This window comes from Limosilactobacillus albertensis (genome assembly GCF_014145555.1).
Taxonomy (GTDB): domain Bacteria; phylum Bacillota; class Bacilli; order Lactobacillales; family Lactobacillaceae; genus Limosilactobacillus; species Limosilactobacillus albertensis.
In genome coordinates this window covers 1-45,794 of record NZ_JACIVD010000043.1, presented here as the reverse complement: position 1 = coordinate 45,794, position 45,794 = coordinate 1, and the positions used below count along the sequence as shown (strand labels likewise).

Sequence of the window (45,794 nt, the reverse complement as noted above, 5' to 3'; positions counted from 1 at the left end):
CTGGTCGGTGTCTTTTTCTTTTACTAATACATATTTTAAAGGAAAACGGAGTTAAATGAAATCCGAAGATTTCATCTAACTCCGCTTATTATTAGGGACTTATGTCACAGTCCCTTTTTTATTTATAAAATTTGATGTTTAGCGTTTGCACTATCACCAAATTTTGTTATAATCGAGGTTGTGAAATATATTACATAAGTATTGAGGAGAGTGACTTTAATGTCTGATCAAAAAGCACAAATTGGTGTTGTTGGTTTAGCTGTTATGGGTAAGAACCTTGCACTTAACATCGAAAGCCGTGGCTTTACTGTAGGTGTATACAACCGTCACCGTAACCGGACTGACGATATGATGCGTGACCACAGTGACAAGAAGTTAGTACCTAGCTACACTATTAAGGAATTCGTTGACTCACTAGAAAAGCCTCGTCGGATTCTTATGATGGTTAAGGCTGGTAAGCCAACTGATGCACTTATCGACGAATTATTACCATTGCTTGACAAGGGTGATGTTCTAATCGATGGTGGTAACACCAACTTCCACGATACCATGGCTCGTAACGCTAAATTAGACAAGTCTGGTATTAACTTTATCGGAATGGGTGTTTCCGGTGGTGAATTAGGTGCCCTTCATGGTCCATCACTTATGCCTGGTGGTCAAAAGGAAGCTTACGACTTAGTTGCTCCAATCCTTACTAAGATTGCTGCTAAGGCTGAAGAAGACGGCAAGCCATGTGTTGCCTACATCGGACCAAATGGTGCTGGTCACTACGTTAAGATGGTTCACAACGGTATCGAATACGGTGATGAAGAATTAATCGACGAAAGCTACAACATCATGCGTAACGTATTAAAGATGCCTGTTGACGACATTGCTAAGACCTTTGCTGAATGGAACAAGGGTGAATTAAGCAGTTACCTTGTTGACATTACTGCTGACATCCTTACTCGTAAGGACGACCTTGGTGACGACAAGAGCAAGCCTATCGTTGATATGATCCTTGACCGTGGTGCTAACAAGGGTACTGGTAAGTGGAGTTCAATGACTGCTCTTGATGGTGGTGCTCCTCAATCAGTTATTACTGAAGCTGTTTATGCACGTTACATCTCAATGATGAAGGACGAACGTGTTCAAGCAAGCAAGGAATTACCAGTTGACACTGAAGCTGTTTCAATCGACAACAAGGAAGAATTAATCGAAAAGGTACGTCAAGCACTTTACTTCGGTAAGCTTATGAGTTACGCACAAGGATTTGAACAAATGCGTATTGACTCAGAACGTTACGACTGGAACCTTAAGTATGGTGAATTAGCACAAATCTGGCGTGCAGGATGCATTATTCGTGCACAATTCTTACAAAACATCACTGATGCCTTCACTAAGAACCCAGACTTGAAGAACTTACTCCTTGATGACTACTTCAAGGACATTGCTAAGAAGTACCAAAAGGCTATTCGTGACGTTGTTGCCCTTGCTGTTAAGGCTGGTATTCCTGTTCCTTCACTTAGTGCTGCTATTAGTTACTACGACTCATACCGTTCAGAAGTGCTTCCTGCTAACTTGCTTCAAGCTCAACGTGATTACTTCGGTGCTCACACTTACGAACGTACAGACCGTCCTGGTAACTTCCACTACAGCTGGTACGAAGAACAATAATCAAATAGTTTTTGATTTAACGACTGAGAGAAATCTCGGTCGTTTTTTAGTTTTAAATTTCTTAACAAGCCGCTTAAATAGTGTTTTGATTAAATGGGAGATGATTTTATGAATAAAGTATTTATGAACGGTTATTATCAAGGTGTGGTTGAAACAGCCCCTGCTACCCTTTCTGCCGCTAAAGTAGAGCAATTAGCAGTCACAATGACAATCCTCCATCTACGCCTTGCTGGTGAAAGTGTCACTACTATTCATGACTTCCTAGCAAACGATATTCATGCTGATCCGCGAATCATAAATAAATATATTAATTTAAGCGCTAACAAGTTGAAATTTTCGCAGGCACAGGTAATGCAATTGGCCTTTAAAGAATAATTTTTTTCATATTAACCCTCTTTTTCGTAAAACTTTACTAAAATCACATTGACTTTTCCCGTGAAAACGCTTACTATTATGGCTGTAAGATATTTTATGTTGTTGTAGAAAAGGGGAGTTAACATGGATACGAAAATTGATACTGCAAAAAAAGATCCACACGTTGTCCGCTCTCGTCTTGCCTATTCTTTAGGTGCATTCGGACATGATGCTTTCTTTGCACTACTTTCTACCTACTTTATGATGTATGTTACCGGTCACTTATTTACCACTAATGATAAAGCCTTTGATAATCGAATGGTTGGTTATGTCGGTGCAATCATCATGATTTTACGGATTGTTGAATTATTAATTGATCCGTTAATTGGTAACGCAATTGATCGAACTAACACTAAATGGGGTAAGTTTAAGCCATGGGTTGTTGGTGGTGGTATTATTTCAGCCATTTTACTTGCAGCCTTATTCACGCCACTAGGAGGATTGAACACAAGCAATCCTATTCTCTACTTAGTTGTATTTGCTATTATTTATATCATTATGGACGTGTTCTACTCCTTTAATGATGTTGGTTTCTGGTCAATGGTCCCAGCGATGTCCTTTGATTCACATGAACGTGATAAAATAGCAACATTTGCCCGGGTTGGTTCAACAATTGGTGGTCAGATCATCGGATTTGTTATCATGCCAATGGTTCTATTCTTCTCGATAAACCAAAATGGCGGTACTGGTGATGACCGTGGTTGGTTCATCTTTGCCGCAATTGTTGCTGCAATTTCAGCAATTACTGCCATTGGTGTTGGGCTATTTACTCACGAACAGAAATCATTACTTCGTGAAAATAAAGAAGAAACCAAGCTTAAAGATATTCTTCATATTCTAATTAAGAATGACCAGCTTTTAGCTATAGCAATGTCCTACCTATTCTTCACAACTGGACAAACTTTGCTAAACAGTTTTGAACTTTATTACTTCACTTATATTTTAGGTGATGCCAAGGCCTTCTCAATCCTTGGTGGTCTAAACACAATCGTTGGTGTAATTTCTGTTTTTGCCTTCCCGCTCTTCTCTGGAAAGATTGGTCGTCACAAGTTATTCTATGGCGCTGCCTCCATTGAAGTCCTTGGTGCCTTAATTTTTGCCTTTGCTGGTAAGTCATTAGCATTAGTTCTGCTTGGGGCTGAATTATTCTTTATCCCACAACCAATTATTTTCTTAGTTGTGCTTATGACTATCACCGACTCAGTTGAATATGGTCAACTTAAATTAGGTCACCGTGATGAATCACTTACCCTATCAATTCGTCCATTACTTGATAAATTCGGTGGGGCTGTTGCTAACGGGGTTGTTGTTATGGCTACTGTTGCCGCTGGTATGACCGGTGGTGCTACCGCTGCTACTGTTACAGCACATGGTGTAAATGTATTTAAGATTTACATGTTCTTAATTCCAATTGCTTTAATTATTGTTGGTATCATTATCTTTGTTCTTAAAGTTAAATTGGATGAAAAATCACATGCTAAGATTGTTGCCGAACTAGAACAAACTTGGGGTAAGCAATTTAATAACACTGACAATACTGCTAGTGAATCCACCCCTACTCCACAACCAGGTGTTACTAACATCACTTCACCTGTAGCTGGTAGTCTCGTTGACTTAAAGGATGTCAATGATGAAACCTTTGCTTCTGGTAACATGGGTAAAGGCTTTGCTATCACACCATCTGATGGTAAGGTTATCGCACCATTTAGCGGAACCGTACGAGCAACCTTCTCTACTCGTCACGCAATCGGTATTGAATCTGATAATGGTATTATGCTACTTATCCACGTTGGTATCGATACTGTTAAGCTTCGTGGTACAGGATTTATTAGTTACTTTGATAAGGATCAACACTTTGACAAAGGCCAAGAACTAATGGAATTCTGGGACCCAGCAATTAAGAAAGCTGGCCTTGATGATACTGTTATGGTTACTGTCACTAATAGTAAAGACTTTGATATTAAGCTCTTGAAGGATGCTGGTGATAAAGTAACGACTACTGATGTTGTTATGGAAGTCACTAAAAAATAATTAAATATCTTTCTCTGTCAAAACGGGAGGAGCTACTCTAATTAGAGTAGCTCCTCCCGTTTACTATTTATCCTAAGACACATTGGCGCTATTACAAAGCACAATCGTAAACTACTAAGTGAAAACAAATTATTAGGTGCCCAGTGGTGCTCACTAATGTTGTTAGCCGCAACAAGGTATAAGAAAAGAGCTAATAGTAATTAGTACCATTAGCCCTAATCTTTCTATATAAACAATTACTTAACTTGATCTACATCAGTCCGTACAACCAGAACATCAACGGGTGCGTTACGCTTTACGTATGATGTAACTGATCCCATCACTGCCCGTTGCATCCGTGATAATCCACTAGCACCGATAATAATCATGTCGTTGTGGTGATCACGAGGGAAGTCAAACGAAATAATAGTCTTTGGATTACCAAGACGAATATGGATGTCAAGGTTATCAAAATCATCCTTATTCTTAGCATCCTTTAATAATTCATCAAGGTATTGCTTTGATTTGTCAACCAATTGGTACGCAATACTTCCATCTGACATACCAGCAAAATTATAAGCCATTGCTCGTGTATCAATAACATTTAAGATATCTATATGAGCGCCGTTTCGCTTGGCAATAGCGATAGCTCGGTGTAATGCATATTCTGATTCCTTAGAACCATCAACTGGAACTAGGATGTTTTGATATTCTTGATCCATAAGTTTGAACCTCCATTCAAACAACAAGTATATATTTACTTAAATTATACCATTTTTTTGAGGAAGGAAGTAACTGAAACTGAAATAATCATGCTTCAAACAAATTTTAATTAATTTATTATTTTATAAAATTTATACTATACATTAATCTTTAATTAGAGTACCCTTAGTATATCAAATATATCTTTAATTTTTGAAAGTGAGGCCGTACTAAATGGACAAGATCGACCGAAAGATTATTAATCTTCTTCAAAAAAATGCCCGCGCTTCTTTAAAAGAGCTCTCCAAAGAATGTTTTATTTCATCACCAGCAATTGCAGCGCGAATTAATAAATTAGAAAAAAGCGGAATTATCACTGGTTATCATACAAGTGTAAACATGGAAAAAATCGATTTTCATGTTAAAGCCTTCATTCAAGTTCAGCTTGAGCCACGACAAAAGCAAGAATTCTATCCATACATTCAACAAATTCCGAATGTAATTGAATGTAATTGTGTAACCGGTGATTATTCTGAAATAATGGAGGTTGTCTTTCCCTCAACTACTGACTTAGACAATTTTATCAATACTATTCAACAACGATTCGGTAAAACTAGTACACAAATCGTCTTTAGCACTAGTGTCGAACATCGTGGTGTTAGGTTAGCATCGTCGCAAAATAATCTACCAGAAGAACAAAATGAACAAAAGTAGCATAAAAAAGCGAGGTCCAAGAATTTTTCTTCACCTCGTTTTTGTATTTTATTCAGTTTCAGTCTTTGTTGAGGTCTCTTTTCCGTAATTATCTAAGTATGCATTATACTTTTCACGGTCAAGCGCACCTTCTGATTCACCAATAACAAGTGTAGCAATTGAATTACCAACCACGTTAACGGCAGTCCGTCCCATATCAACAAAACGGTCAATTCCGGCGATAAAAGTTAATCCAGCCATTGGAACGCCAATCGTCGATACACTAGCAAGAAGGACAACAAACGAGGCTCCCGGCACACCAGCCATCCCCTTACTTGTAATCATCAATACAATTAATAAGGTAATCTGATGAGCAAGACTAAGATGGAGACCATAAGCCTGTGCTAAGAAGATTGCAGCTAGTGATTGATAAATAGCAGATCCATCAAGGTTAAAGGTATAACCGGTTGGAATAACAAAGGCGGTAATTCCCTTGCTTACACCCATCTCATGAGTCTTTCTCATCAATCGTGGCAACGTAACCTCAGAACTAGCAGTTGTAAATGCTAATACAATCTCATCAAGAATAGCTCGCATCGTCTTCCAATAACGTAAATGGAATATATGGGCGGTAATTCCTAGAACAACAACAATAAAAATAAGCATCGTCACGTATGCAATCAGAATAAATAATCCCAATGGCAGTAATGCACTGATTCCCATTTCAGCAATTGTCATTCCAATCAATCCAAAGACCCCAATTGGTGCAAACTTCATTACCCAATTAGTAACCTTGAACATAACTTCTGAAACACCATTTAATACGTCAATCAGAATTTTAGCCTTTTCACCAACAGCCGCAATACCAAGTCCAAAAAGAACAGAGAATAAGATAACAGGCATCATATCCCCATCTGACATTGCTTTAAAAATATTTGTTGGAATAATCGACAAAATCAATGGCCAAAATCCACTATTGTGTTCAGCTGACTTTGCAGTTGACATGTATTGTGAAATATCAGTCGCATGAAGTTTATGAATATCAATGAATGATCCAGGATGCGTAACATTAGCCATTACTATCCCTAAAATTAACGCAATGGTCGTCAAAACCTCAAAATAAATCAAAGTCTTTCCACCAATACGTCCTAACTTTCTAATATCACCAATATTAGCAATTCCAACAGTCAAGCAAGAAACAACGATTGGCATTACGATCATCTGAATCAGCCGGATAAAGATTGTTCCTAAGCTCTGCATAACAGTGATGGCACCCTTATTTTGATAGAAAATCAATCCACAAATAATACCAAGGACTAGCCCAATCATAATCTGCCAGCCCATACTAAGGCGCCCGAAACGATATCGCTTCACTTTACATCAATCTCCCTTATGTAGTCTTATTATACTTTAGCACATTTTTAGCAAGATTTTAGCAAATTTTAAGATTTTATCCAATTAAAACCGAACACTTTAGAACTATCCCTAATGTTTCATTCACTTCAAAGCTATAAAGGCCAATTAATAATTCGTAATTTTAACTAAAGAAAAGATTAATCTTCCCTGAAAGTTTTGCTAATATGATATCGTTATTAAAGACTATTAATTGAACAGGAGTAATTTATGAATGCTTGGATAACGGACTTTATTAATCAATTTGGGTACATAGCAATTGCCTTATTAATTGCCCTCGAAAATGTTTTTCCTCCGCTACCATCCGAAATTATTCTCACAATGAGCGGATTTATGACTACTACGACGGCCTTGTCGATTATTGGCGTGATTAGCGCTGCAACCATTGGCTCATTGATTGGTGCGCTAATTCTATATGCAGTCGGCCGCCAATTAACAGTTGCACGACTTACCCGGCTTCTTGATCATCGGTTATTCAAGGCGCTCGGCTTTCATCATGATGATGCGCAAAAAGCAGTTAATTGGTTTAATAATCACGGTACCAGTGGTATTTTTTACGGGCGATGCATCCCCGTTATTCGAAGCTTAATTTCGATTCCTGCGGGGATTGCCCAAACCCCATTAGGAAAATTTTGCGTCTTAACCGTTCTTGGAAGTGCTCTCTGGAATACTATCCTTGTTGTCCTCGGGGCATGGGTCGGCCAATCTTGGAATAAAATCGTGATTATTTTCAACGAATATACTACGATTGCTATTGGTATAATGGCAGTTATTTGTCTTTACTTTGCGTATCGGTGGTATCAAAAAAGAATCAAGAAATGAAAAAAGCAAGGCGACTGAGAAGAGATTCCCGGTTACCTTGCTTTTTAGCAGGTTTAGCGAGTTGTCTGGCGCAGAATTAAGTGCGTTCCAACAACTGTTTTACATGGATCATTACTAGGGTTTTGCAATCGTTTAATCATCATGTCAACTGCTGTGTGAGCCATTTCATCCGTAGCTACGTGGACCGCAGACATACTTGGATAAACATATTTAACAATTGCAGTGTCATTAAAACTAATTAGCGCAATCCGATTAGGAACATTAATCTTGGCTTCCTGAATCGCTTTTAATGCACCTACCGCCATCGGATCATTTGCTATAAAAATCCCATGCGGCATTTGATCACCAAGCGTTGCAATCGCCTTTTTCATTGCATTATATCCTGACATCGAGGTGTAGTTGCCAGCAAATATAAATTCTGGGTGATAAAGGTTTTGTTGACGTAAGGTGCTCTCAAAATAAAAGCGTCGCAAATCAGGAACTATTTGTTGGTCAGTTGTCCGTTCAGTCCCCGCCAACATTCCAATATCGTCTATTCCTTCATTGACAAATTCTGCAATAACAGAACGAACTGCATTTTCAAAATCAGGTACCAAGCAATCATATCCAGCTGCTAGACTATCATAATCAACAAATACAATATTAGAAGTTACTAGCCGCAATGCTTGTACTTGCGAATCACTAAACTTCCCAATCGCGATGATGCCCGTAACATCGCGCGGAATTTCTTCCATATTGTTTTGATAAACCGGAACTGTTTGCAAGCCCTGCTGTTGAGCTGCCCGTTCAATCCCCATTCGAATCGCCATGTAATACAAGTCGTCTAATTCTTGAGTGAGAGAATACCACTGAACAACTGCCACGCGTTGCACCTGGTTGTTTCGTGCCCGCTTATGTTTAGTATAGTTAAACTCTTCAGCAGTGGCTAGCACCCGTTGACGCGTCTTTTCGTTTACAGAAAGAGTCACATCATTGTTTAAAATTCGCGATACTGTCGCAATCGATACCCCTGCTTTGTCTGCGATATCGTGTAATGTTACTGCCATTCTGCCTCAGTGCCCCTTTCTCTTTTAGGTTAAAACTATTTTAAGACATCAACGAACCGTTGCCAACCTTCTTTTCCGCTTGCATCATCTTTAAATACACCGGCATTCTCTAAAACATTAGCAAATATATTGGCAATTTCCTGTTCCATTACCTCATCAACATTGTCTTCGGTAATCTTTACCTTTGATTGAACTTCCTTAGCCCACGGAAGGTGACTATCAGCAATCTTATTTTCAGCGCCGAGCCAGAACTTCTTAACTTCATTTAATTCATTCTTAAGCCGTGCCGGAAGAATTGCTCGACCCATCACTTCAATCAAACCAATATTTTCCTTCTTAATGTGCCATAGCTTTTCATGTGGGTGGAAGATGCCTAGCGGATACTTATCACTAGTATTGTTGTCACGCAGCACTAGGTCAAGAATAAACTTATCATCTTCGCGGTGCATGATTGGCGTAACCGTGTGGTGTCGTGTTTGACCATCAAATGCTTTAATATCAAGGCTTTCATCACTATAATGATCCCAAACATTGATAATATGCGTTCCAAGATCAATTAATTGCTCCGTATCTGCACTTGTTAGCCGAATGTCACTCATTGGCCAATTTACGATCCCCGCTTCAACGGCTGGATAATCCTTAAATTCTAGTTTCTCTTTGATTGAAGCCTTCATCATTGGAAAGACATGCTTACCACCTTGATAGTGTTCATGAGCAAGCATTGACCCACCGACAATTGGTAAGTCGGCATTACTACCAACAAAGTAAGCAGGAAGTTGTTTCTCAATTTCAACCAAGTTAATTAAAGTTTGCCGATTAATTTTCATCGGTTCATGCTTACTATCAAGAAAAATACAGTGTTCATGGAAATAAGCATATGGTGAATATTGGAATCCCCATTGCTGACCGCCAATTGTCATCCGAATAATCCGATGATTGCTCCGTGCAGCTTGACCAAGGCGACCCTTATAACCTTCATTTTCCATGCAAAGAGCGCATTGCGGATACTTTTTAGCCGTATCATGAGCAGCAGCAGCAATTGCTTTAGGATCTTTTTCTGGTTTTGAGAGGTTAATCGTAATTTCAAGATTGCCATATTTTGTTGGCTTGTCAAAAACAACATTTTTCTTGATTGCTGCCACCTTAACATAGTCGTTACTGGTACAAAGATTATAGAACCAGTTTGTCGCTGTTGACGGTGACTGTTGATACTTTTCCCAGAATTTATGGTTAACTGCTGATGGCGTTGGTGTCATCAAATCGTATAATTGATCATTTAAAATCTCTCTAGCAGTCTGCCCATCATCAATCTTGCCACGCTTAACGGCTAAATCAACTAATTGGCTAACAACCGGTTCATCGTCTTTTGCTTCAACATCTTCATCACCCACGAATCCGCGAATCTTATTTAAAATATAAATTCGATCAAGCGGTTCATACGTTCCACTGGCGATTACCTGATCAGCAAACTTTTCCATTAACTTCATTTTCTCATTCCCCCACTAAAATACTATTAAAGCTTATGTGGTCCATCAACAACTTCAGCATCATAGAAACTAGCGTCATAACCAATCTTGTCACGGTAAATTTTACCAACATTTTCCTTAAATTCATCGGCTGCTGACTTTTTAACAATGGCGATCGCACTACCAGCAAATCCGCCACCGACCATTCGAGCACCAAGGCAGCCTGGCTGACCCCATGCATTTTCAGCTAGTGTATCTAATTCTTTTCCGGTAACTTCATAATCATATTTAAGCGAGACATGAGAAGCATTGATTAACCGGCCTAATTCTTCAAGGTCACCCTTTTCCATTGCGTCAATGGCCTTCTTTGTCCGCTCGTTTTCACTAACAGCATGACGGGCACGGCGAATTAACGTGTCATCATTAATTAAGTAAGTGTATTGATCGAACGTATCGGAATCTAATTCACCAAGTTTAGTAATATTAAGTTTCTTATTAAGCCGGTTAACAGCTTCTTCACATTCTTGAACCCGTTCATTATACTTTGAACCTGCTAATGAGTGGTTCTTATTGGTACTCATAATCACGATTTCGTAGTCACCTAGTTCAAGTGGCAAGTACTTATATTCAAGGGTATTACAGTCAAGGTAAATTGCATTATTTTCTTTACCCATTCCAACCGCGAATTGGTCCATAATTCCAGAGTTTAAGCCGACAAAATCATTTTCCGTTTTTTGACCAAGCTTAACAAGTTCAATCTCATCAATGTCAAGGTTAAATTCATCTTTTAAGATATTACCCATCAGCATTTCAATTGATGCAGATGACGATAAGCCTGAGCCATATGGAAGAAATCCATGAATGTATAAATTAAAACCATGGTCAATCTTAAAACCGCGTTGCTTTAAGTAAACCAGCATCCCTTTGAAGTAATTAACCCACTTCTCGTCTTTTGCGCTTTGCGGTTCTTCATCATTAATATCAAAAGTAATAATCTTACTATCTTCTTCCTTGGCTGAGTTTGCCGAGTAAATAGCAACCGTTGTATCTTCACGCGGACCGTATACTCCATACGTACCAATACTAATAGCACAAGGGAAAACGTGTCCGCCATTATAATCAGTGTGTTCCCCAATTACATTGATCCGACCTGGTGAGAAAAATACATCTTGTCCTGGTTCCTTAAAGACATCTTGGTATTCAGCTAAAAATTGTTGCTTATCCATCAGAATAACCTCCATACATCAAACAAACATTAGTAAACTTTTACTAAATATAATTTACTCCTTTTTCACTCGCCCGTCAACAAGCGCTTTCAAATTAATCCTATCAATAAAGAAAACGCTTTCTAAAAAGTAAAAATAAATAGCCCCGTTGCCTATCAAAATGCTACACTATTTAACATAGACGGAGGCTTTTTATGAAAAAATATATCCCAAAAGATTTAATTAAGCTTGCTTCGCGGACAGGTCGTTGGACAGTTAAAAAAATTAACGATACTACCGCCTTGTATACAACCAATTTGGGTAGTTATCTACGTTTTAAAGTCCAAGAAGCTACCAAGTGTTATGTGGAAGTTATCGCAAATCAAAACTTCCTTTCACCAAGCCAGATTTTTGCTATTCGGATTGATAACGGGGACTGGCACCGCTATCAAGCTGCTTTAGGAAAAATCGCAATTTCTGTAAGTCCCGAATCACATATTATTGAGATTATGGCGGCCGGTAATACCGATATTGATGAAGTGTGGACTGGTAATGAGGGCTTTGCGATTAAGGAAATTATCCTGAATCAGGGAAACCTTCTTCCAGCTTCCAAACGTTCCATAATCAATTTTATTGGCGACTCTATTACTGCTGGATGCTGGGTTGCTGGTAACCATCCTTCATTTGATTATCGTCCCGAGAAAAATTATGCAGCCATTAGCGCTGATATTCTCAATGCTGATAGCGTCCGAATTGCCTATTCTGCTGGCGGAGTATTGCGCTCTGCTACTGGCGGCGTTCCCACTGCTGATAAGTTTTTAGCAAGAATCGATGCACAAGATTTATGGACCCCTAATAATCCTGATTTAACAGTACTTAACTTAGGTGTCAACGATCGCCGTTTCCCTTCAAAACAATTCGTTGCTGCTTTTGACTTATTTGTCCAACAAGTCAAATTAACTTTTCCAAATGCCCCGTTGGCAATAATGGTTCCATTTAGTCAAACTTTTGCCCAAGAGATTCGGACAATTGCAGCTAATCATCAGTGTCCCATCATCGAAACCAATAGCTGGAAGCATAGTTTTACAGATGGATTACACCCCGATCAGCTAGGTGCCATTGCAGAAGGAAAAATGCTGGCAAAAGCTTTAAGTCCGCTTTTACATAAATCCAGTGTACAATAAAACTAAGAAATAATATGAGGAGGATTCCCATGGCTAACCAACGATTATTACCAATAAAAAATGGCTATAATTTCCGCGACCTAGGCGGCTATCCTACTGTCGACGGGCACACAACAAAATGGCAACGGCTGCTTCGAACTGGATCGCTCGCTCGACTGGGACAAGATGATTTAAAAGTACTAGACGCAATCCCGGTTACAATTGATGTTGACCTGCGTGCCCCTGATGAAGTAAAAAAGGCTCCTGATCGTGTTCCTGCTACTGCTACTTACTATCATTTGCCGGTTTTTCAATCAGATGAAACCGATGCATCGCATAGTGATGAGGAAATCGCTGCGCAAATGCAGAAACCGGGCAATGGATATCATCATATGATTGATGTCTACCAGCGAATGACAACTGTTAATTCTGCAAAGCAAGCATATCAAAATTTATTTAAGCTCCTATTAAGCAATAAACACGGTGCTTTGCTTTTTCACTGCACTGCTGGAAAAGATAGGACTGGAATGGCGTCATTTCTTATCCTTAGCGCTCTGGGGGTAGAACAAAAAGTTATTATAGAAGATTACTTATTGACCAATACTGTTACTCAAGAGTTCCGCAACAACTGGCTACAAGAAATGCGCGATAACGGAGCTAGTGAAGAATTGGTAACGAATCGTGCCGCTCTCGCTTCCGTTGCACCTGATTACATCAATACCGCAATAAAAAATATTAATCAAAATTATGGGAATGTTGATCATTACCTCAACGAATATCTCGGGATAACTCCTGCTGAAATAAAAGAACTGCGGGAATTGTATTTAGACTGACCTAGATTATAATTGTTTATGAGGAGGGATTTTTATGCAAATCTCAGTACCATTAGTTAACGGAATGTTAGCCGATGAATATGGTAAATACGCGCCTGCAGCGGATATATTAGCTGATCATCCAATCAAATCATTCCCAATAAAGATTACAGACGCTCCTGCCGATACCAAAACATTTGCGATTGTATTTATTGATTATGATTCAACACCTGTTTGTGGTTTCACGTGGATTCATTGGCTAGCAGCTAACATCCCCGGAACTTTAACAGATATTCCTGCTAATGCTAGTCGAGACTTAGCCGCTCAATTCGTTCAAGGAAATAATAGTAATGCCGGTTCACTAGTAAATGGCGATCCACTTATTACCAGCGGCTACGTAGGTCCACAACCACCTGATAAAACTCATAACTATACCTTAATGGTGTTTGCCTTGGATGACACATTACCTTTAAAAAACAAGTACTGGCTTAATGATTTCATTCACGCCGCCAAAGGACATATTCTAGCAAAAGCACAAGTTGATTTACCAAGTCGTGCGTAAGGAGGAAATGATAATGGAAACAAGAATCTTCTTTAATCCTGGCGATTCAGTTGCTAACATTAATGATTACAATGAAGCAGTTCGGAAGGGTCAAATTTTCAAGCGCGAGCGTCGCAATGACGATCTTGTTATCGCAAAGGACCCTAACGATAAAGAATATGCTATTTTTTATGCTAAAGATGCTTTGCCAGCTGAACATAAAAAATCTAAGCCATATGAAATTAAAAATCGTCTTTAAAAAGAGAAATGGCCAATGGAAATATTCCACCGGTCATTTTTTCTTTTATTAGGCTTTAACGACCACCAACAATTCTAGCCGTTTCATCCTCGAGTCGTTCAATTAACGAATCAGCATCCGTCTTAAAATCATTAACAAATGAATCTGACTGCGGGTGAACACGACCAGCCTCATTACCCATAACATCAGTAACAACTAAGTCATTTTCATCCCAGTTAACATCATCATAATGACCTTCAAGAGCTTCGTCAAAAAATGCTTGGAGTATATCCCGAACCGCATTTTGAATAACAGTTGTTTCATCAACCTGCTCACCGCGAACCTTGTGTTGAGCTAGTTGCATTGCTACATCTTCCATATTTTCTGGAATTTCAACGCTCATTACGGATTCCTCCTTTAAGAATTACCGACGACGTAGCTTGCGCCGGGCCTTTTTACTAAACTTAATACCTTGAAGCGATTTTTTCTTCCGCTTTAACTGCGGATCGGTATGGTCACTTACAGCCATTTGTTGCTGTTGCTTTTGTTGCATTTCACGTTGACGCTTAATTAAACGTTTCCGCTCATATTCACCCCATGGATTTAACAGACCACGCATAAAGTCAGCAACTTCTTGCTTATGATCATCCATCCATGCTTCGGCCACATCTGCATCATCTGTATCGATCCCATTACTATTAATGAATGATAGAACTAATTGGGTTTCACGTTCATCACGATTTAATGAAGCAAGCATGTCTTCTGACGGTTGCATATTGGCAATTGCCTTTAAACCGAGCTTATACTGATCCATATCAATATAATCATTTTGCTTCATATATTCAAATAATGCCTGTGCACTTGGTACAATATTATGAATCTGCTTTATTGAGATATGCGGATCCAGTGGCATCATCATGCCCAATACCCGCTGTAAATTACTGAAAGTCCACTGATCTGGATATTCAGCACATTCTTGAACCATTAATTCTAAGAACTCTTGTACAACATAATTTAGTTCGACATTATCTAATTCAAGATTGCTAAAGTGCGGATCAGTTTTAATAGCTTGTTGAATATTTGCTAACAAGTCCTTAAATTTTTCAGGTGTCCACGTAACTTTTTCTTTAGCTGAAGCGTCCTGAACTGGCGTTGATTCTTCTTCGTGCTCTTCAGCTCCGTGTAATTGGGCCCATGTCTTATGTGCTTTACGACATTCATTCATTTTTGTCCGTTGTTCTTCCATCGCCTTAACGACTTCAGCGAGATTATCAACTTTCAAAAATTCTTGGTAAGCACGTAAAACCGGAACAACCGCAATCCCAAATTGATTAGTTAATGATGGATCAGCGATAAATTCCCCGACCATGACCGCTTTTACTGCTTCTGGTGTCCAAGTAGTATCGGTCAAATGCTGATCATTTGCCATCTGGTTATTAAAACGAGTCAAAATATCCTGTGCATGTTTTTGCTGATTAGCAGATAACTGATGATAGTTGGACGAAGTAAGGAACTGGTCAATATGCTGTTCTTGTTCGTTCATTATCTATTGTCCTCCGTCTCCAAATTGAATTTTCCTTTCTATCATATCATAATTATATCTAGTAAATATAACTAGATTGTTAATACATAAGGAGATATTACACCAATGCAACGAAAAAAGATCCAAGAAGCAATGAAAAATGTCTATTTTCAAAAAATGACTGCTAATGGTTATCATGAAATTGAGGAACAAATTGCTGGATTACAAAAGCAGCGTCCAGCGAAAATAGAACAGCTAAAAGCTGCCCGCGCCCTTGGCGACTTATCAGAGAACACGGAATACAGTACTGCTAAGCGAGAACTTCGCCACCTCGAAAGCCGACTGCGTTATCTTAACAAGCAGCTTCAATACGCTGAAATTGTGACTCCTAGCGATGATCATACTGTTGACCTTGGTACGACCGTCACAATTGAATTTGAAGATGATGATGAGCAAGAAATCTACCATATTGTTGGTAAGCAAGAAGCTGATATTGCTAAACAAAAGATCTCCTTCGACTCCCCGCTCGGTCAAGCCCTCCTTCATCAAACCGCCGGAACCATTGTAACCGTTGAAGCTCCACAATCATCATATCGGGTTAAGATTATTAAAGTTGAGTTATAACATTGATAAGCTATTTTAGTTTCTTTAATATTACAGCAGAAATTTTTAAATTTATTATTTTCGGTAATAGGGTTAATTCCTCGCTGTTCAATTGCTCTAAGCAACTGATTAAACAAAATTTTCGGTATTGCATCTCTGATTTTGACCCGCTATACTATTAAACGTCGCTTTTTCACAGCCACAACATATTGTGTTCTCAGTTGATATAAAGCACAACTTATACAACATATAGTAGAGGGAGTTATATTGATGCTTAGCAATTATTTAAAATTTCTTGCCCACCAGTTAAAGGGCTGGCCACAACAAAACTATTACCTATTCTTTTTCAGTTTAGGCTGTCAGGTTATGACCTTAGTCAGTGCCCCGATAACATGGGTTACTGTCATTACTTTTATCGGTACCACGCTTGGTGTCCTTTGTGTTCTAGCAATTAATGCAGCAAAGTCAGTAAATGGTTTCTTAGGCATTCTATCAGCACTGTGTTTCATCATTGCTGGTTTTAGTGCTAAAAATTATTTAAGTATTGTTGAGCAAATCGCCTATGTTATTACCCTCGATTTACCAGTATTACTTTCTGCAAACTGGAACGTTAACATGGCTTCTAAGATTCGTAAGTTCAATGCCCGTTCATGGTCAATCGCTATTGTGGCAACCATTGCGGTATATCTCGTTTCAGGTTACTTGATTGGTAATTTAACTGATGATCCACGACCATGGATTGATGCAATTAGTTTCTCCATCAGTCTTTCTGCTGGTGTCATCTGTTTCTTACGTTTTAACAATCAATACTTCTGGTGGCTTGCATCCGGTCTTGCCCAATTAGTACTTTGGTTTGTTTCTTACAAGCAAGGTTCAGCTACTTTAGCAATGGCCGTTAATAGTTCAATCTATCTAATTAATGATGTTCTCGCCTTCACCATTTCGCCATGGTATAACGAACGTGAACGTCAACGACTTAGTGAAGAAGAATCTGCCTATGCTAAAGAACTGGGCCTAGAGTAGTACAAAACAGCAAAGTGAGTGGATAATTTTCCAATCGCTTTGCTGCTTTTTTAATATTGCTTATTATATTCATACACCAATTCTGGTTCACGGCCGGTCCGATGGTAGGCGTTTAATGAGTCGATCTGCGCCATTTCTTGTGCACTAAGTTCAAAATCGTAAATATCAGCATTTTGTGCGATTCGTTCTTCGTGAACTGACTTAGGGATAAATGACACGCCGTTTTGCAAATGCCAGCGTAAGATCACTTGCGCGGTTGATTTATTATGAGCAACGGCAATATCTTTTAATATTGACTCATTAAGAACGGCTCCCCTGCCAAGCGGACTCCATGCTTGCGTTACAATTTGATGCTGACGATTAAATTGTAATAACGGTTTTTGCGTTAATAGGGGATGCAGTTCAATTTGATCAACAACAGGCATTTCACTTGCTTGCGTTGCTAAATACTGAAGATGAATCATTTGGTAGTTGCTTACACCAATCGATCGTGTAAGTCCCGCCTTCTTCATTTCTTCAAACGCCCGCCATGTATCAAAAAATGAACGTTCAATCGGCCAGTGAACAAGTAATAAGTCAACATAATCCATTTGTAGTTTATGTAATGATTCTTTGACCGATTCGATTGCCTTCTCATAGCCCTGGTTTTTCTCAGCGACTTTTGTTGTAACAAAAATATTATCACGTGGAATTGCTAATTGTTTAAAGGCATTACCAACTTCTTGTTCATTGCCATATAGTTGTGCAGTATCAAATAAGCGATAACCTATCTCATACGCTTTGCTTACCGCCTGATTCATCGTTTCCTGTCCATCTACCTTGTACAGGCCAAAACCCTCTTGTGGCATTTTGTTACCATCAGCTAGGGTTAATAAATTATCCTTAATGTCCATCCATTCCCACTTCCTTTTGCCTTATTCTCAAACAGTCATTCAAAATTGTCAAACATGTATTTTCCTTTCTGAACTAACTAATGTATTATGATGTTAAATCTACTTACGAGGAAAAATTATGGCTAAAATATTTATTGTTGAGGATAATTCCGACATTATCCATGCAATTGTGCAAAATTTAAGCAAATGGCAACATGATACCATCACAGTTAAGGACTGGGCAAACGTTGCAAACGAGATTATTACCGCAAAGCCAGATCTTGTTTTGTTTGATATTACTCTTCCTACTTTTGATGGTTTTTATTGGATTCAGGAAGTCCGTAAATACAGTCAAGTACCGATCATCGTAATTTCTGCAGCAGAAATTGATACCAATGTCATGCACGCAGTTACGGCTGGGGCTGATGATTACATCATGAAGCCATTCACAATGACCGTCCTCTTAGCAAAGATCCAAGCTTTGTTACGCCGAAATAAGCAGGTAACCGATACGGAAAAACTAGACTGGGGGCATAATTCATTTAACCCGCTTACTAATGTTCTTACAAATGCATACGGCACTGCGCAACTTACTCCAACTGAGGGGGCAATGCTACAAGTTTTACTTAGTCATCGCAATAAAACTGTTTCTAAAGATCAACTACTGCAATGGTTATGGCAAGGTGGAAAATATCTCAATGAAAATACCCTCAACGTCAATATTAGCCGTCTAAGAACTAAACTAAGCACAATTGGTTTACGTCAATGTATTCACACAGAACGTGGCCTTGGTTATCGCCTGGTGGTTGATCATGAATAAGTATTATTTCAAATTATTTTGCCGTTCAATATTCCCTGCTACTATCGGTTATATAATTTTAATTGGTCTAATCGGTCTGCTAGCAATTTTATATAATCTTCCTGCCGTTTTTTGGGGTGACATTATTCGTTTTTCCCTTCCAGTTTTTATCATTTGGCTTATTGGGACAGGTGCAATTCAATTCTATCGTCTTCGCCATTTAACGATTTCACAGCTTGATAACTTTAGCCCCGCCAATATAACTGAAGGAAAACTTATTGAAATTCTGCAGAAAGAACGCTCAAAAAACATCCAGACTATCCGTCAATTACAAGCAGTACAACATGAACAACTTGACCACCTTGAATTATTTGCCCACGAAATCAAAAATTATTTAACAAGTTTAACTGCTGCTGCAGAAAATTCACTAACAGTCACCAGTGAAGAAGTTAAGAAAAATACATACCAGGCAAATTATTATTTAAATTTACTATTAAACGATGAACGCCTAGCGATTAATAACCACGATTACGATTTTCAATGGGTTAATATTGCCCAGCTAGTGAATGCAATCTTACAGCAAAACTCAGCTATTTTTATTAATAAACAGCTTATTCCTGAGTTACAAAATTTAACTGGAGTTACTATTCTTACTGACCGTAAATGGTTGCGTTTTTGTATTGAACAATTACTTTCAAATGCAATCAAATACTCATCCCCCAACAGTACTATTAATATTTCCTGGGAAATTAATTCATTACGGATCACTGACCATGGTTGTGGAATTCCAACGACTGATCTTCCACGAATTTTTGAAAATGGCTTCACTGGGGAAAATGGTCACCAAACAACTGCTGCTACTGGCATGGGGTTGTACCTTGTTAAAAAGGTTACTCAACAATTAAACTTCCAGGTTAGCGTTTCATCAATCCAAGGCCAGGGAACAACAGCTATTTTGTCTTTTCAGCCAGCCAACGTTAAACATGCTTAATTTAAAGCTTACAAAATTGTAAGGTTCTGTACGTTTCCGTAAGTAGGAAGTAGTACAGAACCTTTTTATAATTAAGACATAATCAAACCTAGCGTTTTACCAGAAAGGAAAATTATTATGACAGTATTAAATCTTCAACACGTTCAACGCGTATACAACTCTAACTCCGCGAACCCTGTTATGGCCTTAAAAGATATTACCTTTAAAGTTGAAGAAGGGGAGTATGTGGCAATCATGGGTGAATCTGGTGCTGGTAAAAGTACCTTGTTAAATATAATCGCAACCCTAGAACAGGCAACTAATGGTCAGGTAGTTCTTAATGGGCAAGATCTTCGTCAACTATCAAAAGACGACGCAGCACATTACCGTCGCGAACATCTTGGCTTTGTTTTTCAACACTTTAACTTACTTGACAGCCTCTCCAATCGTGACAATATCTATTTACCGCTTGTTCTAGCAAAAACACCTGTTACAACAATGGAAGAACGAATCAAGCCCTTAATTGACCGTCTACGAATTAATAAAATCATTAACCGTTTTCCAAGTGAGATTTCAGGAGGACAACAGCAGCGTATTGCAATTGCTCGTGCCCTAATCACTCACCCTGACCTTCTCCTTGCCGATGAACCAACTGGGGCCTTAGATTCAAATACCAGCAACGAAATTCTCGAACTTTTTGATGAGGTTAATGCTAACGGTCAAACTATCATCATGGTTACACACAGTGCCGCTGCTGCTAGTCATGCTAAACGCACCCTCTTTATCAAGGATGGACGAATCTATCATGAGCTTTATCGTGGGGATCTTTCACTTAAAGATTATCAACAGCAAATTAGCCAAACAATGATGACATTAACGAATGGTGGTGAATAAACAATGCTCTTCTTTAAACTAATCAATTCTAGTTTTAAGCGTAATCTTAAGGTCTACATTCCTTACCTTGCTTCTATGATAATGCTAGTCGCTATTAACTATATTTTTAAGGCAGTTGAAATTAACCGTAGTCTTAAAAATTTACCAAGCGCAGCTGTAACTAAAGCATTAATGCAGACAGGATCAACCTTTATCATTCTTGTAACCCTTGCATTTATGATTTATGTTAATCGTTTCTTATGGCAACAACGTCAGCGGGAAATGGGTCTGTATAGCATGTTGGGAATGACTAGTCGTGATTTACAGGTATTAACAATTATTGAAAAATTATACCTGCTAGTAATTAGTCTTTTTATCGGAATTTTATTCGGAGTTATTTTTGACCGCCTTGCATTTCTCGGCTTTGCTCATTTATTGCAAATTGAGCATCTATCACTGCCATGGGTAGCGTGGCCTGCTGTAACCAACACAATTTTAATTATCGGCGGCTTTTTCTTAATCTTGATGGTTATTGACTTAATAAAACTATTTCGTTTAAATCCCAATGAATTATGGCAGCCAAAGCAAGCTAAAATTGCTCGTCACGGAAAGCTATTTACTTTTGCTGGACTTCTTGGGGTCGCTGCCCTTGCTTATGCTTATTACCTTACAATTACTGTTAAGCCCCGAATATCCGCCTTATCGACATTCATGTTGGCGGTTTTCTTAGTGGTAATTGGAACCTACCTTGTTTTCATTACTGGAAGTATCATTGTTCTTAAAATTCTTCAAAAGAACAAACGATATTATTATCGGCCTCGTCACTTCATTGCTATTTCAGGAATGCTACAACGAATGGAACAAAACGGTGCTAGTCTTGCAACGATTTGTTTACTTTGCAGTTCTGTCCTCGTGATCCTCTTTACCTCATTAACCATGTATGCGGGAATCAATGATACTGTTAATTCTTTTGCCCCTCGTGACCTTACTATTATTACTCCGCAAAAACTTTCTTCTCAGCAAGAAGCTACTATCAAGTCAGTTGCAAGTAAACATCAGGCCCACCTTGATAAGCCGCTAACATTTACCACCAGCGCGCCACAATACGGATACTGGAAAAACAATCATTTTATTATTCAAGGTGGTTTAGAAAATATGACTAATCAAACCACTAATTCGATCATTACAATGTCAACCGCTACTTATAATCGCATTTCAGGTCAAAAAGTCAAACTAGGAAAAGACAAGGCGTTAATTTATTCTCCTGCCAAGGAACATCAGGGGTCCTTACAAGTAGGCTCACAAAAGTATCAGGCAAAGGTCCTCCATAATTTCAATTATTACTTCAACCCTAGCCATTCGATTTATTCCCCCATTTTTGTAATTACCAATAACCTTCCTGCAAATACTGCCACAATTAACTTTACTGGGATCGACTATCACCTAAAAGGAAGCAAAAAAGAGCATCTTCAATTTGAGAATGATTTACAGGCTAAGCTACATTTACCAAACCAAGTATATTCTTCTCGAACAAATCTTAAGAGCCAGTTAACAAGTCTCTATGGCGGAATCGTCTTTTTAGGAATTCTCATCAGTTTTGCGCTTGGTATCACGACAACTGTTGTCATCTACTTCAAACAAATCACTGAAGGTTATGAAGATCAAGCTCGTTTCAGAACGATGCAACAAGTTGGCTTAAGTGAAAAGGAAACAACCAAGAGCATTCATAGTCAAGTATTGATGGTCTTTATGCTGCCAGTAGTCGGTGCGATTATTAACCTTTGTTTCGCTATTCCGGCGATCCGTCAAATTTTAATCCAATTTAATTTTTACAATGTTCAGCTAATGACGATAATCGCAGTATCAATCACATTAATTCTGCTATGTCTTTACTTTGCAATTTATGGTCTCACCACAAGAATTTACCGCAAAATCGTTGAACAAAGCTAGGTGCTATAAATTGACATTTCCTATTCCAACGGGTACACTTTAATTACTAATAATAAGTGCGATCGATAAAATGAGGAGATGTCGTTCATGACTTTTATAACCACCACTATTCAACAAAAACTAACAAGCTGTTGCTAAACTAATCAAGCTAGATAAGCCCTTCTTTTTAAATGTGGCTAATTGATGCTTTAAGGCTTTAGTAACAGTTTTTTTAGTTTATTTTAAATCGAGGTGATTCCATAATGGCAGCTCCATTAAAAATAGGGATTCTTAACCTAATGCATGACAAAGAAGATACTCAACAACGGTTTACAAAGGTTCTTTCCGCTGGGTCATACCGTGTTAACATTCAATACTTTTATCCCCAAAATCATTATACTTCACGACCTGTTCCCAAGCTTGTTCAACAAATTTCTCAGCCCTTAGACTTAGGACAAGCTGCAGCGATGGATGCTTTTATTATTACCGGTGCGCCAATTGAACAGCTTCCATTTGAAAAAATTACTTATCTTGATGAAGTTCACCAACTGATTGACTGCTTAGTCGCTAATAATATTCCACAACTCTATATTTGCTGGGGAGCAATGGCAGCCGCTAATTATCTTTATGGAATTTCCAAAATGCCTCTTCCCGAAAAAATCTTTGGCGTTTTTCATAACTATATTCAACATGAAGATCCGTTATTAACGGGTTTAGATGATGGTTTTCTTGCTCCCCATGCTCGGTACGCTGAGATGGATATTAACAAGATTGCTCATGATCCACGTTTAATTATTAATGCTACCACTAAAGATAATCGCTTATTTTCATTTCGTGCGCGCGACAAGCATCAATATTTCTTGTTCTCACACCTCGAATATGGTCAAGATGCCTTATTGAAAGAATACTTACGAGAGCGAAATACCCATCCTGGTATCGAATATATTAAGCCGCAAAACTATTTCCGTGATCCGCTTCATATGAAAGATCCCCAATTTAGCTGGCAACGAACCCAACGAGTATTCTTCGATAATTGGCTTCAGACCGTTGCTAACGACGCAAAAACAAAACAATTGGTAAAGGAGTAAACATTATGACTGAAATCACTAATTCTATTACAAACTTAATCGGCAACACGCCAATCGTTAAGTTAAATCGGGTTGTTCCTGACGATGCTGCTGACGTTTATGTTAAGCTGGAATTCTTCAATCCAGCTGGCTCAATTAAGGACCGAATTGCCCTTGCAATGATCGAAGAAGCAGAAAAGGCCGGTAAATTGCAAGCTGGCGGTACCATTATCGAACCTACTTCAGGCAACACTGGTGTTGGTCTTGCGATGGTTGCTGCTGCTAAGGGTTACCACTTGATCATCACAATGCCTGAAACAATGAGTGTTGAACGTCGAAAGCTCATGCAAGGCTACGGTGCCGAATTAATCCTTACTCCTGGTGCCGATGGAATGAAGGGAGCAATCGCAAAGGCAGAAGAGCTAGTAAACGAAAAGGGCTACTTCATGCCGATGCAATTTAATAATCCTGCTAACCCTGATATTCATGAAAAGACGACAGGGAAAGAAATTCTTGAAGCATTTGGCAACGATATTCCCGATGCTTTCGTTGCTGGTGTTGGAACCGGTGGTACATTGACGGGAGTTGGTCACGCTTTGAAGAACGCTAACCCATCTGTCCAAGTTTATGCACTTGAACCAGCTGAATCACCAGTTTTGAAGGAGGGCAAAGGCGGTAAACATAAGATTCAGGGAATCAGTGCTGGATTTGTACCTAAAGTCCTCGATACTGACGTTTATGATGGAATCCTCGAAGTCAAGAGCGATGATGCAATCGCCACAGCTCGTGATGTTGCCCACCAAGAAGGAATCCTTGTTGGTATTTCTGCTGGTGCTAATATCAAGGGCGCAATTGAGGTTGCTAAGAAGCTTGACAAAGGCGAAAAAGTAATTACAGTTGCTCCTGATGGCGGTGACCGTTACCTTTCAACTGAATTATTTGATTATTAAATCTAATTTAGAGTATAAAAAATCTGCAACATTAAATTTTAACGTTGCAGATTTTTTTATTTCTATAAAATTGGTGATAGCAATCTTGAGAAGTATTGTTTGAATTTCCGCCATTTTGATTGCTTGTCAAAATATTCTGGCGTAAGTAAAGTACTTTTCTTCATGTCGTCCTCGAAATCTTTCTTCAAGCGAGCCGTTAGTTCTTCATTATATGCAAACGTATTAACTTCAAAATTAAGACGAAAACTCCGGTAATCCATATTAGCTGAGCCAACAGATGCGATGTTACTCCCACTAACCATCGTCTTGGAATGAATAAAGCCGTTATTATACTTATAAACCTTCACGCCATTATTAACCAGATATTTAGCATAATATTCAGTTGCACGATAGACAAATGGATGATCGGGCATACAAGGAATCATGATCCGCACGTCAATCCCGCTTCTTGCAGCAATTACTAATGCCTCAAGCACCGAATCTTCTGGAATAAGGTAAGGCGATTGAATATAAACATACTTCCGCGCGGAGCTAATAATTGATTCATAGCCTCGTCTGATCGAGTAATTTTCATTATCAGGACCAGAGGAAACAATCTGCATCGGAACCTCATCAGGATCACCTGTTGGAGCAGCTAATTCAAAGTCTTGAAATTCATTTTCAAGATTAATTTTCTTTTTATGCGTTTTCCGGCAAGTCGTATTCCAATCCATCGCAAAGCGGACTGTCATCATCATCGTAGCCTGCCCGACAACACGAAGGTGCGTATCCCGCCAATAACCAAATTTAGGATCTTCGCTAACATATTGATCGCCGATATTAAAGCCACCGATATAGCCAATTTTTCCGTCAATAATAGCTAACTTACGGTGAAGGTGGTAATTTAACCGCGGTGTTTGGAAATAAGCTTTAGCGGCAGCAATAAATGCTTGAGCTTCTCCACCTAACTCTTCTAAATGCTTGAAAAACTTAAAAGTAGTTCCATGAGACCCGCTTAAATCATAAAGGACCCGCACTTTTACTCCCCTAGCTGCCGCATCCTCCAATGCCTTTAATACACGCCGTCCTAAATTATCAGCATAAAAAGAGTAGTACTCAATATACACATGATCAGTTGCGTGATTTATATCATCAATTAATTTGTCAAATTTCTTCTTTCCATCAACGAAAACGTGAACTTTATTATTAAAAGTTACTACTGAATCATTCAAACTCAGAAAAAGGTTTACTAGCTGCCGATCTCGCGACAGCCTGCTTCCTTTGGGCATTAATTCATGTTCTTCACTTAGCTTTCGTTGTTTTTCAAGGTATTTAATTCGTAACTGCTTTTGCTCATCTTGAATACTAAATATCTCATCATGTGACAACTGACGGCCAACAAAAAGATACATAATAAAACCGATTACCGGCAAAACACTTAATACTAACAACCATGCCCACGTTGATGCAATATCACGCCGGCTGCGAAAAACCGTCCAAACTGCAAAAGCAACGTTAATTAACCACAGGACTTCAATAATCCGCCGAACGACATCCCATGTCCAAACAATATTCATACTTATAATAATCTCCCTACTAGTATTACTGATTTATTATAGCTATTATTTGCTTACTTTTCAGCAGATTCATTGATTATTTTCGGTAAAAACGACGAAGGACAAACGAAAAACCGATGGCTAAAATACCATAAACCGCCCCGACATATCCTAATGTAGTTAGACTCGCAAAGCTAACCGTGGTTGAAGCCGTAAATGAGCCAAGCGATATTCCGACATTAGCAAAAATTGAGATTAAAGACGTCGCCAAAGCTAGTGACTGGGGGTATTCTTTTTCTGCCACACTAATAAATACCAACTGAATTGTTGTTCCATATATAATTACAACCACACAGAGCGCAGCTAGCGTAAGCATTCCAGTAACCTTATTTTCTAATGCAACTCCCAAAATAAGGCTCAAAATTGTCATTATAGTGAAAACAACCGGTAACTTTTGAACCCCTTTATTACTGGCAACCAAACCGGCAATTTCGTTCCCAATAATGCTCATCACTCCTAAAAGAAGCAACAACCAGTTTAAACTAGTTAAGCTAAAGCCCATAACATTAGTAATTAGCGGACGAACATATGTATAGAAAGTATACTGCAGGCTTAAAACAGCAACTGTAATACCAATTCCTAATAAAACACGACGATCCTTCAATAACGCCAGCTGTTCTAAGATACTTCCCTTCACTTGTGGTGTATCACGAGGCGTTAACCATGCAAGCAGCGCAAACACTATCAATGTTAATCCAGAAATTATCCAAAAACTATCATGCCAGGAAAGCAGGGTTGCGATTGTTGTCCCAAGCGGAACTCCGATAACAGATGCAATACTAAAGCCAGCACCGACCCATGCTAGAACCATTGGCCGCTTATCCATCGGTGTAATGATACTTACTAACAAATTAATTAGTGAGATAATAGTTCCCGCTACAGCAGCCGTGATAATTCTTGCAAACAGAAGCCAGCCAAGCGAGGGTGCAATTGCCGTTAATGTATTGCCAATAAAGAAAACGGTCATTAATAACATCAAAAGTTTATACCGGTTCCAGTTACTGGTTAGGGTCGTAATGATAGGTGTGCTAATTGCATAGACACCTGCAAACGCGGTAACAAGAAAACCAACCGTTGAAAGCGGGACATGATAACTGCGAGCAATATCTGATAAAACACCTACGACCATAAACTCATTGCACCCAAGCATAAATGCAACAAGAATAAAAGTAAATGACCTTAATTTAGTGTGTGTCATAATAAACCTCCTTTTAAAACAAAAAAATTTTCTGAAAAAGTCAATCCAGAAAATTATAAACGTTTAGCAATGAATTTGCCAATAGTTTGAACAGTTTATTAATAAAGTTGTGATTGATATGCAGCAAATGTTTTATCATCAAAGCAGACCATGGTCACTTGGTCAACATAATTAGCAACAGGCAAAAAATTCTTAATCGTTGTAATAGCAATCTTAGCTGCCCTTTGAAGCGGAAAAGCATAAACACCAGTACTAATAGATGGAAAAGCAACTGTCCGACACAAATGCTGATCTGCTAACTGTAAACTATTTCGATAGGAGTTAGCTAATAGTTGATCTTCACCGTTATCTCCACCGTGCCAGACCGGACCTGGCGTATGGATAATGAACTTTGCCGGTAAATTAAAGCCACCGGTTATCCGCGCCTCTCCCGTTGGACATCCATGAAATTTTTCACAAGCATTATATAGAGCCGGCCCAGCTGCACGATGAATTGCACCATCAACACAGCCACCACCCATCAAGGTTGTGTTAGCTGCATTAACGACTGCATCAACTTTTACTTTTGTAATGTCGCCTTTAATAACATTAATGTTATGCATTATTTCTCTGACCTTTCCTTAAACTGTGGGAACAAACTGAATGAACAAGTTAACGATAACGAAACTATCATAGAGCCTACAATACGGCCAGTAATTATGCCACTAGTATAGTCCGCACTCCCTCCTGGAATATGGCTCAATGGATTAATTAAATTAATTGTTAATATTAAACTTAAAATGATAATAAAAGCCAGTGTAAAACTAATCTTTTCGTTAGTCCGCATCCTATTCCAATTAGTTTCGCTTAATAAAAGGTATAAGTTCACAATCGTAAAACCAATTATTGCTCCAATTAATACTCCAAATATACCGCCATATCCTGGTAAAACGTGAATAAACTTTAACACCATAAATATACTTCCAACAGCATTATAAAGATAACTCTTTCTAAAGTCCCTATCGCTCTTTTTGTTAGAGATATGTTCTTCCTTATAATTATCCATCATTTCATGATCCTCTCGTAATAAATTATCCAGGCTAACGTGGTAAAGATCACTTATTTGAACCAGCATGAATATATCAGGGTAACTCCGACTATTCTCCCAACTAGAAATTGTCTTTCGTGAAATTGCAAGCCGTTCTGCTACCTCTTGCTGAGTCCAATTATGCTGGTGACGATATAATTTCATTTTATCGGCAAATTTCAATAAGTTCTCCTACCTTCATCTAAAATTTATTTCCCGGGAAATTGATCTTATTAACACCTTACAAGGTGGGCTTCAAAATGTCACGCTAAGTTCTGTAGCCATAAAAAAAGAGCGTGGCAGAAGGCATCAATAGCGCTTCATCTCCACACTCCTACAGATCAAAATTAAGTTTTACCAGATATGAACCCGTTCTTCTGGCGCACGATACATCTTGTCACCCGGTTTAATGTCAAATGCTGTATAGAAGTCATCTAAGTTTTCTGCTTGGATATTTGCCCGTAATTTTTGTGGCGCGTGGACATCAATCGAAAGCAGCAATTGCATGTATTGTTCAGTAGCTTTCATTCGCCAAATAGTTGCCCAATTAATAAAGAATTCTTGGGCGTTAAAGTCAGCCTCCGTTTTAGCTGCTTCAAGGGCACAACTTAATCCCCCTGCATCTGCAATATTTTCAGACACCGTTAACTTCCCATTTACCTTTTGACCAGCAAATGGAATGCCATCAAATTCATTAATCATTTTTTGAGCTAATTGCTTAAAGTGTGCAGAGTCTTCATCTGTCCACCAATTATTGAGGTTCCCAAATTCATCAAATAATGATCCGTTATTATCAAAAGCATGTGAAATTTCATGAGCAATAACGGCTCCAATACCACCATAATTCTGGCTGCTGCTTTGTTTCAATGAATAGAATGGTGCTTGTAAGATTGCAGCGGGGAAAACAATAATATTCTTAAACGGATGATAGTAAGCATTGACTGTTGCGGCACTCATTTCCCACCGCATCCGGTCTACCGGTTTGTTCCAACGACTAAATAATTCCTTATTAGCCACTACCGTTAGTTGGTTTAAGTTAGCAATTAGGGATTCCTCTTCATCAACCTTAAATTGATCGTAAAGAGCAGGAATCTTATCCGGATACCCTACTTGAATTCCTAATTTATCAAGTTTAAGAATTGCCTTATCACGGGTATCTTTACTAAGCCATTTATTATTAGTTAACCGTCCCTTATAAACCTTGATCATCTGTTCAACCATGTGGTGTACATCTGCCTTTGCTTGGGGGCCAAAGTATTTTTTACCGTAGTAATCCCCAGCAACCTGGCTAAACATATCACGTGCAAGATAGTAAGCAAACTTACGCTGACTAACCGGTTTCTTGCTCCCTGATAACGCTCGACTATAGCGGCCGTTGATTTCACGCATCTCATCATCAAGGTAACTGGCATTTTCTCGAATAACACGAACCAATGCCCAACTCTTAAATAATTCAAAGTTACCCTGTAAGATTTTATCAAGCGCCTTAAAGTAATCTGGTTCCATCACAATTATTTTTTCAGGTTCTTCATTAACTAATTGCTTAATTACGGACGCAATATCAAGTTGATCTGTCGCTGCTGCTAATTCTGCAACGCTTTGTGGATTATACATTTTGCTATAATCAGCTGCTTCTTCTGCGCTCTTGACGTTAGGAGCAAGGAGAGCATCAAACTTAATCGCGTCATTAATGATCTTAGACGCTTCTTCTTTACTATAACCAAGCTTATCCATTAATGCTTCGACCATCGAAGACCAGAGTTGGAGCAATTGGTCATGCTGCTCTTTCTTTTCTTCCTCATAATAGCTTTTATCAGGCAAAATAAGGGAAGGTGAAGAGGCAAATAAGGCATAAACAGTAGCATTTTTCATGTCAGCATCAATGTCAAAACTGATTGGCGAAGGCATTCCCGCTAATATCCAATTTTTCCATTGAGACTGGTAGTCAGCATATGATTTAAGGCTGTCAACACTAGCTAACATTCGTTTTAGTGGCTGTGGTCCGACTTTTTTTCGCCAATCAAACTTTTTAGCAAGACGATATAGTTTGATCATCTCGTTAAATCGTGAATCATCAGACTGTTCCTTTCCCTCAGCATAAGCATCAAAGTCATCCATAAGCTGCTTGTCTATTTCATCAACCAGGTCATTGAATCCCCCAGTTGCCGGCTTATCATCAGGAATTTTAGCCGTTTTTAACCATTCACCATTTACTGCTTCATACAGGTCATTTTTTATTAATTCGTTATCCACTGCCATGTGCAGGACCTCCTTAAAAGGTTACATTACTTACTATTATACTATGCTCTCTAACAATTCTTATAAATTTGCTTCAATCTATAAAAGGATTTAACAAAGTCTTGCGGGCACTCTCTGAAAACCACGAATCGTGTTGCATTAATAATTGATTCACTGCCTGGTAATTTCCCAAGTTAACTTTGCCTTTAACCAGTCCCGCAATCTGTAATTGACGTGCAAACTGGACATCAGCTGACTGCAAAACATTACGAAAGATTGGCTGTTCATCGGGATCCCACCGTTTATTAAGCAATCCGATTGCCCGTTGGTATTCTTTACTATGAGTAAGTACTTTTTGCATTGCCTGTGGATTTAATATTGTTGCCATTAATGATTACCTCATTTCTAAGACCTTACCAATCGGATCTTTTACTGATAATTGATCTGCCTTTGTCATCATTAGCCAATAAATGTTTCGATAATGATAAGTATTAATCCTTTCTTCTCCCCAGCCATCGGTAATAATTATGATTATTCGTCCACGCTTTGTTAGGTGATGTTGATGGAGATAATCAAAAACACACTGAAAACTAGTCCCTCCGCCACCGCTACGAGTATGGATAAATTTCTTTCCCACACGAAGCTGCTCCTTTGAGGTAACCTTAGCATCAAAGGAGTAAACAGTCGCTGTCAATTTGGTATGACTGATCATCTTTTCAATCGTTGCCAGTGCTTGATCCAACTCTTCATCACTCACTGAACCAGAATTATCAACAAAGATATCTATAGCGGGTGTCAATCTCGTAACTCTACCTGCTAAATCCATCCGCAATGGCTGACGACGATTAAATCGGGCATGTGACTCTATCTGTCCCCGTGCGAGCAAGCCAAATTGATGTTTAAGAACTTGCTGCCAGTCAACTAGCTTCATTTGTTTTACATTTTTCAGCTGACTTTTTATATTTCCAGGTAATAAGCCCCGGTCACGGTGAGGAGTTTGTTCCCATGCTTTTACCAAAAGCTGCTTGATACTTGCTAATTGAATTAGTTGATTATTTAGTTGGTGCCCGTCCTTTTCAGTGATCTGCCAACCATGATGTGAATCCGATTTCTGAAGATTATCATCTGCCGCATTTCCCTTGCTTCCGCTTTTATTCAAATCGATTCCCGCATGTCGTAATTTTTCCTGTTGCTCAATTGGTAGTTTTTCCAATAAATCAAGGTAATCCTGGGAGTCCAATCGTGGTGCAATTTTTTGCCGAAGGAGCTGCTGTAATTGGCTAAGGGTAGCTGTATTACGAGGCGGCTCTGAAATGTATTGATTAACTGCTACATCTGTTGCGATTTGGACAAGGTGATGGTGCGGATTAGCAGCATACCTTAAAGGGTGTAGCCAAATGATATGCAATGCTTCATGTTCAAGGAGGTTCTCAATTTCACCTGAACTAAGATTATCTAACTTATCAGGATTAATGACTAATAGTAATTTATTATTTTCCCACTCTAACCCCATTACTGCAGTAAATTGCAAATCAAACTTTCTTGGCAGCTGCAAAAGGACTTCACCTAATAATCGCTGTTTCTGTAAAAGACTAATGACTCCCCTAGTTACACGCTGATCTGTGTTTTGCTGTTTGCCACTAGCGGAACGTGAATGATTAAACCGCGAAAAGAGTTTATTAAAGCTCATCGATTATCACCACGGGTAGCTACCTCCGCAAAATATTGGTAAAGCTGACTAACGGCTCCTTGGGGATATTTAATTGCTTGCTCATACATTGGCTGAAGAAGCTCGGTTAAGTTGTCACCAGCAGTTTGGACAATCGCATATTGCCCATCATTACTGACAAGCTGTAAATATTTTAAAAACAGCATAGCAGCCTTTTCTGTTGCTAACTCTGGACTGATCCACGAGCGCAGTACCTTAATTTTCGTTGCTTCATCCGCCTGATTAAACTGTTGTTCACCATTTTTCGCATTTTTTAATGTTTTTACCGTCAGCTCATGACCCTGAGCAAGAATAAACTGCGCAAAGGCCACCCCAATTTCCGTACCGAGGTCACCGCTAAAAATGTCCACAGCAAGCTGCCGTTGTGTTTCATCATCTAATATCTGAAGCTGGTCTAAGTTTCGTGAAACTCTTTCCCATGCACGCGGGGTTGGTGCTAAATCTTCCTCATTAGGATCAATAACCAATAATTGATTTGGGTACTGAGTAAGGTAAGCAATCACTAATTTATTAATTCCAGCAGTCTTAGCCCATTCTAACCATTCAGTTGTTGAACTGGTCATTACAAGACGAACTGTTCGATCTTTTATCGCTGCATCTCCAATTGCAACCCCATATTCTCGATCAGCAAAGCCACTCATTGTTGAATCAGGGTTTTCTGCAATTATAATCCGCACCGTTGAGGGTAATCGTAAGGAGTTAATCTTTCGTTGGAGGACAAGGTTCATTAATTCACTTTGAACAGCCTGTGTTCCCCGATTGAATTCGTCTAAGAACCACAGAATCAACCGATTAGGATGCGTTTCTGCATATTTGATAATGTCAATTAATGTTTCGGAATAGCCAAATTGAACATTAGCTAATCGCCCATAATTCTTCGTTTCAACAAAAGACTCGCTTGTTAATGGCGGGACCGGAATTGCTAAGTCTCCTTTTTCACTTAAGCTTACAACAGTCGTAAATAGTTTAGCATCTAAATTCACGGCTACTTCCTGCACAAGCGCAGATTTCCCAATCCCAGCATCACCGACAATGTTAGGAACATTCCCAGCATCTAATACAATTGGAACTGCTGTTAATAATTGTTGATAAGTTAGTGCCATTATTTACTCCTTCCAGCCATGGTTTGCTGTATCCATGTCCCGCTTTTTCATGTTAGATACATAGGGATTACCCTTCACATAGAAGCGACGTGGACTAAGCCCGTTAGCTCCTTTGACATTAACTCCTACACGGGCTGTGGTAGTAATTTCCCGGGGAATTTTAAAGTCTTGTAAATCAACTGTTAGCGGACTTGTTTCCATCGGCTGACCATCCAAATCACGCGAATGAATGCCAAGTGCCTGTACTAATTTTCCTGGACCATTTGTAATATTTACACCAGTCATATGACGATTTGCTGCCATTTTCTCTACATTTATAACTGGTTCAATTCCTCGTAGCAAAATCCCTTGTGGCTCTTCGGCATCTTGAACGACAATATCAAAACAATAATGACCCCGAATTTGGTATAGGTAGATGTTACCAGGCACCCCATATAATGATTCAGAATAACCGGTTCGTCGCCCATTAAAAGCATGTGATGCTGAATCTTTCTCTCCTAAGTATGCTTCAGTTTCAACAATATAGCCACCAACTATTTCATCTCCGTCCTGATACTTTACCATTTTTCCCAATAGGTCTTTTGCAATTTCAGTTGTTGGGCGACCGGTAAAAAATTGTTGATATTTTGTCAGCATATTTATTTTCCTCCTAAAAAGAACTATCCTAAACTTAACACTAATCAAAGGAGATCGACACTCATGGAACTTAAAGTTGAACGAATCTATACAAAACCCGCTGATTTAGACGGCTACCGAATTCTTGTAGATCGTATTTGGCCACGAGGCATTTCAAAAGTAAATGCACACCTTGATAAATGGCTAAAAGAGGTCGGCCCCAGCACCGAACTACGTAAATGGTTCAATCATGACGTCGCCCGTTATCCTGAATTCCGTGAACGTTATCTAGCTGAATTAGCCGAAAAGCCTGCCTACTACAACTCCTTAAAAGCAATTGTTCAAAATCAGCTATCAACGCAAAATGTTATCCTGCTTTATGGTGCACGTGACGAAGAACATAACCAAGCAGTTATTTTAGCCGAAAAGCTCAAAAAGGACTTACAACTTTCAGCAAAATAAGATAAATTAAGAATTTTTTACTTTTTAATGATAATTTGTTCTATAATAAAAGATGAGAATTTGATTCATAATTCTCTGATACCCGTAAAGTATTACTAAATATTATTCTATAAATTCCCTTTGAAGACATTATCAATCAAATGATATTTATAAATTTTATCAGTAATATTTTTCATTTTAATAGTGCAGTTAAAATGAATGGGTATTAATAACCCCCTAGTTTCATTTTTTGAAACAATTATCTGATAAGGTGGAAGTCTATTATTGAAGTGGTAGGTAGACTTCTGCTTTATATTTTTAAACCAGTTATTTATCAGCCCAGCTACGACCATCAAGTTCTCCGGTTGCGTTAATTAGACGTTGTGCCTGTCTAAGCATTAATTGATCTAATCCGCGGTAGAAAGCTTGATCTTCATAAGATGGGCTATTTTTTATTAAACTTTTCAACTCATTATGAGCCCATTGTTGATTTTCGTTCATATCAATCATCCTCTTTTGCGCGTAACCATCCAATCGAAGCATGTAAATCATCTAGTTCTTCTTGTTGCTCAGTCAATAACATCGATAATTGTTCTAGCTTAGCCTGCTGAAGCGGATCATGTTCTTTGTTAATTTTGTCATTAAGCCGCTCAACAAACCATTGTGTCCGGTTGCTAAAATGCAAGAAATTATTAACAGTTAAATATTGCTGGTAACGAATAAATAACAGTTGCCGCTCAACCTCGTCCTGTTGGGCAAATTGATAAATTGGAAACGGCGGTAAAAACTTCATCCCTAAAGAATATGCTAATGCCTCGTAAGGACGCAAGATCTCCGCAATTGTATATTGCTGGCTTGCACCCGGCTGAAATGCAGAAGCAGAATGCGCCAAAGTTGTCACAATTCCTAACTGACGTCCCTTAAGGATCTGATTGCTCGTTATTCGCGAATCCAGCACTTCATCTAGCCACTGTTTTAAGATTGCTGGTGCACTATACCAATACATCGGAAACTGGAAAACAATCCGTGTCGCTGTTTTTAACAGTTCTTGTTCTTGAGACAGGTCAAACGGTGCTTTCAATTCGTGCCAGATAACGTTATTTTCATTAGTAGCAGCTGCTTTTAAAAATGCTTCAGTTGTCGAATTTGTAAGGTGCGGGTGTGCTACTATCACTAATGTTTTCATTAGCCTTACTCCTTTAGCTCCGCAAGTCCCTGCTTCAGTACGTCATCCGTAACATCTACAGTTAGAAATCTTTGAAGGGGCGTTTCACTATGCCGGTCCTTAAAAGCCATTGGTTCCGCTTTTAAGATCACAACAGTTAGGTTATTTTCTGTTAGCATTAGCTGACCGGGATGCCTAAATTTACCCTTAGTATGCTTTCCGGTCCGCCAAGTATGTAATTTTGTTTCACCATTTTGGTCAGCTTTTAACTGATACTTTCCCCCAGCATCTGTCTCAACTGGAATTCCTGTAAACTTTTGAACATCATACTTATCTTTTTTACTCATAATATATCCTTCTTCTAGTTTTGGTCGATTGCCTTTAATTGATCTGCAAGCGCATTAACTTCATTTTGTTGATTCTCATTTGTTAGGGCCGAGACTGTCGTATGAGTAGTAGTCATCGGAGTTTCTGCTATACTTTGATTTTTATCCGGCTCAATTGTTTTGATTGTGACACTATTGCCATCACGTTTAAACCAAATATAGCTAGTTAGATCGCCATTAGTTGTTACATATTGATAATCCGAGACTTCACCATAACCATAATGCGTGCCATAGTACATCGCACCACTCTGAACATGATCTTTAAACCAATCAGGGTATTTTGAGAGAGCAACCATTGTTCCTAGTTGTTGGGTCGTTAAACCATCTTTATCGGTGATTGTAACTTTGCCCCGCATGTCCATAATCTGAGTATTTTGAGCTACATTTAAGATACGATTTACTTCCCCATGAGTTTTGGCATATGTCACCATTTCATTCAAGGTTACCCCTGTTTTATGAATGCCGCCCCGACTATCTGCATAATAAATTTTCTTGCCAACAATTGTATAATAAATTGAATTTAAACGGTGTCCATTCTCATTAGTACCAGAAGTTAATTTAACGGTATAAAGCTCTTTTGCTCCTTCAGGGTATGATTTATCAGTGGGACCTTCTCCTTGAGGGACCGCTTTTCTATCATATATTTTTACTACTGCGCCCTGGTTACGTTTTTCCATATTAGCAGAATAATCATAATTATCAGCCCCTGGCATGTGCGCATCCCCATAATATAAAACAAGGGCCGCTGTCTGTTCAGGAGTTAACTGCGCGGCGTTCAATGAAACATCATCTTTTGCTTGTTGACTACTGGACAAAGAACTAGTCGTATCACTACTTGTTTTAGTAACAGAATGTGTTCTTCCGCAAGCACCCATTACCAAAATAATGAACGAAGGGACATAATTAGTGCTATTTTTTTCATAAAGAAACTCCCCTATAAATCGTATATTCTAAACACTTATTATACCTTACTCTTCATTCCTTGCTCTTTCTGAAACTATTGAACACAAAAAGCCTCCAAAACTGGAGACTCCCCTTATTCTATTTAGAAAAATAATCTTTAATTTCAGCATCTGAAAGGCTAAAATTATCTTTTATTTTTTCTTTAATGGCCGTTTCATTAACACCATATTCACGTAACCCTTCGATAAACTTTTCAATCAAATTTTGCTGATTTTCTTGTAATCTTTGTTTTTCTTTACTTAACTTATGTTCTTCTTCCTGAACTTTACGGTTTTTCTCCTTTAAATTCTCCTGCTCATCTTGAATTTTTCGTTCTTTTTCTTTAATTTTACGTTCCCCTTCTTGGATTTTACGCTCTTCTTCTTGAATCCTGCGTTCCCCTTCTTTAATTTTACGTTCTCCTTCTTGAAGTCTGCGTTCCCCCTCTTGGATTTTACGTTCTCCCTCTTGAAGTCTGCGCTCTCCTTCTTGAATCCTACGTTCACGAGCCTCTTGATCCATTTCATATAATGAGCGTCGCATATATTCCGACCTCCATTTCCGATTCCGCTTTACAACTGTCATTCGCTCCTTTAATTTTACGACAAGCGGATCGGTCTCTTCAACTTTCCGTTGGGCAATCATATCTAAAAAGGCTTGCATCTTTGGATCAACATCATGTTTCAATGAAGGAACGTTAAATAAAATATCGGTTTGCCCATCTTCAACTATATATTTCGGTAATCCATCAATATGTTTATGCAGTACATAACGTTGTTGGTCGAGTTGAAAAGGATCAAAGTTACAAAAGAAAATTACATAAGAATCATCAGCCTGCTCATAAGGCTGCCCTTTGTCATAAGCCTCCATCGAACTAGCAGTCTGATAATAGCGAATCCGTTTAGCAATATTATGATGGTCCGCAACTTGCATCTCAATGTCGTAATGATTACCTGCTTCGTCCGTGGTATAAATATCAAAACGAACGGTCTTAGCATCGGGAGCCAAGGCGAATTCTTGCTGGTTATTCGGCAACTCAATCTTTTTAATGTGCAAATCAGGTAAAATTCGGCGTAAAACCTCTAAACAAATATCATAATCTAACATAACCTTGTTAAAAATATAGTCATCAGCTAAGCCCGCCATTTCCCACTTTTTGCGAAGAAAGTCATTCATCTTTACAATTCACTCTCCTTTAAGTAGTTCTATAAAGATATATACGTAAAAAAATGGAAAATGCACTTGTCTAAATAAAAAACCTATTTTACTGAAATCTTCTCCATTCCAGTAAAACAGGTAATCAATTGCGACTATCTAGCTTTAACAATAAGACAGTGAACTTTATTTATAATAAGCATCCCTAATCCCGAATATCATTATAAAAGCAAAAATTAGTAATCGCATTATCATCATTCGTAATCAGCACTTTTTCAGTATTAAAACGCTTGTCAACGCTGACAGCCATCTTTAAATTATAGGTATCATTTCGACTATCCCACGGAACACGAATACTCATCTCCTGATCATCCCCATACTCAATAACAATAATCGTAATATCCTTAAAATGCGCCAATCGATCCCCTAAATTCGATCGTCCACTCATAATAAATGCATCCGTTTGAATCGAATTTAGTAATTGATAGTTAAATTCTAATACCGCCGTATCACACCACAATTCATCAGTCATGAACCCTTTACTGTTGACGCTAAGATTGCGTTCTATGTCAAATAAGCTTAACTCTTTAATTGCCTTTTGGGGAACATAAATTTCCTCACAATTTTCCATTATTAATGTAATTCCGGTAACTTCACTCATTAAAATCTTCCTCCAATAATTTATTCACTATGAAGGAACAAAAAAGGACTAAGCCGTTGGAGTATACACTCCACCCCTTCATAGCATGAAAGGTTTTAACTTAGTCCTTTTATTTAATTACCCTTATTATACAAAGCAAGATAACTCTAGTAAAGAGAAAATGATTACTTATTTCTTCCAACAGCATTAATAACAGCTTCAGTTAATTTCGTTGCATTTTCATCATGCGCTGCTTGGCCTTCCGCAATCACTTTATCTAAGTGAGCCTCTGGTTTATCTAAAAACTTATCATCAGAATAAATATATACCAAATCACCCTGGGCATTATAAATATCTATTGTCCAGCCTTTACCATAGTCCTTTATAAAACCCTTGTTATAAGAGATTGCATCACAAATTGGCTCCACTTGATCACCAGTGATTAAGAGGTTGCCTTGCCCATCTTCATCTTTAGCTGGATTACCAAACATCCGATTAAGAACTGACACATTATCATCAATATAAGCGTTAATATTAGACTTTAATTGATCACTCATATGTTCATTCATCTGCAAGCCAATCGTCTTTTGCCGCGTATCAACATTTTCAATTTGATAATTACTAAACGTTCCTTTTAGCTCCATTGAGGAAGAATGCTTAAAAATATGCTCTATTTGTTGTTCAGCTTGTTCATTTTGAACCCTTACATGCATTTTCCAAGCAAAAACAAGCATTACTACACACGCGCATATACCCAGCATGATGATCAATATTCTTTTGTTATTTTTGACGAAGTTTTTCATTAGAACCAATACCCCAAAATTAATACCGTTTCTTTCGTAAAAGACCTAGTCCAAACATTGCACCTAACACTCCCAGTACACTTGCCATCCAAGCACTAGCGTTACCAGTTTGTGGAAGTTGTTGTTGCTTAGTATTGCTCTTGGCAACACTATTTTTAACAATAATACCGTTACTTACTGACACATTACCCCGATCCATTGCTACATTGGCAACGCGCATACCTGGCGTTTCCGCTAGATGTGTACCCGTATTAGTAGTTTCTATCTTGTTCTGTGCTACTGCTTTTCTACCATCGTTGCTTGCTGACTTCTTCCCCGGTAAAACAACAGTATGGTCCCCAGTATTAATGATTGGATTCTCTTTATCCTGTTGTGATATCATCATAGCTAATTCTTGATCAAGTTTAGCCTTAAGGTCATTATAAGCTCGTGTATCAGCTACCTTAAGAGCTGCTAGTTTGTCAGCATTAGCCTTAACAAATTTCTGATGTGCACTTAATAAAGTATTAACCTTCGCCTCAGTTGCTTTTTCATCAACACCTAGTGACTTAAGTTTTGCCTCATATAAATTCTGTGCTTCCATCTTCACCTCAGCAAGTCTATTTTGTCGATCATTTTCAATTTGAGCTAGTTTAGCCTGATCTTCCTTTACTAAGGCTTGATACTTTTGCGATAATTCTTGTTTCAATGCATCAACACGATTATGACTGCCCTTTGCTTCTGCAATTTTATCATCACGAGTCTTCGCCGCGCCTTTCACAGCCGTTTCAAAATCAGCTTCAGCTTGTTTGAGTGCATTATCCTTAATCTCATTCAACTTCTTAACGCTATTTTCATGTGTACTATTCAAATCTTTTAACTTATCTGTTGCCTGATTTAAGTTTGCTTTGGCCCTTGTCAAATTATCAACTAATTGTTGGTAATGATCAGGACTTACAGCATTGGCAGTCTTTGGTACATTAGTAATTGCAGCGGTAAGAACTCCTATATTATTAATATTCAACTTATTATTAGCTTGAATATCATTAAGTTCTAGCGCTTGATCCTTATTAATGCTTTTAACAAGATCACTCGCGTTAATCGTATTAGCCGAGGATAATGTCTTAGTGGCTTCAGTTCCTGCTGGTCTGTATAAAATAGTGTCAGCAATGTCATGGTTAGCGGCGACCGCTTGGAGATTGTCTGCTTGATACCCTGCAATCTTAGGTGCCTGATAACTACTAAAAATTCCTGAAGAATATAGTGTTCCTTGCTTAGTCGATTCGTTATTGGCCAATTGAGTTATCACTTTCTGTGTACCATCAGGATTAACAATTGTAATGTAGCGTTTTAAGGTTACTTTTTCATTATCTAGTGGCTTTTGTTGCGCTAACAATTTTGTCCACTGGTTATTCGCTGATGTTGATAAACCAAAGAATATCTTTTCATTAGCACTCTGTTCACCATCAATATTAAAAATAAATTCAGGTAATTGTGAAGTAAACTTTACAGCAACGGCACCATCATCACTTGAATAATCAGTGCCAGTATGATTATCGGTAACATAACTCGTATTTCCTGCAATTGCAATTAGAGTAGCATTTTTAGCTGTTACGTTTGTCTGTAATGAATTATGCATTGCATCATAACGATTAGTTAGTGCTGATTGGTCAGATAATGCAAAATCATTTCCAGTAATAACTTGATTCGATGGAATAACTGCTAAACTTCCCAAATAATTTAGCTGTTGTGAAGACGTAATTGTGGATTTTTGTTGCTTAATTTGGTTCCAGTATTCATTGATACTCAGCGTTTGATATGCTGCACTATTATTTGATTTATTCTCTGCGTTGCTCTTTGGTGTAATATTCATATTAGTTGAAGCAGTTGTATCTTGGGACGACGCAAAGAAATCAATATCAACATTACCCGAAACAGTCTTGGTTGAGCCATCAGGGAACGTAGCCTTAATAGTAACGTTTTGTGTGCCTGGCTGACTGAAATCTGGAGCTTTAATCCATTCATATTGTGTTCCGGCTGGCAAGCCAGTTGGATCGATGAAATAGCTTGCCGGCTCATTAGAATTTAAACCAGCGTGTTTCATCGGATCGATTGTTAATGTGTAATTGTGTGAATTTGATTGGTTAATCGTAACATCTACAAGTATGTCTTTGCTTGATCCATCGGCAAAGACAACCTTAGCTTTATAGGCTTTTAGTCCGACTTGGGTTGTGTCTGGGGTAGTAACCCATTCAACATGATAGTCATTTGAATCACTAGGCATAAATGAACTGCCCAAATCAAGTGCAGCATTTGGATCCGGCGTTGCTCCATAAGCATAGGTAACAGCTTTGGCAACAGGGAAATATTGTCCAGCCATTTGTTTCAAGTTTAGCGTAACAGTACTGTAACCAATAGTGCCATCAGGATAAGCAATTTTTAGTACAGCTAGTTGATTTTGTGAATTAGAGTCAGCATCAGGTGTTTCTAATTTATCAAAACTAATATTCGTACCTGCAGGCAATGTATCAGCATTTTGAATAAAATCAGTTGGTTTTGGCAAATGGCCATAATTATAAGATACTTGTTGATTTAATTTTAATGTTGGCTGATAAAACTTATTCATTGGCAATACAGTAATTGGCACCGCAACCGTTTCGGAATCGCCATTAAAGAAGTTAAAAATCAAGTCTTTTGATGTTTGGCCTAAAACAGGAATGTTGTTATCAGCCCAATTAACAGTTGTTCCTTGTGGATAGTCATTAAGATTGGTAATAATGTCATGAGGATTCGGTAATGCAGCATTAACTGGAAAGACTAACCGTCCTGCAATTTGAGGGGCAGTAGATAACGTTGTAAATTTTGAAACAAGATGCGAAACGTATAATACTCCATTAGTTGTATCAATTTGATGATAGACACCATCAGCGTCTTTAGTAAAGTAATAAGGAACCATATTGACAGATTTAGCATTAATTAAGCTAAATCCATTTGGCGTATCATATACTCGAATAGCACATTTACTATTATTAGCTGGTACTAAATTGCCAAAATGATACTCAACAGCATTAACAGGAATCGTGTCGCCGTTTACGGTCTTGAATGTACCATTTAAGTTATCGTAACGCATTACTAATAGATTTTGATCACTTAAATTATCATTACCATCAAAAGTAAATTGGTAAGCTTTTGTTGCGTTAGCTTCTTGCTTTTCTGCATCAGTTAATGGTTCTTGATAATCAGATAATGTTAAATGATCACCATGTGTTAATGCAGCTGTTTTACTGTCAGTTTGACGTGCAACAAATTGTGGAGCTTGTTGTTGTCTAATTTCATCAACTGTTGCGTTATGAATTTCGTTACCATAAATTTGATCGTAGTATTGTGGTAAATTTAGTTTGAATTGGTTGGCTTTATTGATTGTTTTTACATCATTAGTACCAGTAAGAAATCCTAGGCCGAGCCAATTAGTTGTTACAGCATAAGCTGGAGAATTTTCTTTTGAAGAAACAGGAGGTGTTACATTATTAACACGTTCAAAAGAAATAGCAACTGCATTATAAATGTTGTCTGCCGCACAAACTGCATGGCCTCCTTGATTTAAAGCTTCAGCCCAGTACATGTTTTGTGTCATATTATATAAATTAACAAGATAATTTAAAAAAGTGGAATTAGGTGAAACCATTGTTTCTAGACATTCACCGTGGCCAAAATTAGCTCCAAAAGTAAAAAACGGTTCATTTGGAAAAATTTGTTTTAGTTTTTTTTGAATTGGATCAGTCGCAAAATCATATTTTTCAAATAAGGCCTGAAAATTTGTATTATCTGCAACAGCAGTATGAGTATTATTTCCCATTTTTTCATTACTGCGTAATCTAGCAATATCATTGCCTAATTGCTGTGTGATTTCAGTATTTATAATAGGTAAAGGAATATTTCCGGCACCTTTTTGATAATTTGCCGATGTTAATTTTGCATATAATTCTGGATAATTATGATACAATTCTTGGCGAAAATCATTTGACCATGAAGTTAAAAAAGCTGTTGCAATTGCTATTTGATTGTCAGTTAATCCTTCAGATCCAACATGATCAGAGTTATCATTGCTAGGGTCATAAGCCAATAATCCAGGCTTAAATGTTAAAGGCATTTCATCGATTGCATGAGGGATTGCACTTTCAGGAATGTTAGGTAACATTTGGATAGATTTAGGCAATCGTGAATCATGTTCAATATCAAATCCGCCTAATTGCAAATACGCTAAATTTTCATGAGCAGGATTTTCGGGGTCCCTTGTTTTCCCGTATTCAAGATAAAGTCCCAATCCCTTATTATAATCAGCATCAGAAGAAGGTATATAACCTTGAGCAACACGATGCTGGACTTCTGGATAACGGTCACTACTCAATTCTGCAACATGGTGTTCGTTAACAATCTTTTGGGCTTCATTTACCGCTTTTTGCGCAGCCGTTACACCATCTTGTAATTGCTTTTTGTTAGAATCATATGTCCTGTTCTCATCGCTCAAATCATGTTGATAACTATCGTTTGCATTCTTAATTGTAGAATTATGAAGATTTTTAGCATTATTAACATCTTTTTGATAATTAGCATTAGCTTCCTTAATTGCCGCAGTAGCGTGAGCAGCTGCATCAGAGGCTTGCTTTTCAGCTTGAGCAATTGCAGTACTGTTTGCAGATTGCAATCGTGCTTCACTTGCTGTGTTTGCCGATTGTTGTTTCTGAGTAGCCGCAGCTGCTTCTTGGTTAATAATTGTAGTTTGATTATTGATTTGGGCATCCTTAGCACTGGAAGCCGCTGCAATCTGACCAGCAGCTTGTTGTTTATGTTGCGCAAATTGATTTCTTACTGCAGCAATCTGTTGGTCAGTATTAACAGCATTTGCTGAATTAGCAGCTGCGTATGAATCAGCAGCCTTCTGTTCTTTGCTAGCATTAGTAGAAGCCAAATCAGATAGTTGTTGCTCGTTTTGCTTTACCTTCTGTTGATAAGCATTTTGTCCAGCCTGTGTTGGCTTTGTAACACTATCAGCATGTGCCGTTACAGTTGTTCCTGTGGCTCCTAAAGATGCGATTACCGCCGCTCCAGTAATTATTTCTTTTTTTGTTTTATTCATGTTATCCCCCTGTAAAATATATTTATATAGTTTTACCCTAATAAATTAACAAACTATACAATTTACCATTTAAAATAACACTATATTAATAGTTTTCAATCTTCTAAATCTGTAATCTATCAAGCTATAATCAGTCAAGAATGCGTCTCTGCCTTAAAAATATAAGTGATAAATATTATATAAAAAGTTTTAAAGCTTTAAATCCGTTAGTTTTATTATTCTAGCGATAACTATTACTATATAAACATATACATATATAAATATTTTTATTATGTTAAAACTATGTATTAATTCCGTTAAATTAAGCTGTCTTTTCAGTTATCTTTAACTAAAAAAGAAGGTGACTGATATCACAGACATCGGAGATAACATTCGGGCAATCCGTAAGCGTTATGGGGTAACGCAGGAACGTTTAGCAGAGTTGAGCGGGCTATCGGTTAATTTTATATCCCGGCTTGAACGTACTAGCGATCAAAACGTCAGCTTAAAATCATTAAACAAAATTGCCACGGCATTACAAGTTTCTCTTACCCAATTAATAAATTACCAGCACAATGAACCTTCTAAAAGGACAAGCAACACACCAGAAATTGATCAGCTTTGTTTTGAACTCAAATTAAAAGATCAGCAAACTGCTACTGACCTAGCTAATTCTTTTTTGCAAATTCTCAAATACATAAAATAATCACATTTTCAAAAGGGACTGTGACATAAGTCCCTAATAATAAGCGGAGTTAGATGAAATCTTCGGATTTCATTTAACTCCGTTTTCCTTTAAAATATGTATTAGTAAAAGAAAAAGACACCGACCAG

At 38.2% G+C, this 45,794-nt stretch carries 43 protein-coding genes and 1 pseudogene; 19 read left to right on the top strand and 25 right to left on the bottom strand.

The window, feature by feature from the left end; all coding sequences use genetic code 11:
• The first annotated feature begins 219 nt into the window (after nucleotides 1-219).
• The 3 genes from gnd (at nucleotide 220) to H5S41_RS00755 (ending at nucleotide 4,101) form a co-directional block, all read left to right on the top strand.
• Nucleotides 220-1,656, top strand: a complete 1,437-nt coding sequence (gene gnd, locus H5S41_RS00765; RefSeq protein ID WP_153709213.1) for an NADP-dependent phosphogluconate dehydrogenase — start codon at nucleotides 220-222, stop codon at nucleotides 1,654-1,656.
• Nucleotides 1,657-1,764: 108 nt separating this feature from the next.
• Nucleotides 1,765-2,031: a hypothetical protein gene (locus H5S41_RS00760; protein ID WP_163704797.1), complete on the top strand. Its 267-nt coding sequence runs from the start codon at nucleotides 1,765-1,767 to the stop codon at nucleotides 2,029-2,031.
• Between the two features lie 123 nt (nucleotides 2,032-2,154).
• Nucleotides 2,155-4,101: a sugar MFS transporter gene (locus tag H5S41_RS00755; protein ID WP_182601624.1), complete on the top strand. Its 1,947-nt coding sequence runs from the start codon at nucleotides 2,155-2,157 to the stop codon at nucleotides 4,099-4,101.
• A 236-nt stretch (nucleotides 4,102-4,337) separates the two neighbouring features.
• On the opposite strand, the gene H5S41_RS00750 is transcribed toward H5S41_RS00755, so the two are convergent.
• Nucleotides 4,338-4,802, bottom strand: coding sequence for a universal stress protein (locus H5S41_RS00750; RefSeq protein WP_153709216.1), 465 nt, complete (start codon nucleotides 4,800-4,802; stop codon nucleotides 4,338-4,340).
• A gap of 214 nt (nucleotides 4,803-5,016) precedes the next feature.
• Here H5S41_RS00750 and H5S41_RS00745 point away from each other — a divergent pair, with 214 nt between their 5' ends.
• On the top strand, nucleotides 5,017-5,496 hold the full coding sequence (locus tag H5S41_RS00745; RefSeq protein WP_182601622.1) for an Lrp/AsnC family transcriptional regulator: 480 nt from the start codon (nucleotides 5,017-5,019) through the stop codon (nucleotides 5,494-5,496).
• Between the two features lie 48 nt (nucleotides 5,497-5,544).
• On the opposite strand, the gene H5S41_RS00740 is transcribed toward H5S41_RS00745, so the two are convergent.
• Nucleotides 5,545-6,849, bottom strand: coding sequence for a dicarboxylate/amino acid:cation symporter (locus tag H5S41_RS00740; protein WP_182601619.1), 1,305 nt, complete (start codon nucleotides 6,847-6,849; stop codon nucleotides 5,545-5,547).
• Between the two features lie 249 nt (nucleotides 6,850-7,098).
• On the opposite strand from H5S41_RS00740, the gene H5S41_RS00735 reads away from it, so the two are divergent.
• Nucleotides 7,099-7,710, top strand: a complete 612-nt coding sequence (locus tag H5S41_RS00735; protein WP_182601617.1) for a DedA family protein — start codon at nucleotides 7,099-7,101, stop codon at nucleotides 7,708-7,710.
• 53 nt (nucleotides 7,711-7,763) lie between these two features.
• Here the strand turns inward: H5S41_RS00735 and H5S41_RS00730 are convergent, their stop codons facing one another.
• Genes H5S41_RS00730 through H5S41_RS00720 form a run of 3 tightly spaced genes read right to left on the bottom strand, consistent with a single transcriptional unit; the run spans nucleotide 7,764 to nucleotide 11,448 of the window.
• Nucleotides 7,764-8,756: a LacI family DNA-binding transcriptional regulator gene (locus tag H5S41_RS00730; protein WP_182598142.1), complete on the bottom strand. Its 993-nt coding sequence runs from the start codon at nucleotides 8,754-8,756 to the stop codon at nucleotides 7,764-7,766.
• 35 nt (nucleotides 8,757-8,791) lie between these two features.
• On the bottom strand, nucleotides 8,792-10,243 hold the full coding sequence (locus tag H5S41_RS00725) for a UDP-glucose--hexose-1-phosphate uridylyltransferase (protein ID WP_182601615.1): 1,452 nt from the start codon (nucleotides 10,241-10,243) through the stop codon (nucleotides 8,792-8,794).
• A gap of 26 nt (nucleotides 10,244-10,269) precedes the next feature.
• The gene (locus H5S41_RS00720; RefSeq protein WP_182601613.1) at nucleotides 10,270-11,448 is read right to left on the bottom strand and encodes a galactokinase; all 1,179 of its coding nucleotides are present in this window, start codon (nucleotides 11,446-11,448) and stop codon (nucleotides 10,270-10,272) included.
• A 194-nt stretch (nucleotides 11,449-11,642) separates the two neighbouring features.
• Between H5S41_RS00720 and H5S41_RS00715 the strand changes: the two genes are divergently transcribed.
• From H5S41_RS00715 to H5S41_RS00700, 4 genes are read left to right on the top strand one after another with little or no spacing between them, the layout of a single operon-like run.
• Nucleotides 11,643-12,611 (top strand): SGNH/GDSL hydrolase family protein, encoded by a 969-nt coding sequence (locus H5S41_RS00715; RefSeq protein WP_182601611.1) that lies wholly within the window; start codon nucleotides 11,643-11,645, stop codon nucleotides 12,609-12,611.
• A 29-nt stretch (nucleotides 12,612-12,640) separates the two neighbouring features.
• On the top strand, nucleotides 12,641-13,423 hold the full coding sequence (locus H5S41_RS00710; protein WP_182601608.1) for a tyrosine-protein phosphatase: 783 nt from the start codon (nucleotides 12,641-12,643) through the stop codon (nucleotides 13,421-13,423).
• A 34-nt stretch (nucleotides 13,424-13,457) separates the two neighbouring features.
• A complete protein-coding gene (locus H5S41_RS00705; protein WP_182601606.1) occupies nucleotides 13,458-13,964 on the top strand; it encodes a YbhB/YbcL family Raf kinase inhibitor-like protein in 507 nt (168 codons plus the stop codon).
• A gap of 13 nt (nucleotides 13,965-13,977) precedes the next feature.
• A complete protein-coding gene (locus tag H5S41_RS00700) occupies nucleotides 13,978-14,202 on the top strand; it encodes a hypothetical protein (RefSeq protein ID WP_153709225.1) in 225 nt (74 codons plus the stop codon).
• Nucleotides 14,203-14,257: 55 nt separating this feature from the next.
• On the opposite strand, the gene H5S41_RS00695 is transcribed toward H5S41_RS00700, so the two are convergent.
• The gene (locus H5S41_RS00695) at nucleotides 14,258-14,584 is read right to left on the bottom strand and encodes a hypothetical protein (protein ID WP_182598148.1); all 327 of its coding nucleotides are present in this window, start codon (nucleotides 14,582-14,584) and stop codon (nucleotides 14,258-14,260) included.
• A 21-nt stretch (nucleotides 14,585-14,605) separates the two neighbouring features.
• Nucleotides 14,606-15,724, bottom strand: a complete 1,119-nt coding sequence (locus H5S41_RS00690; protein ID WP_182601604.1) for a hypothetical protein — start codon at nucleotides 15,722-15,724, stop codon at nucleotides 14,606-14,608.
• Between the two features lie 105 nt (nucleotides 15,725-15,829).
• On the opposite strand from H5S41_RS00690, the gene greA reads away from it, so the two are divergent.
• Both greA and pnuC read left to right on the top strand, forming a co-directional pair.
• On the top strand, nucleotides 15,830-16,327 hold the full coding sequence (gene greA, locus H5S41_RS00685; protein WP_182601602.1) for a transcription elongation factor GreA: 498 nt from the start codon (nucleotides 15,830-15,832) through the stop codon (nucleotides 16,325-16,327).
• Between the two features lie 249 nt (nucleotides 16,328-16,576).
• Entirely contained in the window at nucleotides 16,577-17,329 is a 753-nt protein-coding gene (pnuC, locus tag H5S41_RS00680; protein WP_153709229.1) for a nicotinamide riboside transporter PnuC, read from the top strand.
• 50 nt (nucleotides 17,330-17,379) lie between these two features.
• Here pnuC and H5S41_RS00675 read toward each other — a convergent pair whose 3' ends face one another.
• Nucleotides 17,380-18,222 carry an aldo/keto reductase gene (locus H5S41_RS00675; RefSeq protein WP_182601600.1) on the bottom strand — a complete coding sequence of 281 codons (843 nt, stop codon included), beginning with the start codon at nucleotides 18,220-18,222 and terminating at the stop codon, nucleotides 17,380-17,382.
• 118 nt (nucleotides 18,223-18,340) lie between these two features.
• On the opposite strand from H5S41_RS00675, the gene H5S41_RS00670 reads away from it, so the two are divergent.
• The 6 genes from H5S41_RS00670 to cysK all read left to right on the top strand — a co-directional run bounded on the left by H5S41_RS00670 (nucleotide 18,341) and on the right by cysK (nucleotide 24,789).
• Entirely contained in the window at nucleotides 18,341-19,021 is a 681-nt protein-coding gene (locus H5S41_RS00670) for a response regulator transcription factor (protein WP_182601598.1), read from the top strand.
• Nucleotides 19,014-19,991, top strand: a complete 978-nt coding sequence (locus tag H5S41_RS00665) for a sensor histidine kinase (protein WP_182601596.1) — start codon at nucleotides 19,014-19,016, stop codon at nucleotides 19,989-19,991. Before H5S41_RS00670 ends, H5S41_RS00665 begins: the two co-directional genes overlap by 8 nt.
• Nucleotides 19,992-20,108: 117 nt before the next feature.
• Nucleotides 20,109-20,864, top strand: coding sequence for an ABC transporter ATP-binding protein (locus tag H5S41_RS00660; protein ID WP_182598154.1), 756 nt, complete (start codon nucleotides 20,109-20,111; stop codon nucleotides 20,862-20,864).
• A gap of 3 nt (nucleotides 20,865-20,867) precedes the next feature.
• Nucleotides 20,868-22,793, top strand: coding sequence for an ABC transporter permease (locus H5S41_RS00655; protein ID WP_182601594.1), 1,926 nt, complete (start codon nucleotides 20,868-20,870; stop codon nucleotides 22,791-22,793).
• 239 nt (nucleotides 22,794-23,032) lie between these two features.
• Complete coding sequence (locus H5S41_RS00650) at nucleotides 23,033-23,860, top strand: homoserine O-acetyltransferase/O-succinyltransferase family protein (protein ID WP_182601628.1); 828 nt, start codon at nucleotides 23,033-23,035, stop codon at nucleotides 23,858-23,860.
• Nucleotides 23,861-23,865: 5 nt separating this feature from the next.
• Nucleotides 23,866-24,789: a cysteine synthase A gene (gene cysK, locus H5S41_RS00645; RefSeq protein ID WP_182601592.1), complete on the top strand. Its 924-nt coding sequence runs from the start codon at nucleotides 23,866-23,868 to the stop codon at nucleotides 24,787-24,789.
• Between the two features lie 62 nt (nucleotides 24,790-24,851).
• On the opposite strand, the gene cls is transcribed toward cysK, so the two are convergent.
• The 9 genes from cls to H5S41_RS00600 form a co-directional block, all read right to left on the bottom strand.
• Nucleotides 24,852-26,345 carry a cardiolipin synthase gene (gene cls, locus H5S41_RS00640; RefSeq protein ID WP_182601590.1) on the bottom strand — a complete coding sequence of 498 codons (1,494 nt, stop codon included), beginning with the start codon at nucleotides 26,343-26,345 and terminating at the stop codon, nucleotides 24,852-24,854.
• A 76-nt stretch (nucleotides 26,346-26,421) separates the two neighbouring features.
• Nucleotides 26,422-27,582: an MFS transporter gene (locus tag H5S41_RS00635; protein ID WP_182601588.1), complete on the bottom strand. Its 1,161-nt coding sequence runs from the start codon at nucleotides 27,580-27,582 to the stop codon at nucleotides 26,422-26,424.
• A 98-nt stretch (nucleotides 27,583-27,680) separates the two neighbouring features.
• The gene (locus tag H5S41_RS00630; RefSeq protein WP_182601585.1) at nucleotides 27,681-28,184 is read right to left on the bottom strand and encodes an O-acetyl-ADP-ribose deacetylase; all 504 of its coding nucleotides are present in this window, start codon (nucleotides 28,182-28,184) and stop codon (nucleotides 27,681-27,683) included.
• Nucleotides 28,184-28,831, bottom strand: a complete 648-nt coding sequence (locus tag H5S41_RS00625; protein ID WP_182601583.1) for a helix-turn-helix domain-containing protein — start codon at nucleotides 28,829-28,831, stop codon at nucleotides 28,184-28,186. The genes H5S41_RS00630 and H5S41_RS00625 overlap by 1 nt, the downstream gene beginning before the upstream one ends.
• Nucleotides 28,832-29,002: 171 nt before the next feature.
• Nucleotides 29,003-30,907, bottom strand: a complete 1,905-nt coding sequence (locus H5S41_RS00620; protein ID WP_182601581.1) for a M13 family metallopeptidase — start codon at nucleotides 30,905-30,907, stop codon at nucleotides 29,003-29,005.
• A gap of 73 nt (nucleotides 30,908-30,980) precedes the next feature.
• Nucleotides 30,981-31,274 (bottom strand): hypothetical protein, encoded by a 294-nt coding sequence (locus H5S41_RS00615; protein WP_182601579.1) that lies wholly within the window; start codon nucleotides 31,272-31,274, stop codon nucleotides 30,981-30,983.
• Nucleotides 31,275-31,280: 6 nt separating this feature from the next.
• Nucleotides 31,281-32,576, bottom strand: a complete 1,296-nt coding sequence (locus H5S41_RS00610; protein WP_182601577.1) for a vWA domain-containing protein — start codon at nucleotides 32,574-32,576, stop codon at nucleotides 31,281-31,283.
• Nucleotides 32,573-33,718 carry an ATP-binding protein gene (locus tag H5S41_RS00605; RefSeq protein WP_182601575.1) on the bottom strand — a complete coding sequence of 382 codons (1,146 nt, stop codon included), beginning with the start codon at nucleotides 33,716-33,718 and terminating at the stop codon, nucleotides 32,573-32,575. Before H5S41_RS00605 ends, H5S41_RS00610 begins: the two co-directional genes overlap by 4 nt.
• A 3-nt stretch (nucleotides 33,719-33,721) precedes the next feature.
• Nucleotides 33,722-34,354: a DNA-3-methyladenine glycosylase gene (locus H5S41_RS00600; protein WP_182601573.1), complete on the bottom strand. Its 633-nt coding sequence runs from the start codon at nucleotides 34,352-34,354 to the stop codon at nucleotides 33,722-33,724.
• Nucleotides 34,355-34,417: 63 nt separating this feature from the next.
• On the opposite strand from H5S41_RS00600, the gene H5S41_RS00595 reads away from it, so the two are divergent.
• A complete protein-coding gene (locus H5S41_RS00595; RefSeq protein ID WP_182601571.1) occupies nucleotides 34,418-34,795 on the top strand; it encodes a DUF488 domain-containing protein in 378 nt (125 codons plus the stop codon).
• A gap of 306 nt (nucleotides 34,796-35,101) precedes the next feature.
• On the opposite strand, the gene H5S41_RS00590 is transcribed toward H5S41_RS00595, so the two are convergent.
• The 8 genes and pseudogenes from H5S41_RS00590 to H5S41_RS00555 all read right to left on the bottom strand — a co-directional run bounded on the left by H5S41_RS00590 (nucleotide 35,102) and on the right by H5S41_RS00555 (nucleotide 44,981).
• Nucleotides 35,102-35,275, bottom strand: coding sequence for a hypothetical protein (locus H5S41_RS00590; RefSeq protein WP_182601569.1), 174 nt, complete (start codon nucleotides 35,273-35,275; stop codon nucleotides 35,102-35,104).
• Nucleotide 35,276: 1 nt separating this feature from the next.
• Nucleotides 35,277-35,960: an NAD(P)H-dependent oxidoreductase gene (locus tag H5S41_RS00585; protein ID WP_182601567.1), complete on the bottom strand. Its 684-nt coding sequence runs from the start codon at nucleotides 35,958-35,960 to the stop codon at nucleotides 35,277-35,279.
• A gap of 5 nt (nucleotides 35,961-35,965) precedes the next feature.
• Nucleotides 35,966-36,286, bottom strand: a complete 321-nt coding sequence (locus H5S41_RS00580; protein WP_153709251.1) for a DUF7671 family protein — start codon at nucleotides 36,284-36,286, stop codon at nucleotides 35,966-35,968.
• Between the two features lie 14 nt (nucleotides 36,287-36,300).
• Nucleotides 36,301-37,247, bottom strand: a pseudogene (locus H5S41_RS00575) (Lreu_0056 family protein).
• 119 nt (nucleotides 37,248-37,366) lie between these two features.
• Complete coding sequence (locus tag H5S41_RS00570) at nucleotides 37,367-38,443, bottom strand: Rpn family recombination-promoting nuclease/putative transposase (protein ID WP_182601566.1); 1,077 nt, start codon at nucleotides 38,441-38,443, stop codon at nucleotides 37,367-37,369.
• Nucleotides 38,444-38,627: 184 nt separating this feature from the next.
• On the bottom strand, nucleotides 38,628-39,083 hold the full coding sequence (locus H5S41_RS00565; RefSeq protein WP_182601564.1) for a hypothetical protein: 456 nt from the start codon (nucleotides 39,081-39,083) through the stop codon (nucleotides 38,628-38,630).
• Nucleotides 39,084-39,247: 164 nt separating this feature from the next.
• Nucleotides 39,248-39,865 carry a hypothetical protein gene (locus tag H5S41_RS00560; protein WP_182601562.1) on the bottom strand — a complete coding sequence of 206 codons (618 nt, stop codon included), beginning with the start codon at nucleotides 39,863-39,865 and terminating at the stop codon, nucleotides 39,248-39,250.
• Nucleotides 39,866-39,884: 19 nt separating this feature from the next.
• Nucleotides 39,885-44,981 carry a Rib/alpha-like domain-containing protein gene (locus H5S41_RS00555; RefSeq protein WP_182601560.1) on the bottom strand — a complete coding sequence of 1,699 codons (5,097 nt, stop codon included), beginning with the start codon at nucleotides 44,979-44,981 and terminating at the stop codon, nucleotides 39,885-39,887.
• A gap of 340 nt (nucleotides 44,982-45,321) precedes the next feature.
• Here H5S41_RS00555 and H5S41_RS00550 point away from each other — a divergent pair, with 340 nt between their 5' ends.
• Nucleotides 45,322-45,666: a helix-turn-helix domain-containing protein gene (locus tag H5S41_RS00550; protein ID WP_231833040.1), complete on the top strand. Its 345-nt coding sequence runs from the start codon at nucleotides 45,322-45,324 to the stop codon at nucleotides 45,664-45,666.
• Nucleotides 45,667-45,794 lie beyond the last annotated feature (128 nt).

Bases quoted from the DNA above. Each gene is read 5' to 3' on its own strand.
- gnd (WP_153709213.1), top strand. From the start codon at position 220: ATGTCTGATCAAAAAGCACAAATTGGTGTTGTTGGTTTAGCTGTTATG.
- H5S41_RS00760 (WP_163704797.1), top strand. From the start codon at position 1,765: ATGAATAAAGTATTTATGAACGGTTATTATCAAGGTGTGGTTGAAACA.
- H5S41_RS00755 (WP_182601624.1), top strand. From the start codon at position 2,155: ATGGATACGAAAATTGATACTGCAAAAAAAGATCCACACGTTGTCCGC.
- H5S41_RS00750 (WP_153709216.1), bottom strand. From the start codon at position 4,802: ATGGATCAAGAATATCAAAACATCCTAGTTCCAGTTGATGGTTCTAAG.
- H5S41_RS00745 (WP_182601622.1), top strand. From the start codon at position 5,017: ATGGACAAGATCGACCGAAAGATTATTAATCTTCTTCAAAAAAATGCC.
- H5S41_RS00735 (WP_182601617.1), top strand. From the start codon at position 7,099: ATGAATGCTTGGATAACGGACTTTATTAATCAATTTGGGTACATAGCA.
- H5S41_RS00730 (WP_182598142.1), bottom strand. From the start codon at position 8,756: ATGGCAGTAACATTACACGATATCGCAGACAAAGCAGGGGTATCGATT.
- H5S41_RS00725 (WP_182601615.1), bottom strand. From the start codon at position 10,243: ATGAAGTTAATGGAAAAGTTTGCTGATCAGGTAATCGCCAGTGGAACG.
- H5S41_RS00720 (WP_182601613.1), bottom strand. From the start codon at position 11,448: ATGGATAAGCAACAATTTTTAGCTGAATACCAAGATGTCTTTAAGGAA.
- H5S41_RS00715 (WP_182601611.1), top strand. From the start codon at position 11,643: ATGAAAAAATATATCCCAAAAGATTTAATTAAGCTTGCTTCGCGGACA.
- H5S41_RS00710 (WP_182601608.1), top strand. From the start codon at position 12,641: ATGGCTAACCAACGATTATTACCAATAAAAAATGGCTATAATTTCCGC.
- H5S41_RS00705 (WP_182601606.1), top strand. From the start codon at position 13,458: ATGCAAATCTCAGTACCATTAGTTAACGGAATGTTAGCCGATGAATAT.
- H5S41_RS00700 (WP_153709225.1), top strand. From the start codon at position 13,978: ATGGAAACAAGAATCTTCTTTAATCCTGGCGATTCAGTTGCTAACATT.
- H5S41_RS00695 (WP_182598148.1), bottom strand. From the start codon at position 14,584: ATGAGCGTTGAAATTCCAGAAAATATGGAAGATGTAGCAATGCAACTA.
- H5S41_RS00690 (WP_182601604.1), bottom strand. From the start codon at position 15,724: ATGAACGAACAAGAACAGCATATTGACCAGTTCCTTACTTCGTCCAAC.
- greA (WP_182601602.1), top strand. From the start codon at position 15,830: ATGCAACGAAAAAAGATCCAAGAAGCAATGAAAAATGTCTATTTTCAA.
- pnuC (WP_153709229.1), top strand. From the start codon at position 16,577: ATGCTTAGCAATTATTTAAAATTTCTTGCCCACCAGTTAAAGGGCTGG.
- H5S41_RS00675 (WP_182601600.1), bottom strand. From the start codon at position 18,222: ATGGACATTAAGGATAATTTATTAACCCTAGCTGATGGTAACAAAATG.
- H5S41_RS00670 (WP_182601598.1), top strand. From the start codon at position 18,341: ATGGCTAAAATATTTATTGTTGAGGATAATTCCGACATTATCCATGCA.
- H5S41_RS00665 (WP_182601596.1), top strand. From the start codon at position 19,014: ATGAATAAGTATTATTTCAAATTATTTTGCCGTTCAATATTCCCTGCT.
- H5S41_RS00660 (WP_182598154.1), top strand. From the start codon at position 20,109: ATGACAGTATTAAATCTTCAACACGTTCAACGCGTATACAACTCTAAC.
- H5S41_RS00655 (WP_182601594.1), top strand. From the start codon at position 20,868: ATGCTCTTCTTTAAACTAATCAATTCTAGTTTTAAGCGTAATCTTAAG.
- cysK (WP_182601592.1), top strand. From the start codon at position 23,866: ATGACTGAAATCACTAATTCTATTACAAACTTAATCGGCAACACGCCA.
- cls (WP_182601590.1), bottom strand. From the start codon at position 26,345: ATGAATATTGTTTGGACATGGGATGTCGTTCGGCGGATTATTGAAGTC.
- H5S41_RS00635 (WP_182601588.1), bottom strand. From the start codon at position 27,582: ATGACACACACTAAATTAAGGTCATTTACTTTTATTCTTGTTGCATTT.
- H5S41_RS00630 (WP_182601585.1), bottom strand. From the start codon at position 28,184: ATGCATAACATTAATGTTATTAAAGGCGACATTACAAAAGTAAAAGTT.
- H5S41_RS00620 (WP_182601581.1), bottom strand. From the start codon at position 30,907: ATGGCAGTGGATAACGAATTAATAAAAAATGACCTGTATGAAGCAGTA.
- H5S41_RS00615 (WP_182601579.1), bottom strand. From the start codon at position 31,274: ATGGCAACAATATTAAATCCACAGGCAATGCAAAAAGTACTTACTCAT.
- H5S41_RS00610 (WP_182601577.1), bottom strand. From the start codon at position 32,576: ATGAGCTTTAATAAACTCTTTTCGCGGTTTAATCATTCACGTTCCGCT.
- H5S41_RS00605 (WP_182601575.1), bottom strand. From the start codon at position 33,718: ATGGCACTAACTTATCAACAATTATTAACAGCAGTTCCAATTGTATTA.
- H5S41_RS00600 (WP_182601573.1), bottom strand. From the start codon at position 34,354: ATGCTGACAAAATATCAACAATTTTTTACCGGTCGCCCAACAACTGAA.
- H5S41_RS00595 (WP_182601571.1), top strand. From the start codon at position 34,418: ATGGAACTTAAAGTTGAACGAATCTATACAAAACCCGCTGATTTAGAC.
- H5S41_RS00590 (WP_182601569.1), bottom strand. From the start codon at position 35,275: ATGAACGAAAATCAACAATGGGCTCATAATGAGTTGAAAAGTTTAATA.
- H5S41_RS00585 (WP_182601567.1), bottom strand. From the start codon at position 35,960: ATGAAAACATTAGTGATAGTAGCACACCCGCACCTTACAAATTCGACA.
- H5S41_RS00580 (WP_153709251.1), bottom strand. From the start codon at position 36,286: ATGAGTAAAAAAGATAAGTATGATGTTCAAAAGTTTACAGGAATTCCA.
- H5S41_RS00570 (WP_182601566.1), bottom strand. From the start codon at position 38,443: ATGAATGACTTTCTTCGCAAAAAGTGGGAAATGGCGGGCTTAGCTGAT.
- H5S41_RS00565 (WP_182601564.1), bottom strand. From the start codon at position 39,083: ATGAGTGAAGTTACCGGAATTACATTAATAATGGAAAATTGTGAGGAA.
- H5S41_RS00560 (WP_182601562.1), bottom strand. From the start codon at position 39,865: ATGAAAAACTTCGTCAAAAATAACAAAAGAATATTGATCATCATGCTG.
- H5S41_RS00555 (WP_182601560.1), bottom strand. From the start codon at position 44,981: ATGAATAAAACAAAAAAAGAAATAATTACTGGAGCGGCGGTAATCGCA.